The organism is Flavobacterium sp. I-STPP5a, from assembly GCF_009764685.1.
Taxonomy (GTDB): Bacteria; Bacteroidota; Bacteroidia; order Flavobacteriales; family Flavobacteriaceae; genus Flavobacterium.
Window position 1 is genome coordinate 1 of the sequence record NZ_VHLM01000034.1, and the last position, 43329, is coordinate 43329.

At 34.5% G+C, this 43329-nt stretch carries 37 protein-coding genes, 1 other RNA gene and 1 pseudogene; 25 read left to right on the forward strand and 14 right to left on the reverse strand.

Going from position 1 to position 43329, the window contains the following annotated elements; translation table 11 throughout:
• The first annotated feature begins 49 nt into the window (after positions 1-49).
• The 9 genes from FJV36_RS07190 (at position 50) to FJV36_RS07230 (ending at position 9768) form a co-directional block, all read left to right on the forward strand.
• Positions 50-952 (forward strand): IS1595 family transposase, encoded by a 903-nt coding sequence (locus FJV36_RS07190; RefSeq protein WP_158728025.1) that lies wholly within the window; start codon positions 50-52, stop codon positions 950-952.
• An 80-nt stretch (positions 953-1032) separates the two neighbouring features.
• Complete coding sequence (locus FJV36_RS07195; RefSeq protein WP_158980962.1) at positions 1033-2262, forward strand: hypothetical protein; 1230 nt, start codon at positions 1033-1035, stop codon at positions 2260-2262.
• A 145-nt stretch (positions 2263-2407) separates the two neighbouring features.
• Entirely contained in the window at positions 2408-4381 is a 1974-nt protein-coding gene (locus FJV36_RS07200; protein ID WP_158729181.1) for a site-specific DNA-methyltransferase, read from the forward strand.
• 20 nt (positions 4382-4401) lie between these two features.
• Positions 4402-4740, forward strand: a complete 339-nt coding sequence (locus tag FJV36_RS07205) for a hypothetical protein (RefSeq protein WP_158729182.1) — start codon at positions 4402-4404, stop codon at positions 4738-4740.
• A gap of 25 nt (positions 4741-4765) precedes the next feature.
• On the forward strand, positions 4766-5104 hold the full coding sequence (locus FJV36_RS07210) for a hypothetical protein (RefSeq protein ID WP_158729183.1): 339 nt from the start codon (positions 4766-4768) through the stop codon (positions 5102-5104).
• A complete protein-coding gene (locus FJV36_RS07215; protein ID WP_158729184.1) occupies positions 5082-6020 on the forward strand; it encodes a hypothetical protein in 939 nt (312 codons plus the stop codon). The genes FJV36_RS07210 and FJV36_RS07215 overlap by 23 nt, the downstream gene beginning before the upstream one ends.
• Positions 6017-6766 carry a hypothetical protein gene (locus FJV36_RS07220; protein ID WP_158729185.1) on the forward strand — a complete coding sequence of 250 codons (750 nt, stop codon included), beginning with the start codon at positions 6017-6019 and terminating at the stop codon, positions 6764-6766. Before FJV36_RS07215 ends, FJV36_RS07220 begins: the two co-directional genes overlap by 4 nt.
• A 300-nt stretch (positions 6767-7066) precedes the next feature.
• Complete coding sequence (locus tag FJV36_RS07225; protein ID WP_158729186.1) at positions 7067-8761, forward strand: DUF262 domain-containing protein; 1695 nt, start codon at positions 7067-7069, stop codon at positions 8759-8761.
• Between the two features lie 53 nt (positions 8762-8814).
• Positions 8815-9768, forward strand: coding sequence for a phospholipase D family protein (locus FJV36_RS07230; RefSeq protein ID WP_158729187.1), 954 nt, complete (start codon positions 8815-8817; stop codon positions 9766-9768).
• Positions 9769-9902: 134 nt separating this feature from the next.
• Here the strand turns inward: FJV36_RS07230 and FJV36_RS07235 are convergent, their stop codons facing one another.
• From FJV36_RS07235 to FJV36_RS07245, 3 genes are read right to left on the reverse strand one after another with little or no spacing between them, the layout of a single operon-like run.
• Complete coding sequence (locus FJV36_RS07235; protein WP_158729188.1) at positions 9903-10829, reverse strand: HipA domain-containing protein; 927 nt, start codon at positions 10827-10829, stop codon at positions 9903-9905.
• On the reverse strand, positions 10822-11136 hold the full coding sequence (locus FJV36_RS07240) for a HipA N-terminal domain-containing protein (protein WP_158729189.1): 315 nt from the start codon (positions 11134-11136) through the stop codon (positions 10822-10824). The genes FJV36_RS07235 and FJV36_RS07240 overlap by 8 nt, the downstream gene beginning before the upstream one ends.
• Before the next feature lie 2 nt (positions 11137-11138).
• The gene (locus FJV36_RS07245; RefSeq protein WP_158729190.1) at positions 11139-11348 is read right to left on the reverse strand and encodes a helix-turn-helix transcriptional regulator; all 210 of its coding nucleotides are present in this window, start codon (positions 11346-11348) and stop codon (positions 11139-11141) included.
• 245 nt (positions 11349-11593) lie between these two features.
• Between FJV36_RS07245 and FJV36_RS07250 the strand changes: the two genes are divergently transcribed.
• The 4 genes from FJV36_RS07250 (at position 11594) to FJV36_RS07265 (ending at position 17655) form a co-directional block, all read left to right on the forward strand.
• Complete coding sequence (locus tag FJV36_RS07250) at positions 11594-12091, forward strand: helix-turn-helix domain-containing protein (RefSeq protein WP_158729191.1); 498 nt, start codon at positions 11594-11596, stop codon at positions 12089-12091.
• Complete coding sequence (locus tag FJV36_RS07255) at positions 12091-12732, forward strand: nucleotidyl transferase AbiEii/AbiGii toxin family protein (protein ID WP_158729192.1); 642 nt, start codon at positions 12091-12093, stop codon at positions 12730-12732. Before FJV36_RS07250 ends, FJV36_RS07255 begins: the two co-directional genes overlap by 1 nt.
• 489 nt (positions 12733-13221) lie before the next feature.
• A complete protein-coding gene (locus tag FJV36_RS07260) occupies positions 13222-16470 on the forward strand; it encodes a LodA/GoxA family CTQ-dependent oxidase (RefSeq protein WP_158729193.1) in 3249 nt (1082 codons plus the stop codon).
• A gap of 21 nt (positions 16471-16491) precedes the next feature.
• A complete protein-coding gene (locus tag FJV36_RS07265) occupies positions 16492-17655 on the forward strand; it encodes an FAD-dependent oxidoreductase (RefSeq protein WP_158729194.1) in 1164 nt (387 codons plus the stop codon).
• A 90-nt stretch (positions 17656-17745) separates the two neighbouring features.
• Here FJV36_RS07265 and FJV36_RS07270 read toward each other — a convergent pair whose 3' ends face one another.
• Both FJV36_RS07270 and FJV36_RS07275 read right to left on the reverse strand, forming a co-directional pair.
• Positions 17746-18435, reverse strand: a complete 690-nt coding sequence (locus tag FJV36_RS07270; protein WP_158729195.1) for an SIMPL domain-containing protein — start codon at positions 18433-18435, stop codon at positions 17746-17748.
• Between the two features lie 49 nt (positions 18436-18484).
• Positions 18485-19123, reverse strand: a complete 639-nt coding sequence (locus tag FJV36_RS07275) for a rhomboid family intramembrane serine protease (protein WP_158729196.1) — start codon at positions 19121-19123, stop codon at positions 18485-18487.
• A gap of 114 nt (positions 19124-19237) precedes the next feature.
• Between FJV36_RS07275 and FJV36_RS07280 the strand changes: the two genes are divergently transcribed.
• The gene (locus FJV36_RS07280; protein ID WP_158729197.1) at positions 19238-20107 is read left to right on the forward strand and encodes a lysophospholipid acyltransferase family protein; all 870 of its coding nucleotides are present in this window, start codon (positions 19238-19240) and stop codon (positions 20105-20107) included.
• 82 nt (positions 20108-20189) lie between these two features.
• On the opposite strand, the gene FJV36_RS07285 is transcribed toward FJV36_RS07280, so the two are convergent.
• Entirely contained in the window at positions 20190-21674 is a 1485-nt protein-coding gene (locus FJV36_RS07285) for an aminotransferase class V-fold PLP-dependent enzyme (RefSeq protein WP_158729198.1), read from the reverse strand.
• A gap of 239 nt (positions 21675-21913) precedes the next feature.
• Between FJV36_RS07285 and FJV36_RS07290 the strand changes: the two genes are divergently transcribed.
• Complete coding sequence (locus tag FJV36_RS07290) at positions 21914-22327, forward strand: DM13 domain-containing protein (RefSeq protein WP_158729199.1); 414 nt, start codon at positions 21914-21916, stop codon at positions 22325-22327.
• An 11-nt stretch (positions 22328-22338) separates the two neighbouring features.
• Positions 22339-23241 carry a hypothetical protein gene (locus tag FJV36_RS07295; RefSeq protein ID WP_158729200.1) on the forward strand — a complete coding sequence of 301 codons (903 nt, stop codon included), beginning with the start codon at positions 22339-22341 and terminating at the stop codon, positions 23239-23241.
• Between the two features lie 16 nt (positions 23242-23257).
• On the opposite strand, the gene FJV36_RS16630 is transcribed toward FJV36_RS07295, so the two are convergent.
• The 3 genes from FJV36_RS16630 to glmM all read right to left on the reverse strand — a co-directional run bounded on the left by FJV36_RS16630 (position 23258) and on the right by glmM (position 25610).
• Positions 23258-23593 (reverse strand): hypothetical protein, encoded by a 336-nt coding sequence (locus tag FJV36_RS16630; protein ID WP_347753153.1) that lies wholly within the window; start codon positions 23591-23593, stop codon positions 23258-23260.
• A 237-nt stretch (positions 23594-23830) separates the two neighbouring features.
• On the reverse strand, positions 23831-24037 hold the full coding sequence (locus tag FJV36_RS16635) for a hypothetical protein (protein ID WP_347753154.1): 207 nt from the start codon (positions 24035-24037) through the stop codon (positions 23831-23833).
• A 184-nt stretch (positions 24038-24221) separates the two neighbouring features.
• Positions 24222-25610 carry a phosphoglucosamine mutase gene (gene glmM / locus FJV36_RS07305; protein WP_158729201.1) on the reverse strand — a complete coding sequence of 463 codons (1389 nt, stop codon included), beginning with the start codon at positions 25608-25610 and terminating at the stop codon, positions 24222-24224.
• Between the two features lie 118 nt (positions 25611-25728).
• Between glmM and FJV36_RS07310 the strand changes: the two genes are divergently transcribed.
• The 4 genes from FJV36_RS07310 to FJV36_RS07325 are packed head-to-tail and all read left to right on the forward strand — an operon-like array spanning position 25729 to position 30531.
• Positions 25729-26313 carry an ACP phosphodiesterase gene (locus FJV36_RS07310; protein ID WP_158729202.1) on the forward strand — a complete coding sequence of 195 codons (585 nt, stop codon included), beginning with the start codon at positions 25729-25731 and terminating at the stop codon, positions 26311-26313.
• On the forward strand, positions 26310-27995 hold the full coding sequence (gene ggt, locus FJV36_RS07315) for a gamma-glutamyltransferase (protein WP_158729203.1): 1686 nt from the start codon (positions 26310-26312) through the stop codon (positions 27993-27995). Before FJV36_RS07310 ends, ggt begins: the two co-directional genes overlap by 4 nt.
• Positions 27996-28039: 44 nt before the next feature.
• Positions 28040-28723 carry a DNA alkylation repair protein gene (locus FJV36_RS07320; RefSeq protein ID WP_158729204.1) on the forward strand — a complete coding sequence of 228 codons (684 nt, stop codon included), beginning with the start codon at positions 28040-28042 and terminating at the stop codon, positions 28721-28723.
• A 23-nt stretch (positions 28724-28746) separates the two neighbouring features.
• Positions 28747-30531 (forward strand): chloride channel protein, encoded by a 1785-nt coding sequence (locus FJV36_RS07325; protein WP_158729205.1) that lies wholly within the window; start codon positions 28747-28749, stop codon positions 30529-30531.
• Between the two features lie 14 nt (positions 30532-30545).
• Here FJV36_RS07325 and rnpB read toward each other — a convergent pair.
• Positions 30546-30875: RNase P RNA component class A (gene rnpB / locus FJV36_RS07330), an RNA gene on the reverse strand.
• A 120-nt stretch (positions 30876-30995) separates the two neighbouring features.
• Here rnpB and FJV36_RS07335 point away from each other — a divergent pair.
• From FJV36_RS07335 to dnaX, 3 genes are all read left to right on the forward strand, one after another.
• The gene (locus FJV36_RS07335) at positions 30996-31295 is read left to right on the forward strand and encodes a hypothetical protein (protein ID WP_158729206.1); all 300 of its coding nucleotides are present in this window, start codon (positions 30996-30998) and stop codon (positions 31293-31295) included.
• Positions 31296-31582: 287 nt separating this feature from the next.
• Positions 31583-32119 carry a hypothetical protein gene (locus FJV36_RS07340; RefSeq protein ID WP_158729207.1) on the forward strand — a complete coding sequence of 179 codons (537 nt, stop codon included), beginning with the start codon at positions 31583-31585 and terminating at the stop codon, positions 32117-32119.
• Positions 32120-32292: 173 nt separating this feature from the next.
• On the forward strand, positions 32293-33378 hold the full coding sequence (gene dnaX / locus FJV36_RS07345) for a DNA polymerase III subunit gamma/tau (RefSeq protein ID WP_158729211.1): 1086 nt from the start codon (positions 32293-32295) through the stop codon (positions 33376-33378).
• Between the two features lie 28 nt (positions 33379-33406).
• Here the strand turns inward: dnaX and FJV36_RS07350 are convergent, their stop codons facing one another.
• Positions 33407-33703, reverse strand: a complete 297-nt coding sequence (locus tag FJV36_RS07350; protein ID WP_158729208.1) for a hypothetical protein — start codon at positions 33701-33703, stop codon at positions 33407-33409.
• Between the two features lie 37 nt (positions 33704-33740).
• On the opposite strand from FJV36_RS07350, the gene FJV36_RS07355 reads away from it, so the two are divergent.
• Positions 33741-34028 (forward strand): DNA polymerase III, encoded by a 288-nt coding sequence (locus FJV36_RS07355; RefSeq protein WP_233264573.1) that lies wholly within the window; start codon positions 33741-33743, stop codon positions 34026-34028.
• 16 nt (positions 34029-34044) lie between these two features.
• Here FJV36_RS07355 and FJV36_RS07360 read toward each other — a convergent pair whose 3' ends face one another.
• From FJV36_RS07360 to FJV36_RS07370, 3 genes are all read right to left on the reverse strand, one after another.
• Positions 34045-34935: a Ppx/GppA phosphatase family protein gene (locus FJV36_RS07360; RefSeq protein WP_158729209.1), complete on the reverse strand. Its 891-nt coding sequence runs from the start codon at positions 34933-34935 to the stop codon at positions 34045-34047.
• A 75-nt stretch (positions 34936-35010) separates the two neighbouring features.
• A complete protein-coding gene (ppk1, locus tag FJV36_RS07365) occupies positions 35011-37098 on the reverse strand; it encodes a polyphosphate kinase 1 (protein ID WP_086454187.1) in 2088 nt (695 codons plus the stop codon).
• Positions 37095-37580, reverse strand: coding sequence for a histidine phosphatase family protein (locus FJV36_RS07370; RefSeq protein ID WP_086454186.1), 486 nt, complete (start codon positions 37578-37580; stop codon positions 37095-37097). Before FJV36_RS07370 ends, ppk1 begins: the two co-directional genes overlap by 4 nt.
• A gap of 451 nt (positions 37581-38031) precedes the next feature.
• Here FJV36_RS07370 and FJV36_RS07375 point away from each other — a divergent pair.
• Positions 38032-43329 (forward strand): annotated as a pseudogene (locus FJV36_RS07375) (DUF11 domain-containing protein); the annotation flags it as partial.

Genomic DNA, 43329 nt, shown 5'->3' on the forward strand with positions numbered 1-43329 from the left:
TAGAGTTACTTACTTAAAAAACACTTATATTTATAGTAAATACAAGGATATGGAAAGTATATTTCAGGGGGAGAATATTTTAGAGTTCATAAAGACATTCCCAGACGACCAAAGTTGCCGTGAATTTATAGCCAATGAGAAGTGGAAAGACGGCTATAGATGTAAACGTTGCGAGAATACGAAGTATGTTTATTTTGAAAAACACAATAAAAGAGAGTGTACCAAATGTAGATATAAAGAGAGTGCAACGGCAGGAACTCTTTTTCATAGAGTTAAATTTGGAATTCAAAAAGCATTTTGTATTGCCTTTGAAATGACTTGTACAACCAAATCAATATCCTCAACTCAAGCGGCAAAACGCTATGGAATAACTCAAAAGACTTCTTGGTTGTTTATGCAAAAAGTAAGACTTGCGATGAAGTCCTCAAAACAGTATCCAATGACAGGAAATGTACAAGTTGATGAATTTGTAGTTGGCGGAAAAGAAACAGGAAAACAAGGTAGAAGTTACGATAGCAAAAAGGCAAAAGTTGCTTGTGCTGTTGAGCTGACAGATGAAGGAAAGATAAAAAGAGGTTATGCAAATGTTATTGATGATTATTCTGCAAAGTCAATAAAACCATTATTTGACGAGCATATAAGTAAAGATGCGAATATTAAAACAGACCAATGGACAGCTTACAAAATAATAGCAAAGAGCTATAACATCGTCCAAGAAAAAAGCGTTCCTGGGAAAAACTTCAAAGAAATGCACACTATTATTCATCAGGTAAAAACTGCAATAAGAACGATTCAATCACACGTCAAAAAGGAACATCTCCAAAAATATTTAGATGAATATTTTTATCGACTGAACAGGTCAATTTACAAAGATTCTATTTTTGATAATATATTCAAACGATTAGTCTCACATCCGCATCAGGGTTGGAAGCAAATCGTAGTCATTAAGTAAGTAACTCGATAATATTAAAAGGAAAAGAAGAACTTTTAACCATTTCTAATCCAGTACAATTCGTTTTTTCACATTCTGCTTTGGGTGTAGGTTGGGATAATCCGAATGTTTTTAACATTGCGACTTTAAATAATTCCTATTCCGAAATTAAAAAACGCCAAGAGATTGGGCGTGGTTTGCGTATTTGTGTAAACCAAGACGGACAAAGAGTTTATGATGCTTTAAATGTAGCTGAAAGCGATAGAATCAATCAGCTAACTGTAATCCCAAATGAAACCTACGAAACATTTGTTACGCAGTATCAAGAAGAAATAAAATCGGTTTATGGTTCTACCAATGCTGGCGCAGGACTGTCACATTCTCATAAAGGAATCCCAGCCGATGAAGTAAGTTTTAAACGCAATACTTCTAGTGAAATTGACAAGGCTTTTAGAAAATATTGGAACGCTTTAGCGCAAAAAACGGAATACACCATGTCATTTGATGAAGATAATTTGATTGCGGAATCTGCGGAGAGAATTAATAAAATTGAAATACCTGATTTTGTTATTGAAGCATCCAGTTTTTTAATTAATGCAATTACAGAAGAAGGTCAGAACGATACTTTTCAAGGTTCAGAAAAGGTAATACAAAAATCAACTTTTACGCCTTTAGATTTAATTGAGGAAATAAGTGAGAACACAGGAGTCAGTTACAATACGTTATTTAAGATTATTAGTCGTTTAAATAATTTAGATCAAATGATAAAAAATCCACCTCGATTTATTCATGAAGCTTCGGTTATTATTCGTGATGTGGAACTAAATGAAATGATTAGAGGTTTAGATTACCAAATTACGGGCGAGAGTTATCCTTTTGATTTCAATGATTTTGTAAAAAATATTTCCAACAAAGGTTTTGTAGAAACACCACATAAGGGAGTATTTGATAAAATGCTTGTGGATAGTGATGTAGAAAGAGATTTTTCATTAGATGCTGACAAAGATGCAGAGGTAGTTTGTTTTTTAAAATTACCGAGCTGGTACAAAATTAAAACACCTATTGGTAATTATGAGCCTGATTTTGGCTTAGTAATGAAACGTAAAAGTTTAAAAAACGGAAGCGAAAGTGAATTCTATTTTGTGATTGAAACCAAAGGGACAAACGATATTAATGATAAAAAAGCACTTAAAGAAAGTGAAATTTACAAAATACGTTGTGCCATGAAACATTTTCAAAAATTAGGATTAGAAGTACAATACAAAGCTCCCGTTAAAGAGTTCTCTTATTTTAAAACCGAAGCAGATAAAATTATAAATGCAAAGATGTAATTACATATCACTTTCCTGATGTCAGGAAGGTGATAAACAAAAAATCAAGTTCCCAACGTTGGGAAAATGATTTTCAAAACAAAGATTTTAAACCTAATTATAGCAACGGGTTTAGAAATAAAAATAAAAAAAGCCTAAAAATTATATGGAATCCATTAACGATTATATGCCATTAAGCAACGACTGGAACAAAGAGCGTTTACAAACTTTAAAACAACAATTTCCTGATTGGTTTACCAGTGAAGGAAGTCTCAATATTGATGAAGTAAAAAAAGCAGTAAATCCTGATACGGTTAACGAAACCGAACGTTACGAATTTCGTTGGTTTGGCAAGAGCCAAGCAAAACGCAATGCTTTCACACCAAGTAATGCTACATTAGTTTATGATGAAGCCCGAAGTGTAAATCCAGACTCTAGCGAAAACTTGATTATTGAAGGGGAGAATCTCGAAGTACTAAAACTATTAAGTGGTAGCTATCGTGAAAAAATAAAGTGCATTTACATAGACCCTCCATACAATACAGGAAAAGATTTTGTATACAGTGATAACTTTACCCAAGATAAAAAAGGGTATTGGGATGATATTGAAACTACAGAGGAAGGAGTTAAAATTGATACAAATTCAGAAAATGATGGCCGTTATCATTCCAATTGGCTTAATATGATGTATTCTCGTTTATTGATTGCTCGACAATTACTACGAGAAGATGGATTAGTATTTATTTCTATAGATGACAAGGAAGTACATAATTTAAGAAAGTTATGTGATGAAGTTTTTGGAACAGAAAACTTTATTGCTAAATATGTTCACAAAAATAATTCTACAAAAAACCAAGCAAAATTAGTAAGTGTTTCGACAGAATATTTTTACTGTTTTGCAAAAAACAAAGAAGCACTTAAAAACGTTGAATGGCGAATATTAAAAAAAGGAGCTAAAGACATCTCAAATTTATTCATAAAGTTAAAAAAAGATGATTTATCGTTAGATGAAATTGATAAGGAAATCAAAGAACTATATAAACGTCCAAAATATTCTCATTTAAACAGATGGAATAAAGTAGATGAAAATGGTGTTTTTAAAGATGCTGATTTATCAAGAGAGGGTGGTTCAAAGGATTATACAATAATAAATCCAACAACAAATTTACCATGTGTTATTCCTGAAAGAGGATGGGGTAAATCTTATGAAGAATTAATCAGATTACAAGAAGAGAATTTGATTTGGTATGGTGATGAAAATACACCACCCGGTATGAAAGATTATATCAATGCTGATGATATGTCAGTTCCAGATAATTTTTGGTACTTTGATAATTCAATTGATACACGATGGATCAAATCAACATTTGGAGCTTTAATTTTTGAAAATCCAAAACCAGTAGAAATGATCAGAAATATTATTGACATGTCTACAAAGAAAGAAGATATAATCCTCGATTTTTTTGGAGGTAGTGGCACTACAGGTCATTCAATCTTTGACTTAAATTATGAGTCGACTATTAATAGAAATTTTATATTGATACAAATACCCGAAAAAACCAAAATCAAAAGTGAAGCCTATAATGCTGGTTTCAAGAAAATTAGTGACATTACAATTGCTAGAAACAAAAAAGTTATCGAGAAAATAGTAAAAGATAAAAAAACGCAACAGCCTGATTTGTTTGCTGAAGATCAAGAAGGAGAATCTTTAAAAAATTTAGGTTTCAAAGTATTCAAATTACAAAAATCAAATTTTCCAAGAGTAGAGTTTGCTCCTGATCCAGAATTATCAGATGCAGAAAATTTAGCATTACTCAAAAAATACATTGCAGATAAAGAAAGCCAGTTAGTCAATGCATTCAATAAAGAAGAACTTATGACGGAGATATTGCTCAAAAATAACTTCTCATTAAACTACAAAACGGCAGTACAGACCCAATTCACAAAGAACGAGATTATTTTGGCTTTTGATGATGAAAAAGAAACTCTAATATGTTTAGATGTTAGCATTGATTTAGAAACAGTGGAGTATTTTAAAACCAATACGGAGCAGAAATTCATTTGTTTAGAAAGAGCTTTAGATACTACCAAAAAATATAATTTGAAGCATTATTTAGGGGATAAATTTAATGCGTTTTAGAAATGTATAAAAATCAAGTTATGAACCCATTAATTTTACAATACACAGAAAAATCTAATAAAGATAATTTTGATTTTTCTAAAATAGAATACGATTCAAAACTGAATTTAACTATTGATAAAGAAACAGGTTTTCCTGCAATTGAATATCTGAATATGTCAACTGAAACTTTCACAAAAATTTATAATGAATCATCGGATTTTGATAGCGAAAATATGGGATTAATGATGGGAACGTTAACACACACCTCTTATCAGATTGAAGGTAGTGATGATGATTCAAGTTTTAATAATATCAAATCAATGATGGGAACAAATTCTTTTACATTTGTTTCTCAAGAAGCTACAGACAATGACTGAGAAAACTATCCAAGAAAATTCAATTATGAATCCGTTAATCTTACAATATACAGAAAGATCACATAATGAAAATTTTGATTTTTCTCAAATAGAATATAGTTCTAAATTAAACCTTACCATTGATAAGAAAACAAGGCTTCCAGCTATCGATTTCCTGAATATGTCAACAGCAACCCATACACGAACTTTAAATGAATCTTCGGATTGTGATAGCGAAAATATCGGTTTACTGATGAGTACAGTAACACATACATCATATCAAATTGAAGGAAACGATAATGATGCTAGTTTCAACGCTGTAAAATCAATGATGGGAACATCTTCCGTAACATTAGTATCTCATGAAGCAACAGATAATGACTGAGAAAACAATCCTAATAATAACTCACAAAGAAGATTACACAAGTGATTTTGTAATTAATAAATTGAATCAAAGAAGTATAAAGTACAAAAGATTTAATTGTGAAGACATAATTAATAACATATTCAAAATCGACAATAATTTCAAATTAGAATTTGATGGCGAAACTAATTTCGGTTCAGTATGGTTTAGAAGAACAAAATTGCCTATCATAGATAATCAAAATTTAGCTGAAAAAGCTTATTTATTAAGCGAATATGAATCCTTGTTGAAAAATTTATTTTCTACCATTGATGCAAAATGGCTAAGTAATCCTTTTAGTATTTATCAGGCTGAAAACAAATTATATCAATTAAGACTAGCCAAAAGCTTGGGATTCAAAATACCTAATACTTTGGTTACTAATTCTAAAGAGGATTTGAAAACATTTTACCTTAATAACTCAAAAAATGTAATTATAAAACCTTTGTCACAATCAAGGATTAATAACAACAACGAGACAGAGTATATTTTTACTAATGTTTTAAAAGAATCACACATTGAAGAGCTAGAAAAATACGATTTGACACCTTGCATTTTTCAGGAAAAAATAGAAAAGACAATTGAATTGCGTGTAACTGTGGTTGGGGAAAATGTATTCACAGCAGGCGTTAATTCTCAAATATTAGAAGCAACTAAAACCGATTGGCGCAAAGAAAAATTAGAATTCTATCCAGAAGAAATTCCAAATGAAATAAAAGAAAAATGTATTTCATTGGTTAAAATGTTGAATCTTAAATTTGGAGCAATAGACATAATCAAAGACAAAGAAGGTAATTATATTTTTTTAGAAATTAATCCCAACGGACAATGGGCTTGGATTGAAAATGAAACAGGCTTAAATATTTCCGATTCAATAATAAGCGAACTACTATCATGAAAAATTTCTTAGAGAGTATTGGTATCATTTCTACAAAAGAAGAAGAAACTAGTAGTTATGATCACAAAAATTATGATTTAAAAAAAGAATCAGATTCAGATAAAATAGTATTGCACAAAGAATTTTTAAAATCTGTTTTAGAAGAAGAAAACAATCGTCTTGGTTTCATTGAAAATAAGACGTCACAAATCATTTCTCAAACTAGCATAGTTTTTTCTTTATTAGGTTTATTTGTTCCTGTAATAATGGACAAATTTGAAAGTATTTCACTTATCCTTAAAATTTTAATAATTGTTTTGCTACTAGTTACTTTTTTGTTTTATCTCTTGTCCATAACAAACGCTCTTAAAAATTTTAATATAAAAAAATTTAAATATCCACGTGCTAATCCTGCAAATGTCCTAGATTTTAAAATTGAATCAATTGAAAAATTTAATGCCGAACTAGTTAGAGATTATCTTTACTCAATTGAGAAAGCTGTTAAGATAAATAATGAAAAAGGAACAAATTTATTACATGCACACAAATCCTTTAAACTTGGTATCTTCCTAACAGGAATACTGGTTATGTTTGTTTCCTCAATATTGTTTTTTGTAAAAAAAGAAGAACCTAGTACAACAATTAAGAACCCTATTGAAATTAAATATTTAGATTCAATACTTAAAAAGAATAGACCTATAATAATTATAAAAAAGGATACTTTGAAAAAAGTTAGAAACAATAATAAGAAATCTGATAAAGCATAAGTAAAAGTAGCTTTCAAACTAATAATAAATTTAATAGATTAAGCACAAGGGTCAGAAGGCCGTGACAATAGTTTTCTTCAATAACAACTTCTAAAACATACGTTAGTTGGGAAAAGAATATAAATATCCAAATCTACCTTTAGAAATAAAGAAAGAAGCTAGGATAAATTTAGATACGGTAGCAAAAAAAAATAAGTTGTGGGGAATGTGGTAATACTAAATACAATTAAGGATTAAACCAGTAATAACTGATAAATAATATATCGAATAATAACAATACAAATTTTTTAAAACAAATATATGAGCACATCATTACAAAATATATCAGTTAAATACACAGACCTACTAAGTGAAATAGAAACGGGTCAGGTTAAAATACCGCAATTTCAAAGGAAGTTTGTTTGGAGCATAAAAGATTCAGCAAAATTATTAGATAGTATTATTAAAGGTTATCCTATTGGAACGTTTATATATTGGAGAACAAACGAACGATTAAGGTCCGTTCGTAATCTTGGTAACATAGTTTTACCAGAGCCTAAGCATGGTGAATTTGTAAATTATGTGCTAGATGGTCAACAACGTTTAACTTCATTGTATGCTGCTTTAAAAGGAGTACAAATTGGAGAGGAAGGTGGCAAAACATCCGATTATTCAGAAATCTATATCAATTTATGGGCTGATGAAGAAGAAGATATTGTAACCACTGAAATAGAGAAATGTGGTACCGAAAAAATAATCAAGCTCACCGACTTAATGAAAGGTGGTTACGCAATTTTTAAAAATTATCCCGAAGAACTTCATGAAAAATTAGACCATTATAAAAATGTACTTTCTGGTTATACTTTTTCAGTTATCAATCTAAAAAATGCCCAAATAGATGTTGCTACTGAGGTTTTTACAAGGTTAAATGTGGGTGGTAAATCATTATCACTATTCGAAATTATGGTAGCTAAAACCTATCATATTTTTGAAAAGAAGAGCGAACTTGAAAATGAGGAAGAAATATTTGATTTATCAGTTAAATACGAAGAACTGTCCGCAGAACTAAGTGCAAGCCATTACGATACGATCCCATCAGCTACAATACTTCAAGTTATATCCATATTGTTAGAAAAAGATTGTACTAGAAAAACAATCTTAAAACTAGACAAGATGGCTTTTATTAACATTTGGGATGAAGCAGTGAATTGTATAAAAAGCAGCATTGATTTCTTTAGAAGTTACGGAATTGTTGTTGGTAGAATATTACCCTATAATGCTTTGCTAGTGCCGTTTAGCTATTTTTATTACAAACACAAAAACAATCCTAGTGGTATTATGAAAAAGAGATTAGAAGATTTCTTTTGGAGAGCCTCGTTAGGTTTTAGATATTCATCTGGAGTTGAAGGTAAATTAGTTCAGGATATTGCAAAAATTGATAAAATAATTGCAGACGAATTACCAAAATACGAGTGGGCAGTTGCCGTAAACAAGGATTTTGTCCGGGCAAATGGATGGTTTAGCACTGGCAAATCGTTTAATAAAGCAATCCTGTGTTTATATGCGAAACAAAAACCAAAATCATTTGATAGTAACCTAGATGTGATAATTGATAATAGTTGGCTAAAAATTGCTACGAGTAAAAATTATCATCACTTTTTCCCAAAGTCATGGTTAGCAAAAAATAAACCAGATATTGAATATTTTAATGTAAATCATATTGTTAACATCACAATTGTAGATGGATATTTAAATAAAAATGTAATAAAAGCTAAGAGTCCTGCAATGTACATGAAATCATTTGATTCCAAAAATGAAGAATTAGAAGAAACTATGAAAACGCATTTTATAGATATAAATAATGATGGTATTTGGGACAACGATTACCATACTTTTTATGAAAATAGATTAGAAAGAATTACAGCGGAGTTAAATACATTCATTATTCCTCAAGACACATCAAATGCAGAACTTGAAATATATGAAGATTTAGAAGAATCAATCCTAGAATCTTAAGAGTAGGATTAAAATACAGTTTCACCCAAATTAAAATAAAAACTATTACTAAAATGCCTGAATTCATTACCGAAAAACAATTAGATGATAAACTAACAGATATCATCTGGAATGCAAAAAAAGAGCTAATTATCCTCTCCCCTTTTATAAGACTTGATGATTATTGTAAAAATGTTGTCTTTAAGAAACTAAAAAATAATCCTGAACTTGAAATTGTGATCGTTTTTGGAAAAAACGAAGGAGAAACTCAGAGAAGCTTAACTCCAGCTGATTTAGAAGTATTTAAAGAGTTCAGTAACATAGCTATAATTTATTGCAAAAACTTACATGCAAAGTATTATGCTAATGAAAACGAGGCTTTACTGACATCATTGAACCTACTTGGTAAATCGATGACAGAAAATATAGAATATGGTATTTATTTCCAAAATTCAAAACTTAGTTTAGAAAAACTATTTATAGATTCAATGAGCTATACCTATCAAGTTATCACTGAAAATCCATGTGTTTATATAAAGCGCCCCATTTTTAAAAAAGCTTACTTGGGTTTGACAAAAAAATATGTAGAATCAAAAGTACTGCTTGATGTAACCGATGCACTCTACAGAAATAGAGATTTTGAAAAAAAATATTATGAGAATTTTGAATTATCCTTATTTGATACAGACATAAAACCAACTCGGGAAGAGTACATCCCTGAAATCAAAAATATACCAAAACAAGAATCTCATGAAACATATAGACACCAACAAGCTGAATTTGTTGAGGAAGAAAAAGTAAATCATAAATATTCAAATTACAGAGGCCACAGAAATCAAGATGAAGAATATGGGTATTGCATAAGAACAGGTATACGAATTCCATTTGATCCTCAAAAACCTTACTCCTACGATGCCTATCAAACCTGGGTTATGTATGAAAACTGGCACTATAAAGAAAATTATTGTCACAAAACAGGGAGAGAATCTAATGGAAAAACGTCAATGGCAAAACCGATTTTATTTTAGTAATGAAAATGTAGTTTAATCAATAAGATCTAATTTTTATGATAATTGCATAGTAGATACTTATCATAGGCAAAAAATATATAATCTAAGACATGCGGTGAAAAAATCACTTAATCACCGCATTTATACAGTGATTACCAAAACATCCCTACCCTACTTTCTAATAATTCCAAATACTTCTCTTTCATTTCATCAGTAAGAAAAGAAATTTCAAGCAGCTCCTTCCATTTAGGAGTTGCTTTTTTCATTTGTTTGAGAATAGTTGCTATTGTTTTCTCGTTGAGCTGTAATCTTTCCTTGCCGTAATAATCTATGAAATCCGTTGCTTTTAAATTACTTTTTTTTCCCTTTAAGGTCAGTGCTATTTCCTCTTGTGGATTTTTAATCGCTATGGTAGAATTTAGAAAATCATAAATAGGTGCCAATGTTGTTTTTTCATTTTTGGTAATTAGCGAAAAATTTTTCAAATGCATGTCTTCATTTCCAGTTAAATAACAAAAAAGAATTCTTTTGAAAAAGTCAGCCTTCTCAATTGCGGGAAAGGAACAGTACTCGTCAAGTACAGGAATCAATTTTTCCATCGTAAAACGATACTTTGTATCTCTAGTATTCCCAGTCAATTGCGCAAAATCTTCTGTTGCGTACTTATTTCCTTTACCGTAACGGTCAAAACGTTTAATGAAATAAGACAAACTACCATCTTTACCATATAGCATCCCGTGAAATGGCACTTCTAAACCAAACACTTTTGCCATTCGCATCGTTACATCTTCATTTTCGGGTAATTGAGGAAATAAATCATTTTGTGGCTTTATAATGTAAGTTCCAAATTGATCCACAATTTTGAATTCTTGATCTACTATTGAAATTGCTGCACTAAGCTTTGGTTGCACACCCTGAATGGATAGCTTTTTAGCCCTATTTGCGGCTTCCTGACGAAGCTCAACAGCTGTATAGGGTAAATCATTTAAATACGTCAGTTTAGGAGCTATCATTCGAAGTCCTTTTTCACTGTACTTATCCATACCGCACAATTCATATGTAATAGGACATCTATTCATCTTCCATCAATTTAACCGTTACTGAACCTACTAAATCATTTCCAGTTGCAATCAGTTGAGAGAAATAATCTTTCTTATCAATTTTGACAATTCGTAGTAAACCCTCTAACATTACTCCTTCAGGCAATAGCCCTTCAAAAAAAGGTGGGAAGAATGTATAGCTATATTTTTTCTGAGTTGTAGGCATAGTTAATGAAACCGCTTCACCATCATAATTTTCATCATACTCAAAATGGTAGTCGTTAGCAGCAATCTCCGTTAAAATTCCAGCTCTTTTTGCGTGTGCAAATACAATTGCTCTTCTCATAATTATTTATTTAAAGGACTTTTGAATTCGACTTTTATATTTAGCACGCGGAGTACTGCAAAAAGATTGTTCAAACGAACTGTTTCTTTATTTTTTTCAATATCAAAAACAGTGGTCTTACCTACTCCAGCTAAGTCGGCTAGTTCAAGTTGTGTCAATCCTGCTTTTTTTCGATGGTCTTTAATGAAAGCACCTAAATCAAAATCATCCATTTTATACTGTTTTAACGGTAAAAATAAACAATTTAGATATTACAAAACATTTATTTAATATAAATAATCTTTTATTACTGCTATAGCAGTAAACAAAGCGGTAAAAGATGATTTTACAATTGAAAAATTAAAAAAAAGAACACAAAAACTGCTATAACGGTAATAATAACCGCAAATATGCGGTGATAAAAAACAATTACCACCGCATCGATCTCCATGTAAACAAAAATGTTTACATTTGTACTATGGATACATTAATCGAAAAATACAAAGGCATACATCCTGGAATAGTATTGGAACGCTTACTTAACAAAAAAGCGATTTCACAGCGTCCTTTTGCCCTTTCAATTGGGGAGCATCCACAAACTATAAACGCAATAACAAAAGGAAGAAGGAAACTCAATGTAGCACTGGCATTGAAAATTGAAGAAAAACTAAGTTTAGAGGAAGGCTCACTAGCTTTACTACAAACCTATTTTGATATTCAGGAACAAAAAAGTAAAACAAAACAAGAAACTCCAAACTTAAACCTTTTAAGAAAAGTGTTGTTTTGGGATACAGATATCAATAAAATTGATTGGCAGAAACAAAGTGCAGCGGTAATTCTTAGAATATTCGAACGAGGAAATGATATTGAAAAAGAAGAAATAAAACGTTTCTATAAAAGCGAACTCATTAGGTCTACACTTAAGCAAAATACTCGTAAACCCTATACTGTTTATAAAAATAAAGAACAAGCGTAATGTTATACTATTCCACTGTAAATAAATTGCTTAAAGAAAGTTTGATTCAATTAATGCAATCAAAAATCTTTGATGATTTTAGACTTGTAGGCGGTACAGCATTGAGTTTACAAATAGGGCATAGAGAATCTATCGATATTGATCTGTTTAGTGATGCTGACTACGGATCACTAGATTTTAGAGCCATAGAAATTTATCTAAAAGATAACTTTCAATATGTAGATTTTTTAGACACTATTCCAGCAATGGGGAAAAGTTATAGTATTGGAGAAAATAAAGAAAATACCGTAAAACTTGATTTGTATTACACAGACGATTATATCCAACCCGCTATAGAAGTTGATGGTATCAGAATGGCAACTATTGAAGAAATTATCGCCATGAAGTTAGAAGTTATTCAGGGAGGAGGGAGAAAAAAAGACTTTTGGGATCTACATGAATTACTTCGGTCTCATGATTTAAGCCAAATGTTAGATTTACACGAGCAAAGATATCCTTATTCACATGACAAAGATTTAATAATAAAAAACTTTACATCCTTTGAACAAGCTGATGAAGATTTTAATCCAATTTGCTTTAAAGGAAAGTATTGGGAGTTTATAAAGGAGGATTTTGAAGAAATCATTCTCCAATTTAAATAGCTATAATTTCTTTTACTGTCTTTACAAATGAGTATTCTACTATATTGAGTACTCTTTTTGTACACCTCTACCCTGCTAAAACCTTACAAATACTGATAAATTAGATATTGTATCGGAAAGTAATTTCATCAACACTTTACTCCAAATATTCTGGCTGCCTATTCCTGCTATTCACTGCAAGTCCGCGGGAATCGCCTTAAAAACATAAACCCAAAACGAGCTTCCGTTGGTCGCTGTTTTGGGTTTTGTTTTTATTAGGCTCCTACCCTTGCGGGCTTTTCGTTGCTATCAGGGGCAGAGTGACGAACTACTGTAGAAAACTATCAGATATTCGTTTCTTATCTCATTTTTTAAAGTACAAATTAGCATTCCTTTATTTTCTTAGAATTAAAAAATTTATTCTGTTTTTTAAAAATCAAGTATTTATACGCAAGGATAAGCTTGCTAAAAATACTTACTTTGGTATACAAAAAACTAAACAAACACTTTATGGCTAAGAAAGCAAACAAACCAGAAAAACCAAGCACTACAAGTCCCGCTGAAAACAAATCAGCTTTATTAAAAACAAAACCTACAGCAAATAATGTTGCCTGTTGGGATAGTGATGGCAACATAAATGTAGTGACGAAACGACTCGAGGAAATGTTTGTCGAACTTGGTCAAAAAACCCGCATCGAAAGCGGACAGCAGCCAGCTGAGCGTCCCGTTTTTCGCAAACAAGACGGCATTGGTTACGGAACTTTTACAATAAATAAAGATATTGATCCAAAATATAAAATCGGCATTTTTGCAGGTAGCTCTTACGAATGTGCTGTTCGTTTCTCTAGCGATACCAGCCCTTCTTCACCAGATTTACACTCTACTTTAGGTATTGGCTTAAAGCTTTTTGGTGTTGATGGTCCTAAACTTTTGGGTACGGGAACTAACGCTGATTTCATTTTCCAAAACATAGATCGTTTTTTTGCTCGTGATGCACAACAAATGTGCAGTTTTACTACCGCTGGAGTTATCGATAAAGATTACGATTCGTACATCAATAAACATCCAAAATTGGCGTCTATTCTAAACGCCATGAACAAAGAGGAAGCCAGTTGTTTGAGTGCCACGTACTGGGCAATTCTTCCTTTTAAGTTAGGGGAACAACAAATTGTAAAATACCGCCTAGTTCCCGAAGATACGTACCAAGGAGCACCTTTTGACGATAATAATTATTTAGCACTCGACTTACAGCAACGCCTCCGAACTAAATCAGCAAAATTTCGTTTTGAAATTCAGTTACGCACAAACGATAAAACCATGCCTCTAGACGATGCGCAAGCCGTTTGGAGTACCGAGGAAAGTGCATATGTAGCTATTGCAGAATTGTATTTCCCTGAACAGGACATTTGTGCAATTGGTCAACCTGAATTTGGCACAAATCTTTCGTTTAATATTTTCCGCACACTAAAAGAGCACGAACCACTGGGTTCTATTGCAGCGGTTCGAAAAGTAGTTTATGCCGCTAGTTCTGAGGTTCGTCATCAAGCAAACGGACAATCGACTCAAGAACCAGAGAAAGTTAACCGCCCTTTCAAAGGCAATGTAGACGAAAATAGTGATTGTATTGTCAAAGCTGGAATTTATCCTCCTATAGGTGTAACGCGTGTAGGAAATAGTGAAAACGAGTACTTTATTGGCCCATTGGTTTCAGAGCCAGTACCAATGTCAAGCGATAATGCGTACCGCGATGCTACTGGCGCCCTAAAACGACAAGCCGCACAATTTAGAATATATGGTTTCAATGCAGCAGGAAAAGCCATCAAGGAATTAACCGCTGAGAATTCTAAAATTGTCTGGCATTCCCATTTAGCCAATCAAAAGGCTTCTTGGTACCAATTTCAAATTGCGTTGGACATTCCAGATGCTGCTGATGCGCCACCTTCATTACTTCGAAATATTGACGTAAAAGATAGAAACTCACTCATTATTGATGGTGGTTTACAAACAATAAACAAACCAAATGTAACCAAAGGACATCAGTTTGTAGGTAAATTTCAAGAAAAACCAGTATATCTAGGAGAAATGCGCACTGATGAAAAAGGACGTTTACTTATGCTAGGCGGCCACGGAGTTTCTGAAAATTTAAAAGGAGATATTGCCATAACTTTTGCCAATAACGAAGGCTGGTATGATGATATTTCAGACGGACCTGTTACTGCTGAAGTAGAATATAATGGTGTGGCACTTAAAGTAGATCCGGCTTGGGTTGTTTGTGCACCGCCTGATTATGCTCCAATGCAAAAATCAGTAAGAACCATGTGGGATTTAATGCGCGATGTAGCGGTAAATTCAGGTATGATGCCACGCCCAGTTCGACCTTCATTTACCAAGGACATCTTGCCCATTTTTGAACGAATGACAAATTTACAATGGGTCAACGCAGCTTTTGCAGCAGCTTTTGGTTGGGGCGGACAATTTGACTACACCACCTCTAAATGGAAAGTAAGATTGAACGATCCTTCTTCAGCCAATATCGAAATGCGACGTACGATTTCAAATAGTTTTAGAAGATACGGCACCTCAGGAGCAGAAGCACCTCAATTATGGCCTTGGCTTTATGGCGATGCCATTAGCATTCCATCTGTAGGTTCTATGAGACAAAACTCTGTTTTATCAGATTTACAATTGTCTTTTATAGACCAATGGGTCAAAGGAGATTTTGATGCTGATTACATCGACATGACGGGTTGTCCACATGTACCTGAACCTATAACTTTAGATAAATTACCCGTTGCCGAACAGCCAGATATGATGACTAAAGCCGCAATGGAATTTTGTTTGGCAGATGCTTTTCATCCTGGTTGCGAAATGACATGGCCTATGCGAACTGCTGGCATGTACTCCGCACCATTTAGATTACTTCATGCTCCAAAAACGCCTCTGGTTGACAGTAGCTATTATGGCCCAATGATGAACAGCGATGTATTTACTTTAGCCAAAGGACCTTTATTAGGCGGGCAAGTTGCTGGTGGAATTAGTCGCTGGATGGCTATACCTTGGCAAACAGACACTGCTAGTTGTAGAGATGGATACACCTCATCGTACGACCCTTATGTTCCTACGTTTTGGCCGGCTCGTGTGCCCAATAATATTTTAGATGAAGAGCGTTACAATGAAGTAATAAATGACAACAATGCCGAAGAAACACGCAAGCAAGCCTTTGCTTTTCGTAAAATGTGGTTAGACGATTTACCGCTTGACGGCCAGGATCCAACCTACACGAATCAAATTAATAGTATGGTAAAATACTTTGACAAACTGGCGGTTGTACAACCTAGAAAAGGAGTGTCAAACAATGAGAATTTCCCTCCTGAAATGCAAGTAGGAATTACACCTTCTCCAGAGCAAGAAGCCACTTTACTAAAAGAAGCCATCGAGGATTTAGAAAACATCTTAAAAACTAGAAAATCACTTAGTAAAGGCGTTCAAGATACACTTAAGGCCGCAGCAACAGAATTATCACATAGAGAATTGTTTACAGAACAAGACGTATTATCTAATGCAAAAGATCAATTGATTGCTTTAGTTGAAAACGAGTTGTCTGATGATTTTGCCGCTACACCAAGTGTACAAAAATTACTAAATTTACTCACTTCAAAAGCTTCTAAATTGACCAAAGCTAAGCATCCTGGCAACAATAAAATAAGCTTAGCAAGCACAGACAAAGGAAACCGTTTCAGACGTTATTCACCAAAATAATTGTACAAAAGCATTTTACCAATGAATAAAAAATTGGCTACAAAAGTAGATATTGCTATTATAGGCGGTGGCATTGCAGGTTGTACTGCAGCCATCGCTTTATCTAAAAAGTATACAGTCGCTTTAATTGACAAAGCAGCACAACCTGTTGATCGTATTGGCGAATGTTTGCCACCTGCTGCACGACGCATTTTAAAACAGCTAGATCTATTAGAAGTTTTAGAAAACAAAGCTTATCCTGCTAATCAGCAAATACAACAACAAAACACAGGAATGCAATCGTATTGGGGTAGTGATAGTAGCACTATTGTAGATCATTTGCGCAATCCAGATGGTTTTGGCTGGCAATTGAACCGAAAACAATTTGAAGTCTATTTACGATCCAATGCAGAGCAACGTGGCGTAAACTGTTTTTTTGGATATAAACTTCAAACTGCTGCTTATGATAATGATTTATGGACTATTGGCATCAAAACCTCCGAAACGACAACAGAATCAATTGAATTATGCATAACTGCAAAGTTTGTTATTGATGCTAGTGGTAGACAATCGCATTTTGCTCGAACGTTAGGTGTCAAACGCGACATCATTGACAAACTTGTAGCTACTTGGGCCACAGTAGAGAATCACGAAACGATTACAATGAGCACTATTTCATCATGTGAGGAAGGTTGGTGGTACAGTGCACCCTTGCCTAATAATAAAAGGGTTATTGCATTTCAAACCGATGCTGATTTAATAGAACGAACTCAAATAAAAAGTGCAGATTCTTTTTTACAATTGGCAACAGGCAATAAACAGATCGCTAGTATTCTTTCGAAAAACAAGCAACCCATACAATTTCATGGTACGGTGGCTGCAAATTCTAGTAAGCTTCATGAAGTAGCGGGAAAGCAATGGGCAGCACTTGGCGATGCTGCAGTAAGTTTTGATCCACTTTCTTCCCAAGGCATGTTTAACGCCATGGCAAGTGCACTACAACTTACTGATCTCCTACAGAAATATCAAATAATAGAACAGACAAACAGGGCTCAAGAGGCAGTATTTCAAGAGATATACACGCAACAAATGAATCACATTTGGGATTATTACCTCAAACATAAGTCTTATTTTTATGGGCAAGAACAACGCTGGCCTCAGTCTGAATTCTGGAAGAGAAGACAAGTAGCACCATCAAATATTTAAAACCTTTGAGTGAAAGTAAATCGTTAAATCTATTCACAAAAAAAATCGGAACTAAGATAGTTCCGATTTTTTTTTAAAGTATATGACTTTCTATTCCAATATAAAATTCACAGAAACATTAGCTGTAATATTTATTTCTCCTATTGCTAAAGTTTCTCTCGGTTCACTAGCATCCATGCGTTCTACGCTTTTCATAGCAGCATACATAGGCTGTGGATAGTAACTTTGAGAATTATCTGAAATTACAAGTGCCTTACCTACTTTTTGTCCTAAAACCGATACATAATCTTCTGCTTTTAATTTGGCGTCCTTCATAGCTAGCTTTCTTGCTTCTGATTGATATTGCGCTAGCTTAGAGGATTGAAATACTACGGCATCTATTCTATTAATTCCTTGATCTACTAAACCTTCCATCAATTCATCGTACTTTGATAGATCTCGTATAACAATCTCAATGGATTGAACTGCATTGTAGCTGTGTTTCTTTTTTTCATAATCATACTGCGGATTTAAAGCTACGCATTGCGTTTTGAAATCCCCTGCCGGTATGTTCATTTTTTTTATAAACTTGATTACAGCATCAATTTTTTCATCATTTCCTTTTTTAACATCTTTAGCTACATTCCCTTTGGTTTCAACCGAAACATTAATAGTAGCTTGGTCTGGGATGACCTTTACTTTCCCCTCACCATTTACATTGATTTGAGGTGTTGGTTTTACTTCTTGACCATAAGACATAGAGATAAAAAATAGGCTGAATGCTACAATTGCTTTTTTCATTTTTATAATATTTAAGGTTATAATATTGTTTTTACCAAAAGTTATGCCATTAAAGCTTACCTAGCTTTACCATTACAAAAAGAATTACAATAGGAATAGCTAAAACAATCACCATCATCGCATTATCTACAAACATAGCAGGTTGTTTTATTAAAGTAATTAAATAACCGCCTACAGCTCCACCAAAATGTGCCGTATGGCCAATGTTGTCATTCTTGGCACGCATACCATAAATAGAGTACAATAAATACAAGATTCCAAAAATATAGGCAGGCATTGGAATTATAAAAAATATTCCTAACATCATATTGGGTTGTAGTAAAATAGCCGAATACAATATACCTGTCACGGCTCCTGAAGCACCCACGGCTCTATACCCATAGTCATTGTTGTGAAAAACCATAGTAAGCAAACTCCCAAAAATAAGGCTGCCAAAATAAACTAATAAAAATGAATAATTACCCAGTTGCCCTAATACTACCGGAGCAAACATCCACAGGGTAAACATATTAAATAGCAAATGCATCATATCTGCATGCAAAAAACCAGAGGTAATCATTCGGATTTGCTCTCCAGCTTTGATACTTCCTACATGAAATTCGTATTTTCTAAAAAAAGACAAGTCGTTAAATCCTTTGTAACTAAACAATACATTTATAAGTATTAATGCTAATAAAACAGTATTCATGTTCCGTATTTTTTGTGATGGGTAAAGATAGTAATTCTCAAAATACTGATCCATGTGTAAGGGAAATTATATACGCAATCAAAATTAAGTTATATTTGTCAAAAAAAAATCTGCATGCAGTTACTCATTTTTATAATAGCGTATCCGTTTCTTTGGTTCATATCTATTTTACCTTTTCGCCTACTTTATGGTATTTCTGATGGGGTTTACTTTGTGGTATATTACATTATTAAGTACCGCAAAGAAGTAGTTCGTGCCAATATTGCATTGGCTTTGCCACATTTTAGCCAAGAAGAACGTTTACTTATTGAAAAAAAATCATATCATCATTTGTGTGATATGTTTCTAGAAATGATTAAAACAATGACCATTTCATCAGCAGAAATGAACAAGCGTTTTGTTGTAACTAACCTTACAATAATGACCGAATTAGAACAAAAAGAAAAAAGTGTTATGCTTATTGCCTCCCATTATGCCAGTTGGGAGTGGCTGCTTTCTTTTAATCAAAAAGTATCGCTAAAAGGTGTTGGTGTTTATAAAAAATTAGCAAATCAGCATTTTGATAAATTAGTACGTAACATCAGATCTAAATACAACACTGAATTAGTCCCAACCAACAAAACTATCTCTTTAATTGCTGACAACTACCGTAATAATATTCAGTGCATATATGGCTTAGCTAGCGATCAATCCCCTAAAATAGATAGAATATTTCACTGGCAAAGTTTTATGGGTGTTGAAGTTCCCGTACACACGGGACCTGAAATGCTGGCTAAAAAATACGATATGAATGTGGTATTTGCTAAGGTAAAAAAAGTAAAACGCGGGTATTACGAAATGACCATTGTTCCATTGAGTGAAAACGCAAAATCAGCTCCTGATTTTAAAATTACAGAAGCTTACATCAAAGAGGTTGAGAAACAAATTCAAGAGGCTCCTGAATTTTATTTCTGGACTCATAAACGATGGAAACATAGAAGGTAATTATAACGGTCTCCATTTTCCGTTTTCAGTCTTTTTTGATTTAACCTTTGTTTTTTTTTTCAAATAGCAATTGTGAAATTTATTAAGAAAACCAACTTTTTACTAGTTCATCCTCTAGTGGCTGAGCTTCTTTATGAACAAACTCATTGCTAATTGGGTTGTAATCATAATCTAATGCCCATGTTTTATGATTTTCGGCTAACGCTTTGATTCCGTTACACACATATTCAATTTCAGCTGTGGTAGTAGTAGGATGCACAGACATCCTCATCCAACCTGGCTTTCTAATTAAATCTCCAAGAGAAATTTCGTCTATCAATTTATTTGAAGTCTCTTGATCTACATGCAGTAGAAAATGCCCGTATGTACCTGCGCAACTGCACCCTCCACGCGTTTGTATCCCAAATTTATCGTTCAATAATTTTACACCCAAATTAAAATGCAGGTCTTCTACAAAAAAAGAAATAACACCCAGTCTATCTTGATGTTGAGCTGCTAAAATTTTGATATTGGAGACAAGTCCCAAGGAAGAAAAAATATATTCTACAATTTCGTGTTCTCTTTTCAAAATTTGATCTACGCCCATTTGTTCTTTGAGCTGTATGGCTAATGCTGTTTTTATAACTTGTAAAAAACCTGGAGTTCCCCCATCTTCTCGATCCTCAATATTATCAATGTATTTGTGTTCTCCCCAAGGATTTGTCCAACTTACAGTTCCCCCACCAGGGTTATCTGGTACAACATTTTGATACAATTTTTTATTAAAAACTAAGATCCCACAAGTTCCAGGACCTCCTAAAAACTTGTGCGGAGAAAAGAAAATAGCATCTAAATAAGACTCTTGATCTTCCGGGTGCATGTCTATCTTTACGTAAGGGCCTGAACAAGCAAAATCAACAAAACAGAGTCCGTTATGTTGATGCATTAATTTTGCCACTTCATGATATGGTGTTTTGATACCCGTAACATTAGAACATGAAGTGATGGATGCAATTTTAAAAGGTCTTTCTTTATATTTATCCAGTAAAATCAATAAGTTTTCTATGCTAAACAAACCATCTTCAGTAGCTGGAATTACCTCAACATCAGCAATTGTTTCAAGCCAAGACGTTTGGTTTGAATGATGTTCCATGTGCGAAATAAAAACAATCGGCTTTTTTTCGGCAGGAATCGTGATAAAATTCTTTAGGTTTTCAGGAACTTTTAAGCCCAATATTCTTTGAAACTTGTTTACCACACCTGTCATTCCGGTTCCATCTGTTATGAGAACATCATCTGCACTAGCATTCACATGGTGTTTGATAATATGTCTGGCTTTGTGATACGCCTTTGTCATGGCAGTCCCAGAAATGGTGGTCTCAGTATGTGTGTTGGCTACAAAAGGGCCAAATTGATTCATTAATTTTTCTTCAATTGGTCGGTACAACCTTCCGCTTGCGGTCCAATCAGTGTAGACAATTTTTTGTTTCCCGTAAGGAGAATGAAACGTTTGATCAATCCCAATAATCTGCTCGCGAAATTGCTTAAAATAAAGTTCTAAAGTATTAGGTTTTGTTGTAGCTGTCATCTGATTTGTAATTTGAGTTCAAAGATATTCAATTTTGTGAAATAGACTTTTTCAATTGCGTTAAAAAATCGATTTCGTTCGGATAAAATGATTCAAAAAACAAGTTTTAAATTTTAAATTAGAGCAATTTGAGCCATAAAGATGATCTAATTATAAAAAAAGTTCGAAATGTAAAGTACCCGACAAAAGTATCCGAAAAAAGGTTTTAGATTTGAAAATCTATTTTAAAATCTTGAGCTATGAAAAAACTTTTCTATTTATTGTCGTTATTTTTCCTGCTACTTTCTTGCGAAGTTGAAGGCGAATTAACTCGAGATGCCGTAAATGTTGTGCAGCCTGCCAATACACCAACCCTTGCGCAAGGTATTTTTACACCATCACCCGGAATAAGAGTAACGGGATTAGCAAAAATTGTTTTTAACGGTACTCAAAATGAAGTTCGTTTAGAAAATTTCAGTGTCTCTTCTGCCCCTGATTTAAAAGTTTACCTCTCAAGAAGTAATACTCCTAATGACTTTATTAATATAGGAAACCTAAGCTCAGCAACATCTTATGTTATTCCAGCGCAGGTAAAAATTGAAAATTATAAGTTTGTACTTATTCATTGCCAACAGTTTAACCGTGTTTATGCATTTGCATCACTTTCTAATTAACATTTAATTTTATGAAAAAAACAATATTGATCCTAACCATAACCTTAGTTTTTAATATGAACTCCTTCGGACAAGGATGTAGTGACGCTGGTATTTGCTCCATCAGTTCTATTTTTCAAAATGAAAGCGATATAACGCAAAATAACATTGAGTTTGGAACTATTTTTGGTGCTGGCGAAGCAGATGTTACTTACATTTCACCTTATATAACCTACAGCCAAACACTCAATGATCGTTGGACTTTAAGCTCAAAAATTACATACTCCGTTGCAAGTGGTAGCTTTGGTCAGCGCGGTGCTTTTGGAGATGCATATGCACTAGCAAATTACAATTGGAAATCTGAGAAAAAAACCAAATGGAGTTCGCTAATTGGATTTAAGGTTCCTTTAAATAGTTCCAATTTAAAGATTAATGAATTTTCAATTCCACTAGACTATCAATCAAGTTTAGGAACCTTTGACGCCTTATTAGGCATGAGTTTAAGTTATGAAAAGTGGGATTTTAATACCGCCTTGCAAATTCCGGTATTTAATAATAATAAAAATTCATATTTTGCTGAATTTAGTGGTACTACTGATTTTTTTAGTACTAATTTATTCGAACGCAAATCTGACATTCTTTTACGTGGGACTTACACACATCAAACTACCAACAAAAAATTCACTTTCAAACCCAATGTTTTGTTTTTGTACCATTTGGGAGAAGATACATTTGAAAATATTTTTGGTCAAAGAGAGGCAATTGCAAATTCTGATGGATTAACCATAAATGGGAATTTAATAACTGCTTATGCTCTTACAAGAACTAGTAGTTTAGAGTTATCTCTTGCTGCTCCATTTGTGGTCAGGGAAGCAAGACCTGACGGATTAACACGTCAGTTTACAGCTGGAATTATTTATAAAGTTGCTTTTTAAAAAACAAACAAAAACTTTATCTACCACCATTGGCACGCAAATCAGCAATGCATTTCGAGTCTAATTGTGGCTCAGCAGTTGCCGAAACCATGTTATTAATACCACTAACTAACTCGGCAGACCAATACATCAAACACCTTTTTTCAATACAATGCCTTGGATGTGCCGAATCCTCATGATTGCTCTGCAAAGCTGTTCCAAAATTGGTCAGCCCCAAAATATGACCAAATTCATGGGTGATAATTGTAGTTTCTAATATAGTGCGGTTGGGCTCAAGAGGGCTATCGCTGAGTCCTTGAATCGTTTTTTCAAAAATCACAAAAGAGGTATTTCTATAAGCTGTTCCTAACACTAGACCTTCAGCGGTATCTTGTGCTGATTTCCCATCGGCAAAGAAAGCCCATACCGCAAGTTCTGTACCTGAGTTGTATTTTGTCCTGTTTGCGTCTTCAAGAGCAACTATCTGCTGAGTTGTAAAAGTGGCATTGCCAGGAGATGCAATGACACGTTTGATTACATTTATACCAACAGGCTTGAATGTGTGGGCACTAATAAATGCTACAAAATTATTTATTGCTACTGCACTGGGCTAAAAACCATTTACATAAACCACTTCAATCACCAAACTTTTAAATTTTATATCTGATAATAAATCATTTGCAGAACTACCTGTTTGCTGTTTGTTCAAATTTTTATCAACCGGAATTGGATCTGTAATTAAAGTGTTTTCATCACTTGAACAAGAAGTAACAAATAAAAATGAACACAAAACCAGAAGTGCGGAAATTTTTTTCATAGATATAAATTTTAAATCTTTTTTTATTTCGTTTTACAATTCGTCTTTATTAAACAACAGAAAAATCGAAAACCCATATCAAACTAAGTATCATCTACAAAAAAAACACATCTTTAGACTTACAATTGTATTATTTTTAAAAAACCCTTTTGAAAAATACAAAAGGGTTTAAAAATTCTATTCATTAAATACCAACAACTGCTTTAATTTCATCAATAATTCTAAGTGCTAATTGATCTGCTAGCTCTTGAGAGGCTGCTTCGGTATAAATACGAATAATAGGCTCTGTATTTGATTTTCTTAGGTGAACCCAATTTTCGGCAAAATCAATTTTTACACCGTCAATAGTACTGATATCTTCGTTCTTGTATTTCTCTGTCATCGCAACAAGAATAGCATCTACATCAATTTGAGGTGTCAATTCAATTTTATTTTTGCTCATGTAATATTCCGGATACGAAGCACGCAATGCGGAAACCGTCATTTTTTTGTTTGCCAAATGCGTCAAAAACAAAGCTACTCCTACCAAACTATCACGTCCGTAATGAAGCTCTGGGTAGATAATCCCACCGTTTCCTTCACCACCAATAACTGCATTATTTTTTTTCATCAATTCTACTACATTCACCTCCCCTACGGCACTGGCTTCGTAGTTTCCGTTATGTGCGTTTGTAACATCGCGTAAAGCACGAGAAGATGACATATTAGAAACCGTATTTCCTGGAGTTTTACTCAAAACATAATCGGCACAAGCCACTAAAGTGTATTCTTCGCCAAACATTTCACCATCTTCACAAATAAATGCCAAACGATCTACATCAGGATCCACAACAATTCCTAAATGTGCTTTTTCTTTGACCACTAATTCCGAAATATCTGTTAAATGCTCTTTCAAAGGCTCTGGATTATGAGGAAAATGACCATTAGGCTCACAGTAAAGTTCTACCACTTCAACGCCCATTAATTCTAATAATCTAGGAATAATAATTCCACCAGATGAGTTTACTCCATCAACAACAACCTTAAATTTTGCTGCTTTTACAGCTTCAATATCTACTAATGGTAAGTTTAAAACCTCGTCAATGTGTATGTCCATGTAGGCATCATTGATTGTGATAGTTCCTAAATCATCCACATCCGAAAAATTAAAACCTTCGCTTTCCGCAATTTCAAGAATTTTAAGTCCCTCTTCACCATTTAAAAACTCCCCTTTTTCGTTCAATAATTTCAAAGCATTCCATTGTTTTGGATTATGCGATGCCGTTAATATTATTCCGCCCTCAGCTTTTTCAAGTGGTACAGCAACTTCAACTGTTGGAGTAGTTGAAAGTCCTAAATCAATCACATCAATACCCAAACCAATCAAGGTGTTTACTACCAAATTATGAATCATTGGTCCAGATATACGAGCATCACGTCCTACAACTACCGTGATTTTATCTTTCTTACTGTAGTTTTTTAGCCAGGTTCCATAAGCCGATGCAAATTTTACAGCATCAACAGGAGTAAGGTTGTCCCCTACATTTCCACCTATTGTACCTCGAATTCCTGATATTGATTTTATTAAAGTCATTGATATATATTTTATAAATTGAATTTTAAATTTTAAATTGCTGACAAATATAAGAATTGAAGCCTACAAAATAGAAATGAACGTAAAATTTCATGCTATAAATCTTTAAAGCAATCTCATGAATTTCCTAGCACACATTTACCTTTCTGGCGAAAATGATCTACTTAAAATTGGTAATTTTATGGCTGATGGAATTAGAGGAAGTCAATATGAAAGCTACCCATTGGAAATTCAAAAAGGTATTATTTTGCATCGAGCTATTGATACTTTTACCGATGCGCATCCTATCTTTAGAAAAAGTACTAAAAAACTTCATGAAAAATACCATCATTACGCTGGAGTGATTGTGGATGTTTTTTACGATCACTTTTTAGCCAAAAACTGGTCGAATTATTCTAATGAAAAACTAGAAGATTTTGTTGCCCGTTTTTACGGCTCCCTGCATCATAATTACAGCGTACTATCGGAGAAAACAAAAGGCATGATGCCCTACATGATACAACAAAATTGGCTTGTAAGTTACCAAACAGTTGAAGGCATACATGGAATTTTAACCCAAATGGACAAACGCACTAAAAACCAGTCCCAAATGAGATTTGCAAGCAATGAATTAAAAGAATTCTACAGCGAATTTGAAAATGACTTTACTCTTTTTTTTGCTGAATTAATCTCATTTGTAAACCACAAAAAATCAACATTATGAAAAAATTATTTCCGTTACTTTTCCTAATTGCTATTGGATGTAAATCCCAAGAAAAAGCAGCAAATCCCACCGGACTTGTGACTTCAAAAGCAATGGTGGTTTCTGCACGTGAAGAAGCATCTCAAATAGGAGTCGACATAATGAAAAAAGGGGGTAACGCATTTGACGCTATGGTTGCTACCGAACTAGCCTTGGCAGTAGCCCATCCGCAAGCAGGAAATATAGGCGGCGGAGGTTTTATGGTTTATAGAAAAGCAAACGGCGAAACTGGCTCTATTGATTATAGAGAAAAAGCACCTTTGTCAGCCAAAAACGATATGTTTTTAGACCAAAATGGAAATGTTATAAAAGGTAAAAGTACTGCAACAGCATATGCCTCTGGAGTACCAGGAACTATTGCAGGCATTTTTGAAGTACACAAAAAATACGGATCACTTTCTATTAGTGAAATACTAAAACCTGTAATTGCTCTCGCAGAAAGAGGCGTAGTTGTAACACCCAATCAAGCCAAAAGTCTAGCAGCTTTTAGAGCAGTTTTTATTAAAGAAAACGGACCAAATAGCTTATTCTCTCAAGTTTATAAAGCAAACGATACCATCAAATACAAAGCGTTAGCGAATACGCTTAAAAGAATTTCACAATATGGAAAAGAGGAATTTTACACTGGAGAAACGGCCCAAAAACTGATAGCTTTTCTCACTCAAAAGAACGGTGCAATGACTCTTGAGGATTTAAAGAAATACGAAGCAAAATGGAGAAAACCAATTACATTTGATTATAAAGATTTAAAAATAACTTCTATGGCACCACCCAGTAGTGGTGGAATCTGTTTGAACCAAATCATGACTATGATTGAGCCTTATCCGCTTGCGCAAATGGGACACAACAGTCAAAAATCGATTCAATTGATCACCGAAGCCGAACGAAGAGCCTACGCAGATAGAAACTTTTTTCTTGGAGATCCTGATTTTGTAAAAATACCTACTTCTAAATTACTTGATCCTTCGTACTTAAAAAACAGAATGAATACTTTCAGCTTTGACAAAGCAACCAAATCTTCAGATGTTGCACACGGCGAAGTAACAGGATATGAAAGTGATCAAACCACACACTACTCTATTGTAGATTCTTTTGGGAATGCAATAGCCGCAACAACAACATTAAATGATAATTATGGTTCCAAAATATATTGTGATGAACTGGGTTTTTTCTTGAACAATCAAATGGATGATTTTAGTGCAAAACCAGGTGTTCCAAATCTTTACGGTCTTACCGGAAGCAAAGCCAACAGTATTGCCCCTGAAAAAAGAATGCTAAGTTCCATGACTCCCACCATCATCGAAAAAGATAAAAAACTTTACATGGTAGTAGGAACTCCGGGAGGTTCAACCATTATCACATCGGTTTTACAAACTATTTTAAACGTATATGAATTTAATTTAAGCATGCAAGAGGCAGTAGACGCACCCCGTTTTCACCATCAATGGTTGCCTGATGAAATCATATTTGAACCTAATTCTTTCAACAAAGATTTGCTATTGCAACTCAAACAAAAAGGATACTCTATCAATGAAAAAGACAAAGAAATTATAGGTGCTGTAGATGCCATTTTAGTTTTACCCAATGGCAAACTTGAAGGCGGAGCTGACAGAAGAGGTGACAACAAAGCGGTTGGATTTTAAGTTGTAACTAAAAAACCGAAACAATCTTTTTAAATTCTGTTTCCATGAACTTTATCTCAACACTCGAAAACGCGTTTGAACAAAATAGAAATGTAGAAAACGCTTTTGCAATGTCGCAATACATGCGCAATAAGTTTTCCTTTTTTGGTATTCGCACCACCAAAAGAAGAGAACTATTTAAAGAAATTTGGAAACAAAACCAACAAGAAGTACACCATCATTCTGTACAAATTGCTCAAACTCTTTTTAACAAACCAGAACGAGAATTCCATTATTGCGCCATTGAAATTCTAATAAAAGAAAAGAAAAAGGCTTATAGTGTTACTGACATCGATTGGATTGAAAAACTAATATTGCAGCATTCTTGGTGGGATAGCGTTGATACCATCGCTAAATACATTTTAGGAGCTTATTTACAGCAATTCCCCACCGAAACTGAGAACGTTATCATAAGATTTTCAAGTCAAGAAAGTATATGGTTGCATCGTAGTTTGATTCTTTTCCAATTGGGATACAAACAAAAAACGAATTCAGATCTCCTTTTTTGGCTCTGTTTAAAATACGCCAATTCCTCTGAATTTTTCATTCAAAAAGCCATCGGTTGGGCGCTACGTGAATATGCTAAAACAAATCCTGAAGCGATCCTTTTTTTTGTAAATTCGAATAAATTAAAACCTTTAAGCACAAAAGAAGCCCTTAAAAATAGTGGTTCGCTTAAAATAATGTAGCTTTGTGAATCATTTAAAAAATCATGTTTAAAAAATATATTTCAAGGTTAGAAACCGTTATTTCAGTAGCGCAATCTATATTGACTCCCAAACAATTTATCTTTTTATCAGCAGTATTAGTGGGTATTTCAGCTGCTTTTGCAGTAATTGTATTGAAAACTTTTGCTCACTGGGTATTTATTTTTGCAACGTACGTAAGCGGCATTCTAAAACTTGGTTTTCTAACTAGTATACTACCCATCATTGGAATTTTACTTACTATTCTGGTGGTAAAAAACGTATTGGGCGGAAGCATTCAAAAAGGAACTTCTCAAATATTATATGCTGTTGCAAAAAAAGCAAGTATTATCCCTAGGAAACAAATGTATGCCCAAATTGTAACGAGCTCACTCACTGTTGGACTAGGCGGATCAGCAGGTTTAGAAAGTCCTATTGTAATTACCGGTGCTGCCTTTGGATCAAATTATGCTCAAAACTATAAATTAAGCTACAAAGACAGAACTCTTTTGATAGGCTGTGGTGTAGCTGCAGGAATTGCAGCGGCGTTCAATGCACCCATTGCTGGAGTTCTATTTGCCATTGAAGTTTTATTAGTAGATGTAAGCATTGCTGCCTTTACTCCCATCATGATTGCCGCTGCAACGGGAGCATTAGTTTCTGTAATTGTCCTTGACGAAGAAATTCTTTTGTCGTTCAAACAACAACAAAGTTTTGATTACCACAATATTTTATACTACGTACTTCTTGGTATTTTCACTGGATTAATAGCCGTGTACTACTCTAGAAATTTTCAAAGAGTAGAACATTTTTTTGGACGCTTAAAGTTTTCTCCCTTCAAGAAAGGGCTCTTTGGCGCCAGCATTTTAGCACTATTAATCGTCGTTTTTCCAACACTTTTTGGTGAAGGATATGAAAGCATCAAAACCCTTTCAGAGAGTGATCCTAGTAAATTACTAGAACACACACTTTTTAGTGGCTTTAGAAACAATAGTTGGGTGCTTTTACTATTTGTGGGTGCTACTATGATGCTCAAAGTTTTTGCAACCAGCATCACCATCAATAGTGGTGGTAACGGAGGTAATTTTGCTCCTTCTTTATTTTTAGGTTCTTATGTAGGATTCTTTTTTTCTAAATTTCTAAACCTCACAGGACTCACAAAATTACCCGTTAGCAATTTCACACTAGTAGGAATGGCAGGAATATTAAGCGGATTATTTCATGCACCACTAACCGCTATATTCTTGATTGCCGAAATAACGGGAGGTTACAATTTAATGATTCCTCTTATGATTGTGGCTTCTATCAGTTTTGCTATTTCTAAACGTTTTGAAAAACACTCCATGGATGTCAAAAATTTGGTCGAAAAAGGACATGCCTTTACCAGTAATAAAGACACTAATATCCTGTCAACACTCGAGACTAACACTATTATTCAAACTGATTTTTTAACGGTAACTCCAGATGAAAATTTGGAACGCTTAGTAGACCTCATTTCTCATTCGAATCAAGTCATTTTTGGAGTGATTGATGCCCAACAAAACTTACTTGGAATTGTCCATTTTAATGATATTCGCGAAATCATTTTTAACACCTATCGTGTCAAATATACTTTGGTGAAAGAAATCATGACGGCACCTGTAGAAACTATTGCACCCTTTGATAGTATGGAACAAGTTATGAATAAATTCGAAAAGTCGAAAAAAGCATTCTTACCTGTACTTAAAGAGGGTAAATACTATGGTTTTATATCAAAGTCAGTGGCTCTTGAAGCGTATAGAACCAAACTAAAATCCATGACAATAGAGTAACAATATAGAATAAAAAAAAAAGCAGACCTATAAGCCGGATTCTGTATTTCGATTACTCAAAACCCTTATCATTTATCTAGATCCAAAATTACTCTTGGACTCAAGCTATCTACCCTTCAGCAACGGGCGAGAAACCCTTAAATGCTGATATACTTGATATTTCACCGCATAGAGTTTACCTGGTTTCACTACAGCATTACCTGTACATACTTTCTGTTGCACTTGTCCTAATCTCATCCGTAAAGACGAAACCGACGGGTGTTACCCGCTATGCTTCTCTGTGGTGTCCGGACTTTCCTCCCTCTCGCCCATAAAGGCAAGACGACGATAAGGCGGTCTGCGGCGGCAAATTTAGCATTATTAAATCTTTTTATCTCATTTTCTACCACTTACTTTAACAAGACCTTCACAACCATTTCATAATAAAACAGTTACCTTACCATCTTATCCATAAAAACAATACTATGTCAAAAATGTATCATTACGCCAGCGTTTCAAAAGCCTTAGACGAATTAAAAGAAAAAGGATTTACTGTTGATTTTAACATTAACGACCAAGACATTATACAAAACCCGAGTCATTACGAAATCCAACATATTTATAGATATGAAGGGGAATCAAATCCAGATGACGAAGCCACAGTTTACGGTATACAATCCGTTTCAGGACAAAAAGGGGTTTTCGTAGCAGGTTACGCAGCAAATTCAGATAATGATGCTGCCAAAGTTTTACTAGATCTCACCATCAAAGATAGAAATTCTTAATGTTTTTTATCTGTTCAAAAATATGAAAATCAAATTCTAAATATTACTTTATTTTTAGGAGCTTTCTCCAGCTATTCGTTACAATCTTATTCGCCATCCCGAGGTTTCGGGACTGCGCATAAGGATTTTCACTGCTATCTGGGCTAGGAAATCTCGTTAAAAAGAAGTGTACTTTAAAATATAAAATCTTTTATAAATTTTGAAAAATAATGAGCTTTAAAAAATTGGTTAAAAAAACTATATTTTTGTAAAAAAAAAACATATAATTACACTTTAATTATTTGTAAATGAAACTGCGTAATCTATTCCTGATCATTATTTTCTTATTCAATATTAACAATTCATTTGCATGTAAATGTATTGAAGTTGGTAAAGAAAATATAGTTGAATATGGTTTGAATACATATGATATTGTATTTTATGGTGAACTAATAAAACGTGATACTATTAAGCAAACTTATAGTTTTAAAATCATAGAACTTTTCAAAGGAATTTATATTTCAAAGACTATTGAAGGTGTTTCTGAAGGAGGTGATTGTGGTTTATTTCCGGATAAAAAAGGATTATGGATCATCTACGGCAACTTCAATAAAGATTATAAATTATCTTTAAGTATGTGTTCACCCACACAATCGCAAGATTTTGGTCCAGGTTGGCCTTTACCTCCTGAATTTAAGCGTGATAAATTTGGTAAAATCATCGAGCCAACTGAAACTGATTATAAGATCAACGACTTGGAATTCAAAATAGAATCATTAAGAAGTTTTATTTATCAGTTAGAACAATTAAGAGCCTATAAATTATCCCAAAATAAAATTTCGTAAAATGAAAAAAATACAATCTACAACAAAGGAATAATCATTTCTTTGATTATCAATATGCTATTATTTTCAATTCTAATTTACATTTTTGCAAGGAAAAGATTTTCTTCAAATAAACAAATTAGTAAATAAACAAATCAACAAAAAACCTATATTTGCTATCCAATAAAAATGCTATGGAACAATTTGTTGTATCGGCCCGTAAATATCGTCCACAAACTTTTAAAGATGTTGTAGGACAAAAAGCCATTACAAGCACTTTGCTCAATGCTATAGAAAGCAACCATTTAGCATCGGCCTTGTTGTTTACAGGACCTCGTGGTGTGGGTAAAACCACTTGCGCACGTATCTTAGCTCGTAAAATCAATCAGCCTGGATATGATGATCCTACCGAAGATTTTGCTTTCAATGTTTTTGAACTAGATGCCGCTTCAAACAATTCTGTAGATGACATTCGTAATTTAATTGACCAAGTTAGAATCCCACCCCAAACAGGGCAATATAAAGTATACATTATAGATGAGGTTCACATGTTGTCCTCAGCAGCTTTTAATGCCTTCTTAAAAACATTAGAAGAACCACCTAAGCACGCCATTTTTATTTTGGCCACGACCGAAAAACATAAAATCATCCCGACAATACTTTCTCGTTGTCAGATATTTGATTTCAAAAGAATAACCGTAAAAGATGCCAAAGAACATCTTGCCGAAGTCGCTACCAGTCAAGGCGTAATTTTTGAAGATGATGCTTTGCACATCATAGCTCAAAAAGCGGATGGTGCCATGCGTGATGCCCTTTCTATTTTTGATAGAGTCGTTTCTTTTTGCGGCAAAAACTTAACCCGTCAAGCCGTTACTGAAAACTTGAATGTGCTTGATTACGAAACGTACATCAACGTGACCAACTTAATTTTGGAAAACAAAATTCCAGAATTATTAATGGCTTTTAACGAAATCCTTGCCAAAGGTTTTGATGCGCATCATTTTGTATCAGGATTGGCATCTCATTTTAGAGATTTGCTAGTATCTAAAACTCCAGCTACTTTAACTTTGTTAGAAGTAGGAGAACAAGCCCAGCAAATGTATGGTGCACAAGCTCAAAAATGCACTCAAGATTTTTTATTAAAAGGAATCGATATTGCTAACGATTGTGATTTAAAATACAAATTGAGTCAAAACCAGCGACTGCTTGTAGAACTTTGTTTGATGCAACTTGCCTCTATCACTATTGATGGAGAAAAAAAAAAGTTGAGCAATATATAATTCCACCCACGTATTTTAGAAAAAACGACTACTCCATAAGTGTCGCAAAAAAAATAGAAACGGCGGTAACCTCTAACTCTGCCACTGAAAGTAAACCAGGAATTCCAGCTGAGACTACAATACAGCAGCCCACTAAAGTAATTCCAACTCCTGTTGCTGCTACTCCCGTTTCAAATACTGGAGAACCAAAAGTTTCTGCATTTTCACTCGCAAGTATTCGGGCAAAAAAAGCACTTGAAGAAAGCAGTAAAGGAATAGTAAAAGAAACATTACACTTACCAACCGAATCTTTTACAGAGACTGAAATGCTAGTGTATTGGAACAAATATGCGCAACGATTAGGCGACAAGGGATTTAAAATAATGGAATCGTTATTGCTAATAAACGACCCAAAACTAGACGGAACTGCAATTACTATTGAACTGCCAAACGAAGGTTCAAAGCTAGATTTTGAAAGTCAACTACACGGATTGTTAGGCTATTTAAAAGGTCATTTACACAATCATGACATTACTATAAACGTAGTTGTAAACGAAACTATTGAAACAAAAAGAAGTTTTAACGACCAAGACCGCTACAACAGGTTACTACAAATAAATCCAAATATAGAGCTTTTACGCACCACATTTGGATTAGATTTAGACGCTTAATTACAAGAAGAAAACGTTATATTTTACCGTAATACATGGCTTTTACAATTCCATCAGACAGACCTATTTTAGGCACATAAATATTTCTGGCACCACTCCATTTCATAGCATTCATATAAATGCGAGTAGCAGGAATAATTACATCAGCTCGATCTGGGTTTAATCCCAATTCTGATATTCTTTGCTCATAAGATAAAGAACTTAAGAAAGAATATTGCGAATTCATGTAGATGTAAGACAATGGTTTTTCCTGAATTTTACCCGATAATTTAAATAATTTATTGATGTTTCCACCAGATCCTATAAGTGTAACCTCGTCATATTCTTGAGTGTTGGTTTTAATCCATTTCTCAATTTCATTCCACACTACATCGCAAACCATATTATTAAGTAAGCGTACTGTACCTGCTTTGAAAGACCTAGAGGTTATCATTTTACCATTGGAAAACAAAGTAAATTCGGTACTTCCACCACCCACATCTACAAATAAATAGGTTTGATCTGATTTTAATAAATGATGTAAATCAGTTGAAGCAATAATGGCAGCTTCTTTTTTGCCATCAATAATTTCAATTTTTATGTCGGCCTTTTTCTTTATGATAGCAACAACCTCTTTGCCGTTATACGCTTCGCGCATGGCCGATGTTGCAAATGCCATATAACGCTCTACTTTGTGTACCTTCATCAGCAAGTTAAATGCTTTCATCGCATCGCACATTCTATCGATATTCTCTGCAGAAATTTCACCCACTGTAAAAGCATCTTGCCCTAAACGGATAGGTACCCTCACAAGGGAACTTTTATTAAATTGCGGTTCTTTGCCGTCTTGTTCCACAATATTGACAATTAACAATCGCATTGCATTTGAGCCAATATCAATTGCAGCGTATTTTTTTATTTGAATCATATTTCTTGTATTTGAAACTCCTGATCAAGGTGACGGATCCCGTTCAGGTTAAAATTATAATTGGTAAAACAAAAACTATGCTAAATTTTCTTTCTTAGTAGCATCCTCTAGTTTTTTTTCATAATAACGGTACGTTTCTAGCTGCGCTCTAAAGATAGGATTATGGTTTCGAGGGCGATATTTGTTATCAAATTTATGAGAATGAAACCTTGCTTTTACGTTTCCTTTCCAGCCAATATCAAAATTGTCAATCAGTTCTTTTTTAATATCTTGATCATAAATAGGACAGGTAACTTCTACCCTACCATCTAGATTTCGAGACATAAAATCAGCCGATGAAATATAGACTTCTGTTTGACCTGCATTTCCAAAAATATACACTCTTGAATGTTCTAAGTAATTATCAACAATACTTATAGCCTCGATATTATCACTCATACCCGGAATTCCAGGAATTAAGGAACATATACCTCGTACTTCAAGCTGAATTTTCACACCTGCTCGACTGGCTTCATAAAGTTTATCAATCATGGCAAAGTCAGACAAACTATTCATTTTTAGTTTAATATGCGTTTTTCTTCCTGCAAGTGCGTGTATGATTTCCCTGTCAATTAATTTCACAAACTTAGTTCTTGTGTAATGTGGGGAAACAATTAAATGTTTGTAACGATGTACTCTATAATTAATATCAAAAAATTCAAAAATTCTCATGATGTCTTTCAAGATCTGCTGGTGGCTAGTAAACAAAGTTACATCTGTGTAGACCTTTGCGGTTGACTCGTTAAAATTTCCCGTTGAGATAAAACCATAACGTTTTATTTTATAGTTTTCTACTCTTTCAATAACACATATTTTACTGTGAACTTTCAATCCCTTAATTCCAAAAATAAGTTCAATACCTTCCAGTTGCATTTGCTCTGCATAAGAGATGTTTGAAGCTTCGTCAAAGCGGGCTTGTAATTCTATTTGAACCGTTACTTTTTTTCCGTTTTTGGCAGCATTAATTAAGGAACTAATGATTTGAGAATTCTTGGCTAAACGGTATAATGTAATCTTAATTGAAATTACTTTTGGATCAAGTGCAGCCTCACGCAAAAACTTAGTCAAATATGAAAAAGATTGGTAAGGAGCATTCAGCAAATAATCTTTTTCACTGATTTTTTCTAGCATGCTTCCCTCTAAACTTAAACCCGGAATAGGCAACGGCGGTTTAGTTTCATACAATAAATCATACCTACCTAAATTAGGGAAGTCCATATAATCTCTTCTGTTATGGTAGCGACCGCCAGGGATTATACTATCTGTTGAAACAATTTTCATTTTATCTAGAAAGAATTTTAAAGTATCCTCTTCAATCAACTGATCGTAGATAAAACGTACCGGCTCCCCTATTCTTCTATCTTTTACACTCAAAGAGATTTTTTCAATCATACTTTTACTTAAATCACTGTCAATGTCAAGTTGCGCATCTCTAGTGATTTTTATCATATGCGCGGATACACTTTCGTAATCAAAAATATTGAAAATATTATTTAAGTTATGACGAATAACATCATCTAAAAGTATAATGTATTGCTTTTCATCATGTGATGGCAGGACCACAAAACGGTTAATGGTTTTAGGGATTTCAATGACAGCATACCTAACTTCGTCATCTCTTTTCATAACCAGTTTTACGGCTAAATAACCAGAAGTATCCTTAAGTACTGGAAATTCAGCCAAATCATTCAAAATGATAGTCACCAACTCAGGACTCACTTTTTGAATAAAAAAATCTTTCAAGAAAATTTCTTGTTCTACAGAAATATCTGCTTCGGTGATGATGAAAATATTTTTTGTTTCTAGTTCACTTTCTATAATGTTTAGAATTCGTAAACTTTCTGATTGTTGCTCAATAACAATTTCAGTAATATCTTTTACCAGTTGTTGTGCCGAAATTCCTCCTAGGTATTTTTCACCAGTGATTCCGGTTAAACTTAAACGTCTTATGGCTGCAAAACGAACTCTAAAAAACTCATCTAAATTATTCGAAAATATGCCTAAAAAACGCAAACGGTCTAGTAAAGGAACCGAAGGGTCACCCGCCTCTTGCAAAACCCTTGCATTAAAAGCCAACCAACTTTTTTCTCTATCAATATATTTGTATGCTAACGTTTTATTCATTTTAAATCTTTGGGAAATAATATATGTTCTGTTTTACCTTTTTTTATAGTTTTCCAATGGGTCGTATCAAATTTCAAAAAAACAAATCCTGAGGTAGGAACGTTATCTATGGTCACATCCCCGTAACGATTGACAAAATCAGTGATGGCTTCGTTGTGACCAAAAATCATCAAACTCTCTATGTCATCTGGACAGGACTCAACCACTTTTTGGAGTTGTTTTCTATCAAAGGTATAAAGGTCGTCTTTGTAAATGATACTGTCAAGCGGAAACAAAAAATTTTGTGCAAAAATTAACGCCGTATTTGTAGTTCTTTTTGCAGTACTGCACCATATAGTAAATGTTTTTGGCAACAAAGACTTGACGTGACCAGCCACAAAATGGGCATCTTTCATGCCATTACATGTTAATACTCGATCTTTATCCTGAACGGGGACCTCCCAACTCGACTTTGCATGCCTAACCAAAATTAAATTTTTCATACTTTACATTATTTGGCATTAATTAATTGATTCAACTTGGACTAAAAGTAAAACCAAAGTACAAAAAAAAACGTATTTATTTGTAAGGCAAGTTATATATTACAAATATTTAAATTTCAAAGCTTTAGCAAATTAATTAACTATCATTTTATAATTTATAAAAATCAAAAAAAACAACAAATAGAGATTTTAGTCATTTTTTTTAAAAACAAAATAAAATTAGATCTTAATTTACATAGAACAATATCATTTATCTACAAAAACTAGTCATTTGTCGGCTATTTAGGTCATTAAAAGAGTATTATTTGTATTAAATAAATAATAATTATCTTTGTTATTAAAAATATAATGAGACAATTGGCTTTTTTTTTAAAATAAAAAACCAAAAAAAAAGATATAAATTGAAATCTTTTAAATAAAGATTAATCCAAAATATAAGAATACACAAAACATGAAAAACCATTACTTTCATTCCGGTACTAAAAATAAAGTTTCTTTACTCAAGTTTTTTGTTTTAACTCTATTTTTAAACTTCATCTTTACTGAAAGTTTGTATAGCCAGATATGTGGAACTCCCGGCGTAGATGGTCCGGCTAATATAACTAGTTCCGTTAATACTTACTATCCTACTCTTCCTAATGACCCCAATTTAAATACTGGAGCGCAAGCAATTAGACTTGGCTCTGTACCCAGTACCGATGCAAGTGGTAACAGTTTTGGGACAACTGCTATTGCAGCTGGTGATCTTTTGCTTATCATCCAAATGCAAGATGCAGAAATTAATTTTACAAATACTACATCTTATGGATCAGGATCAATTACTTCTGTAGATGGACTGGGTGGTTCAGGATATACAAATATTGGTAATACAGGTATTTATGAATATGTTATAGCAACTAATAGTGTACCGCTAACAGGTGGTAATTTAACATTTAAAGGAGCAGGACCTACTGGAGGGATTATTAATAGTTTTTTTAATGCTGCTGCAACTACTACTAGAGGAAAACGAACATTTCAAATTATTAGAGTCCCACAATATTCAAATTTAACACTTACTACAAATATTACAGCTCCACCATTTAATGGGACCTCGGGAGGTGTTATTGCCTTTAACGTCTCTGGCACCTTTAATTTCAATGGTAGAACGATTGATGGTAACGCAAGAGGATTTCGTGGAGGTTATAGTCCACGTGCCAATTCAGGTGCTAACAATTCAACTAATTATGTTGGCCTTGCATCCGATACATCAATATCTGGTAAAGGAGAGGGAATAGCTGGCACACCCAGATATATGTGGGATGGATACAATCAAGTAGATAATGGTGTTGAAGGAATGCCAGGTGGATCAGCAGGAAGAGGAGCTCCAGGAAACGCCGGTGGGGGTGGTAACGATCACAATGCCGGTGGTGGTGGTGGTGGTAATGGAGGTTATGGAGGATTAGGAGGAAAAGGTTGGCAAGGTGGTACTGGAGATGTTAGTCCTTTGACAGGTGGTGGCCGACCAGGATTTACATCCTATACAGGAACTGTGGCTCCATTAAACCGCTTAGTTATGGGAGGCGGCGGAGGAGCTGGTGATGCAAATAATGCCACAACTGGTGTAAAAGGTGGCGTAGGTGGCGCAATTATTATAATAAATGCGGGTACTACTACTGGCACAGGATCTATCTTAGCTAATGGTGGAAATGGAGCATCAGGTGCTTTCGGTGGATCACCTGATGGCGCAGGTGGTGGAGCTGCTGGAGGAAGTGTATTTCTAAACGTAACAAATTCAAGTACAGCATCAATAACCATTCAAGCAAGAGGTGGAAATGGTGGTAATACAGAAAATGATGGCACTAACCAACACGGACCTGGTGGTGGTGGTGGTGGTGGAATCATTAAATATAACGTAACAGGAGGAACTGTTTCGACTAATGTGAACCCTGGTTTAGCAGGATTAACTAACAATGGTGGAACTGGTGCCATCAATCATGGTGCAGTTAATGGTGGCACAGGTAATTCCTCTACATTCATAACATCTGATTTACCACAATATACTCAAATTAACTCAAATTGTTTTCCTTCTTTACAAACCAGTGTACAATCTATAACGAAGTCAGTATGTAACACTGTAAATAATGAAATTGTTTATAGTATTGAAATTAGAAATACTGGTTCAGGCAGTGCTGCAGGGGTATTACTAGATTTTGTGTTGCCAACTGGTATAAATTTTGTTTCAGCTAGTGCTTCCTATTCGGTAGGAGCTTCAGGTCCTTCTGGAGCACTAACTAATACGGGAACATCAAGCAATCCTTTATTAGGAAGTTTTACTATTGCTCTTGACGCTACAGTAACAATAACCTTGAGAGGTATAGTGACATCCTCTACAACAAATGGTATTAATAATGTTGTAGCACAAGCTTTATATAGAGACCCAACTAGGACTTCAGCCAACCCAAATAGAAATATTACGGCATTTACAAATTCTTATGGGACTGCAAATAAAACATACGAGGGATTCAATCAGGCAAATGTCAATGGAACAAACTTTAATGGTGTTCTATCAAATGTGACAGTTGATGATGTTACTATTCTATCTTTACCAGTAGCACCAAATGCAACTGTAACGCAGCCTACTTGTTCCAGTCCCTTAGGTAGTATAACTGTAAGTTCTCCTCCTAATGGCACTGGCACATCCTATTCGTTGACAGGAATAAATCCTGCCAGTGCCACAATAACGAATTCAACTGGTGTTTTTTCGAATTTAGCATCAGGTACTTATCAGCTCACAACTACTAATTCAAATAACTGCACTTCAACATCTAGCCCTTTTACAGTTGATGCACTTGCAGGAGCACCATCAACAACTGGGGTCTCTATATGTATTGGTGGATCAGGAAGTTTAACTGCCGCAGGATGTAATGGTAGTACTGTTCCAAATTGGTACACACAACCTAGCGGAGGCACTCCTATTTTTAGTGGTTCGTCCTTTAACCCAGTAGGAGTAACAGGATCAGGCCTAGCCAATACTAACACTGCTGGTACGACGGTATTTTACGTGTCATGTGGAAATTCACCATGTAGGACATCTACAAGTTTTATTATCAATCCTACACCCTCAATAACAAATACTACACCTGGATCTAATTGTGGGCCTGGTACTGTTACTTTAAGTGCATCAGCTTCTTCAGGGGTCTTAAATTGGTTCTCAGCAGCTTCTGGAGGAACTGCAATAGCTACAGGAAATAGTTTTACCACACCAAATATTTCAGTGAGCACACAATATTTTGTTAATGTTACCTCAAATGGTTGTACTTCATCAAGAACAGCTGTTTTAGCAACAATTAACACTATCCCAACAATAACTTCAACTACACCCGGATCAAGATGTGGATCAGGAACAGTACCGCTACAAGCTACAGCATCTGCGGGTACAATTAATTGGTATGCAAATGCTCAAGGTGGAACTTTGTTAGCATCTGGTACAACATTTACTACTCCAATTATTAATGCAACGACAACATATTATGTGGAGGCTATTGCAAATGGCTGTGCATCTAGTTCAAGAATTGCCGTAGCAGCAGTTGTAAATGAAGTTTCTACATTAGTTTTAACTAGTGGCACTCAAAATCAAAGTATTTGCAATGGATCTGCCATATCAAGTACTCAATATACATATGGTGGAAGCGCAACTACCGTGACCGTTACAAATTTACCACTAGGACTTTCTTCTAATATTAATACAACGAATAAAACAGTAACTATTAGCGGTACTCCTACCGCTTCGGGTACTTACACCATAACTACTTCGGGTCATAGTTCACCTTGTAATGCTACAATAATTAATGGAATAATTACCTTTTCCCCTCAAAATACGACCGCAGCAGGTACAAGTCAAACCGTTTGTATCAATACGCTAGTAACAAATATTACGCACGCTACAACTGGTGCAACAGGAATTTCAAATGCTGGAGTTTCTGGTGCTAATGGGTTGCCAGCAGGAGTTTCTGCTGCATGGGCATCGAACACAATTACAATTAGTGGTACTCCAACAGCTTCGGGAACATTCAACTATAGCATTCCATTAACAGGTGGTTGTGGTACAGTGAATGCTACAGGAAGGATTATTGTGACACCAGCTAATACAGCAGGAACTGCATCAAGTACGCCAACGTTGTGTATCAATACGCTAGTAACAAATATTACGCACGCTACTACTGGTGCAACAGGGATTTCAGATTCTGGCGTTTCAGGTGCAAATGGTTTGCCAGCTGGAGTTGCTGCTGCATGGGCATCGAACACAATTACAATTAGTGGTACTCCAACAGCTTCGGGAACATTCAACTATAGCATTCCATTAACAGGTGGTTGTGGTACAGTGAATGCTACTGGAACAATAACAGTTACACCAAACAATACAGCAGGAACTGCATCAAGTACGCCAACGTTGTGTATCAATACGCTAGTAACAAATATTACGCACGCTACTACTGGTGCAACAGGGATTTCAGATTCTGGAGTTTCAGGTGCAAATGGTTTGCCAGCTGGAGTTGCTGCTGCATGGGCATCGAACACAATTACAATTAGTGGTACTCCAACAGCTTCGGGAACATTCAACTATAGCATTCCTTTAACAGGTGGTTGTGGTACAGTGAATGCTACTGGAACAATAACAGTTACACCAGCTAATACAGCAGCAACTGCTTCTTCAACGCCAACGTTGTGTATCAATACGCTAGTAACAAATATTACGCACGCTACAACTGGTGCAACAGGGATTTCAAATTCTGGAGTTTCAGGTGCAAATGGTTTGCCAGCTGGAGTTGCTGCTGCATGGGCATCGAACACAATTACAATTAGTGGTACTCCAACAGCTTCGGGAACATTCAGCTATAGTATTCCTTTAACAGGTGGTTGTGGTACAGTGAATGCTACTGGAACAATAACAGTTACACCAGCTAATACAGCAGGAACTGCTTCTTCAACGCCAACGTTGTGTATCAATACGCTAGTAACAAATATTACGCACGCTACAACTGGTGTAACAGGGATTTCAAATGATGGCGTTTCAGGTGCAAATGGTTTGCCAGCTGGAGTTGCTGCTGCATGGGCATCGAACACAATTACAATTAGTGGTACTCCAACAGCTTCGGGAACATTCAGCTATAGCATTCCATTAACAGGTGGTTGTGGTACTGTGAATGCTACTGGAACAATAACAGTTACACCAAACAACATTGCAGGAACTGCTTCTTCAACGCCAACGTTGTGTATCAATACGCTAGTAACAAATATTACGCACGCTACTACTGGTGCAACAGGGATTTCAAATGCTGGAGTTTCTGGTGCAAATGGTTTGCCAGCTGGAGTTGCTGCTGCATGGGCATCGAACACAATTACAATTAGTGGTACTCCAACAGCTTCGGGAACATTCAACTATAGCATTCCATTAACAGGTGGTTGTGGTACAGTGAATGCTACTGGAACAATAACAGTTACACCAGCTAATACAGCAGGAACTGCATCAAGTACGCCAACGTTGTGTATCAATACGCTAGTAACAAATATTACGCACGCTACTACTGGTGCAACAGGGATTTCAAATGATGGCGTTTCAGGTGCAAATGGGTTGCCAGCTGGAGTTGCTGCTGCATGGGCATCGAACACAATTACAATTAGTGGTACTCCAACAGCTTCGGGAACATTCAACTATAGCATTCCATTAACAGGTGGTTGTGGTACAGTGAATGCTACTGGAACAATAACA

What these genes read in the sequence shown, in the direction of transcription:
- glmM (WP_158729201.1), bottom strand. Translation starts at nt 25,610, where the DNA reads ATGACTTTAATAAAATCAATATCAGGAATTCGAGGTACAATAGGTGGA.
- FJV36_RS07260 (WP_158729193.1), top strand. Translation starts at nt 13,222, where the DNA reads ATGGCTAAGAAAGCAAACAAACCAGAAAAACCAAGCACTACAAGTCCC.
- FJV36_RS07285 (WP_158729198.1), bottom strand. Translation starts at nt 21,674, where the DNA reads ATGACAGCTACAACAAAACCTAATACTTTAGAACTTTATTTTAAGCAA.
- FJV36_RS07255 (WP_158729192.1), top strand. Translation starts at nt 12,091, where the DNA reads ATGTTATACTATTCCACTGTAAATAAATTGCTTAAAGAAAGTTTGATT.
- ppk1 (WP_086454187.1), bottom strand. Translation starts at nt 37,098, where the DNA reads ATGAATAAAACGTTAGCATACAAATATATTGATAGAGAAAAAAGTTGG.
- FJV36_RS07240 (WP_158729189.1), bottom strand. Translation starts at nt 11,136, where the DNA reads ATGAGAAGAGCAATTGTATTTGCACACGCAAAAAGAGCTGGAATTTTA.
- FJV36_RS07295 (WP_158729200.1), top strand. Translation starts at nt 22,339, where the DNA reads ATGAAAAAAACAATATTGATCCTAACCATAACCTTAGTTTTTAATATG.
- FJV36_RS07200 (WP_158729181.1), top strand. Translation starts at nt 2,408, where the DNA reads ATGGAATCCATTAACGATTATATGCCATTAAGCAACGACTGGAACAAA.
- FJV36_RS16635 (WP_347753154.1), bottom strand. Translation starts at nt 24,037, where the DNA reads ATGAAAAAAATTTCCGCACTTCTGGTTTTGTGTTCATTTTTATTTGTT.
- FJV36_RS07275 (WP_158729196.1), bottom strand. Translation starts at nt 19,123, where the DNA reads ATGAATACTGTTTTATTAGCATTAATACTTATAAATGTATTGTTTAGT.
- FJV36_RS07355 (WP_233264573.1), top strand. Translation starts at nt 33,741, where the DNA reads ATGGAATCGTTATTGCTAATAAACGACCCAAAACTAGACGGAACTGCA.
- FJV36_RS07210 (WP_158729183.1), top strand. Translation starts at nt 4,766, where the DNA reads ATGAATCCGTTAATCTTACAATATACAGAAAGATCACATAATGAAAAT.
- FJV36_RS07325 (WP_158729205.1), top strand. Translation starts at nt 28,747, where the DNA reads ATGTTTAAAAAATATATTTCAAGGTTAGAAACCGTTATTTCAGTAGCG.
- dnaX (WP_158729211.1), top strand. Translation starts at nt 32,293, where the DNA reads ATGGAACAATTTGTTGTATCGGCCCGTAAATATCGTCCACAAACTTTT.
- FJV36_RS07360 (WP_158729209.1), bottom strand. Translation starts at nt 34,935, where the DNA reads ATGATTCAAATAAAAAAATACGCTGCAATTGATATTGGCTCAAATGCA.
- FJV36_RS07245 (WP_158729190.1), bottom strand. Translation starts at nt 11,348, where the DNA reads ATGGATGATTTTGATTTAGGTGCTTTCATTAAAGACCATCGAAAAAAA.
- FJV36_RS07320 (WP_158729204.1), top strand. Translation starts at nt 28,040, where the DNA reads ATGAACTTTATCTCAACACTCGAAAACGCGTTTGAACAAAATAGAAAT.
- FJV36_RS07225 (WP_158729186.1), top strand. Translation starts at nt 7,067, where the DNA reads ATGAGCACATCATTACAAAATATATCAGTTAAATACACAGACCTACTA.
- FJV36_RS07340 (WP_158729207.1), top strand. Translation starts at nt 31,583, where the DNA reads ATGAAACTGCGTAATCTATTCCTGATCATTATTTTCTTATTCAATATT.
- FJV36_RS07270 (WP_158729195.1), bottom strand. Translation starts at nt 18,435, where the DNA reads ATGAAAAAAGCAATTGTAGCATTCAGCCTATTTTTTATCTCTATGTCT.
- FJV36_RS07230 (WP_158729187.1), top strand. Translation starts at nt 8,815, where the DNA reads ATGCCTGAATTCATTACCGAAAAACAATTAGATGATAAACTAACAGAT.
- FJV36_RS07190 (WP_158728025.1), top strand. Translation starts at nt 50, where the DNA reads ATGGAAAGTATATTTCAGGGGGAGAATATTTTAGAGTTCATAAAGACA.
- FJV36_RS07370 (WP_086454186.1), bottom strand. Translation starts at nt 37,580, where the DNA reads ATGAAAAATTTAATTTTGGTTAGGCATGCAAAGTCGAGTTGGGAGGTC.
- ggt (WP_158729203.1), top strand. Translation starts at nt 26,310, where the DNA reads ATGAAAAAATTATTTCCGTTACTTTTCCTAATTGCTATTGGATGTAAA.
- FJV36_RS07290 (WP_158729199.1), top strand. Translation starts at nt 21,914, where the DNA reads ATGAAAAAACTTTTCTATTTATTGTCGTTATTTTTCCTGCTACTTTCT.
- FJV36_RS07265 (WP_158729194.1), top strand. Translation starts at nt 16,492, where the DNA reads ATGAATAAAAAATTGGCTACAAAAGTAGATATTGCTATTATAGGCGGT.
- FJV36_RS07310 (WP_158729202.1), top strand. Translation starts at nt 25,729, where the DNA reads ATGAATTTCCTAGCACACATTTACCTTTCTGGCGAAAATGATCTACTT.
- FJV36_RS07250 (WP_158729191.1), top strand. Translation starts at nt 11,594, where the DNA reads ATGGATACATTAATCGAAAAATACAAAGGCATACATCCTGGAATAGTA.
- FJV36_RS07235 (WP_158729188.1), bottom strand. Translation starts at nt 10,829, where the DNA reads ATGAATAGATGTCCTATTACATATGAATTGTGCGGTATGGATAAGTAC.
- FJV36_RS07205 (WP_158729182.1), top strand. Translation starts at nt 4,402, where the DNA reads ATGAACCCATTAATTTTACAATACACAGAAAAATCTAATAAAGATAAT.
- FJV36_RS07335 (WP_158729206.1), top strand. Translation starts at nt 30,996, where the DNA reads ATGTCAAAAATGTATCATTACGCCAGCGTTTCAAAAGCCTTAGACGAA.
- FJV36_RS07215 (WP_158729184.1), top strand. Translation starts at nt 5,082, where the DNA reads ATGAAGCAACAGATAATGACTGAGAAAACAATCCTAATAATAACTCAC.
- FJV36_RS07280 (WP_158729197.1), top strand. Translation starts at nt 19,238, where the DNA reads ATGCAGTTACTCATTTTTATAATAGCGTATCCGTTTCTTTGGTTCATA.
- FJV36_RS07220 (WP_158729185.1), top strand. Translation starts at nt 6,017, where the DNA reads ATGAAAAATTTCTTAGAGAGTATTGGTATCATTTCTACAAAAGAAGAA.